This is a genomic window from Cupriavidus sp. 96C5-1, from assembly GCF_057798855.1.
The window spans coordinates 1-48,888 of record NZ_JBYOJU010000061.1 but is presented as its reverse complement, the minus strand read 5'-3'; the positions used below and the strand labels follow the sequence as shown (position 1 = coordinate 48,888).

The 48,888-nt window shown below is 67.4% G+C and carries 47 protein-coding genes; 26 read left to right on the top strand and 21 right to left on the bottom strand.

The genetic code is table 11. From position 1 onward, the window contains the following. The 4 genes from AC3FOF_RS40165 to AC3FOF_RS40150 all read left to right on the top strand — a co-directional run. On the top strand, positions 1-180 hold a 180-nt coding region (locus AC3FOF_RS40165), incomplete at its 5' end, for a hypothetical protein (RefSeq protein ID WP_488729781.1). Positions 181-317: 137 nt separating this feature from the next. After that, positions 318-692: a hypothetical protein gene (locus AC3FOF_RS40160; protein WP_488729780.1), complete on the top strand. Its 375-nt coding sequence runs from the start codon at positions 318-320 to the stop codon at positions 690-692. A gap of 209 nt (positions 693-901) precedes the next feature. Next, the gene (locus tag AC3FOF_RS40155; protein WP_488729779.1) at positions 902-1,747 is read left to right on the top strand and encodes a DUF6348 family protein; all 846 of its coding nucleotides are present in this window, start codon (positions 902-904) and stop codon (positions 1,745-1,747) included. A gap of 333 nt (positions 1,748-2,080) precedes the next feature. Next, positions 2,081-3,301, top strand: a complete 1,221-nt coding sequence (locus AC3FOF_RS40150) for an MFS transporter (protein WP_488729778.1) — start codon at positions 2,081-2,083, stop codon at positions 3,299-3,301. Between the two features lie 16 nt (positions 3,302-3,317). Here the strand turns inward: AC3FOF_RS40150 and AC3FOF_RS40145 are convergent, their stop codons facing one another. The 4 genes from AC3FOF_RS40145 to AC3FOF_RS40130 form a co-directional block, all read right to left on the bottom strand. Beyond that, a complete protein-coding gene (locus tag AC3FOF_RS40145) occupies positions 3,318-4,232 on the bottom strand; it encodes a glutaminase (RefSeq protein WP_017227319.1) in 915 nt (304 codons plus the stop codon). Positions 4,233-4,415: 183 nt separating this feature from the next. Further along, positions 4,416-5,573, bottom strand: coding sequence for an MFS transporter (locus AC3FOF_RS40140; RefSeq protein WP_488729784.1), 1,158 nt, complete (start codon positions 5,571-5,573; stop codon positions 4,416-4,418). 306 nt (positions 5,574-5,879) lie between these two features. After that, entirely contained in the window at positions 5,880-6,572 is a 693-nt protein-coding gene (locus AC3FOF_RS40135) for an LrgB family protein (RefSeq protein WP_488729777.1), read from the bottom strand. Then, positions 6,565-7,077, bottom strand: coding sequence for a CidA/LrgA family protein (locus AC3FOF_RS40130; RefSeq protein WP_276267514.1), 513 nt, complete (start codon positions 7,075-7,077; stop codon positions 6,565-6,567). Before AC3FOF_RS40130 ends, AC3FOF_RS40135 begins: the two co-directional genes overlap by 8 nt. 175 nt (positions 7,078-7,252) lie before the next feature. On the opposite strand from AC3FOF_RS40130, the gene AC3FOF_RS40125 reads away from it, so the two are divergent. Then, positions 7,253-8,146: a LysR family transcriptional regulator gene (locus AC3FOF_RS40125; protein ID WP_276267515.1), complete on the top strand. Its 894-nt coding sequence runs from the start codon at positions 7,253-7,255 to the stop codon at positions 8,144-8,146. Positions 8,147-8,158: 12 nt separating this feature from the next. Here AC3FOF_RS40125 and AC3FOF_RS40120 read toward each other — a convergent pair whose 3' ends face one another. Then, positions 8,159-9,418 carry a M20/M25/M40 family metallo-hydrolase gene (locus tag AC3FOF_RS40120; RefSeq protein ID WP_276267516.1) on the bottom strand — a complete coding sequence of 420 codons (1,260 nt, stop codon included), beginning with the start codon at positions 9,416-9,418 and terminating at the stop codon, positions 8,159-8,161. Between the two features lie 313 nt (positions 9,419-9,731). Here AC3FOF_RS40120 and AC3FOF_RS40115 point away from each other — a divergent pair, with 313 nt between their 5' ends. Then, positions 9,732-10,739 (top strand): GlxA family transcriptional regulator, encoded by a 1,008-nt coding sequence (locus AC3FOF_RS40115; protein WP_276267520.1) that lies wholly within the window; start codon positions 9,732-9,734, stop codon positions 10,737-10,739. 68 nt (positions 10,740-10,807) lie between these two features. Here AC3FOF_RS40115 and AC3FOF_RS40110 read toward each other — a convergent pair whose 3' ends face one another. Both AC3FOF_RS40110 and AC3FOF_RS40105 read right to left on the bottom strand, forming a co-directional pair. Next, positions 10,808-11,539, bottom strand: coding sequence for a BON domain-containing protein (locus AC3FOF_RS40110; protein WP_017226273.1), 732 nt, complete (start codon positions 11,537-11,539; stop codon positions 10,808-10,810). A 191-nt stretch (positions 11,540-11,730) separates the two neighbouring features. Next, positions 11,731-12,156 (bottom strand): OsmC family protein, encoded by a 426-nt coding sequence (locus AC3FOF_RS40105; protein ID WP_488729776.1) that lies wholly within the window; start codon positions 12,154-12,156, stop codon positions 11,731-11,733. 405 nt (positions 12,157-12,561) lie between these two features. On the opposite strand from AC3FOF_RS40105, the gene AC3FOF_RS40100 reads away from it, so the two are divergent. The 4 genes from AC3FOF_RS40100 to AC3FOF_RS40085 all read left to right on the top strand — a co-directional run bounded on the left by AC3FOF_RS40100 (position 12,562) and on the right by AC3FOF_RS40085 (position 17,781). Beyond that, the gene (locus AC3FOF_RS40100) at positions 12,562-13,647 is read left to right on the top strand and encodes a calcium:cation antiporter (protein WP_276267518.1); all 1,086 of its coding nucleotides are present in this window, start codon (positions 12,562-12,564) and stop codon (positions 13,645-13,647) included. Positions 13,648-13,959: 312 nt separating this feature from the next. Continuing rightward, positions 13,960-15,153, top strand: a complete 1,194-nt coding sequence (locus tag AC3FOF_RS40095; RefSeq protein ID WP_488729775.1) for an FAD-dependent monooxygenase — start codon at positions 13,960-13,962, stop codon at positions 15,151-15,153. Between the two features lie 121 nt (positions 15,154-15,274). Further along, on the top strand, positions 15,275-16,198 hold the full coding sequence (locus tag AC3FOF_RS40090) for a LysR family transcriptional regulator (RefSeq protein WP_488729774.1): 924 nt from the start codon (positions 15,275-15,277) through the stop codon (positions 16,196-16,198). 509 nt (positions 16,199-16,707) lie between these two features. Next, positions 16,708-17,781 (top strand): porin, encoded by a 1,074-nt coding sequence (locus AC3FOF_RS40085; protein WP_017228884.1) that lies wholly within the window; start codon positions 16,708-16,710, stop codon positions 17,779-17,781. A 281-nt stretch (positions 17,782-18,062) separates the two neighbouring features. Here the strand turns inward: AC3FOF_RS40085 and AC3FOF_RS40080 are convergent, their stop codons facing one another. The 7 genes from AC3FOF_RS40080 to AC3FOF_RS40050 all read right to left on the bottom strand — a co-directional run bounded on the left by AC3FOF_RS40080 (position 18,063) and on the right by AC3FOF_RS40050 (position 24,600). Further along, positions 18,063-18,494, bottom strand: coding sequence for a TA system VapC family ribonuclease toxin (locus AC3FOF_RS40080; RefSeq protein ID WP_017228886.1), 432 nt, complete (start codon positions 18,492-18,494; stop codon positions 18,063-18,065). Then, entirely contained in the window at positions 18,494-18,727 is a 234-nt protein-coding gene (locus tag AC3FOF_RS40075; RefSeq protein ID WP_276266495.1) for a CopG family transcriptional regulator, read from the bottom strand. Before AC3FOF_RS40075 ends, AC3FOF_RS40080 begins: the two co-directional genes overlap by 1 nt. A 231-nt stretch (positions 18,728-18,958) precedes the next feature. Further along, positions 18,959-20,593: a PepSY-associated TM helix domain-containing protein gene (locus AC3FOF_RS40070; RefSeq protein WP_488729773.1), complete on the bottom strand. Its 1,635-nt coding sequence runs from the start codon at positions 20,591-20,593 to the stop codon at positions 18,959-18,961. A 182-nt stretch (positions 20,594-20,775) separates the two neighbouring features. Further along, positions 20,776-21,069 carry a hypothetical protein gene (locus tag AC3FOF_RS40065; protein WP_488729772.1) on the bottom strand — a complete coding sequence of 98 codons (294 nt, stop codon included), beginning with the start codon at positions 21,067-21,069 and terminating at the stop codon, positions 20,776-20,778. A gap of 1 nt (position 21,070) precedes the next feature. After that, the gene (locus AC3FOF_RS40060; RefSeq protein WP_488729771.1) at positions 21,071-21,328 is read right to left on the bottom strand and encodes a hypothetical protein; all 258 of its coding nucleotides are present in this window, start codon (positions 21,326-21,328) and stop codon (positions 21,071-21,073) included. A 36-nt stretch (positions 21,329-21,364) separates the two neighbouring features. Then, the gene (locus tag AC3FOF_RS40055; RefSeq protein WP_488729770.1) at positions 21,365-23,479 is read right to left on the bottom strand and encodes a TonB-dependent receptor domain-containing protein; all 2,115 of its coding nucleotides are present in this window, start codon (positions 23,477-23,479) and stop codon (positions 21,365-21,367) included. 125 nt (positions 23,480-23,604) lie between these two features. After that, positions 23,605-24,600: a helix-turn-helix transcriptional regulator gene (locus tag AC3FOF_RS40050; protein WP_488729783.1), complete on the bottom strand. Its 996-nt coding sequence runs from the start codon at positions 24,598-24,600 to the stop codon at positions 23,605-23,607. Between the two features lie 1,011 nt (positions 24,601-25,611). Here AC3FOF_RS40050 and iscB point away from each other — a divergent pair. Both iscB and AC3FOF_RS40040 read left to right on the top strand, forming a co-directional pair. Next, a complete protein-coding gene (gene iscB, locus AC3FOF_RS40045; protein ID WP_488729769.1) occupies positions 25,612-27,015 on the top strand; it encodes an RNA-guided endonuclease IscB in 1,404 nt (467 codons plus the stop codon). 93 nt (positions 27,016-27,108) lie between these two features. After that, positions 27,109-27,843 (top strand): uracil-DNA glycosylase family protein, encoded by a 735-nt coding sequence (locus AC3FOF_RS40040; RefSeq protein ID WP_488729768.1) that lies wholly within the window; start codon positions 27,109-27,111, stop codon positions 27,841-27,843. Positions 27,844-28,008: 165 nt separating this feature from the next. On the opposite strand, the gene AC3FOF_RS40035 is transcribed toward AC3FOF_RS40040, so the two are convergent. Continuing rightward, complete coding sequence (locus tag AC3FOF_RS40035) at positions 28,009-28,512, bottom strand: phasin family protein (protein ID WP_017226160.1); 504 nt, start codon at positions 28,510-28,512, stop codon at positions 28,009-28,011. Between the two features lie 492 nt (positions 28,513-29,004). Between AC3FOF_RS40035 and AC3FOF_RS40030 the strand changes: the two genes are divergently transcribed. From AC3FOF_RS40030 to AC3FOF_RS39975, 12 genes are all read left to right on the top strand, one after another. Continuing rightward, a complete protein-coding gene (locus AC3FOF_RS40030; protein ID WP_017226159.1) occupies positions 29,005-29,799 on the top strand; it encodes a class II aldolase/adducin family protein in 795 nt (264 codons plus the stop codon). A 91-nt stretch (positions 29,800-29,890) separates the two neighbouring features. Then, entirely contained in the window at positions 29,891-31,456 is a 1,566-nt protein-coding gene (locus AC3FOF_RS40025) for an ABC transporter substrate-binding protein (RefSeq protein WP_017226158.1), read from the top strand. A 31-nt stretch (positions 31,457-31,487) separates the two neighbouring features. Then, complete coding sequence (locus tag AC3FOF_RS40020; RefSeq protein ID WP_035810278.1) at positions 31,488-32,462, top strand: ABC transporter permease; 975 nt, start codon at positions 31,488-31,490, stop codon at positions 32,460-32,462. Further along, positions 32,459-33,301, top strand: coding sequence for an ABC transporter permease (locus tag AC3FOF_RS40015; RefSeq protein WP_017226156.1), 843 nt, complete (start codon positions 32,459-32,461; stop codon positions 33,299-33,301). The genes AC3FOF_RS40020 and AC3FOF_RS40015 overlap by 4 nt, the downstream gene beginning before the upstream one ends. Continuing rightward, entirely contained in the window at positions 33,298-34,959 is a 1,662-nt protein-coding gene (locus AC3FOF_RS40010; RefSeq protein WP_488729767.1) for an ABC transporter ATP-binding protein, read from the top strand. The genes AC3FOF_RS40015 and AC3FOF_RS40010 overlap by 4 nt, the downstream gene beginning before the upstream one ends. Further along, positions 34,956-35,951 (top strand): 2-hydroxyacid dehydrogenase, encoded by a 996-nt coding sequence (locus AC3FOF_RS40005; RefSeq protein ID WP_488729766.1) that lies wholly within the window; start codon positions 34,956-34,958, stop codon positions 35,949-35,951. Before AC3FOF_RS40010 ends, AC3FOF_RS40005 begins: the two co-directional genes overlap by 4 nt. A gap of 69 nt (positions 35,952-36,020) precedes the next feature. Further along, positions 36,021-37,439 carry an aspartate aminotransferase family protein gene (locus AC3FOF_RS40000; protein WP_488729765.1) on the top strand — a complete coding sequence of 473 codons (1,419 nt, stop codon included), beginning with the start codon at positions 36,021-36,023 and terminating at the stop codon, positions 37,437-37,439. Continuing rightward, positions 37,439-38,380, top strand: coding sequence for a DMT family transporter (locus tag AC3FOF_RS39995; protein WP_488729764.1), 942 nt, complete (start codon positions 37,439-37,441; stop codon positions 38,378-38,380). The genes AC3FOF_RS40000 and AC3FOF_RS39995 overlap by 1 nt, the downstream gene beginning before the upstream one ends. A 4-nt stretch (positions 38,381-38,384) precedes the next feature. Next, on the top strand, positions 38,385-39,110 hold the full coding sequence (locus AC3FOF_RS39990) for a GntR family transcriptional regulator (protein WP_488729763.1): 726 nt from the start codon (positions 38,385-38,387) through the stop codon (positions 39,108-39,110). Next, positions 39,107-40,135 carry a histone deacetylase family protein gene (locus AC3FOF_RS39985; RefSeq protein WP_488729762.1) on the top strand — a complete coding sequence of 343 codons (1,029 nt, stop codon included), beginning with the start codon at positions 39,107-39,109 and terminating at the stop codon, positions 40,133-40,135. Before AC3FOF_RS39990 ends, AC3FOF_RS39985 begins: the two co-directional genes overlap by 4 nt. Beyond that, positions 40,132-41,193 carry a phosphotransferase gene (locus AC3FOF_RS39980; protein WP_488729761.1) on the top strand — a complete coding sequence of 354 codons (1,062 nt, stop codon included), beginning with the start codon at positions 40,132-40,134 and terminating at the stop codon, positions 41,191-41,193. Before AC3FOF_RS39985 ends, AC3FOF_RS39980 begins: the two co-directional genes overlap by 4 nt. A gap of 20 nt (positions 41,194-41,213) precedes the next feature. Further along, positions 41,214-42,521, top strand: coding sequence for an aspartate aminotransferase family protein (locus tag AC3FOF_RS39975; protein ID WP_488729760.1), 1,308 nt, complete (start codon positions 41,214-41,216; stop codon positions 42,519-42,521). Positions 42,522-42,540: 19 nt separating this feature from the next. On the opposite strand, the gene wrbA is transcribed toward AC3FOF_RS39975, so the two are convergent. Continuing rightward, positions 42,541-43,161 (bottom strand): NAD(P)H:quinone oxidoreductase, encoded by a 621-nt coding sequence (gene wrbA / locus AC3FOF_RS39970; protein WP_488729759.1) that lies wholly within the window; start codon positions 43,159-43,161, stop codon positions 42,541-42,543. A gap of 220 nt (positions 43,162-43,381) precedes the next feature. Here wrbA and AC3FOF_RS39965 point away from each other — a divergent pair, with 220 nt between their 5' ends. Both AC3FOF_RS39965 and AC3FOF_RS39960 read left to right on the top strand, forming a co-directional pair. Further along, positions 43,382-43,642 (top strand): UBP-type zinc finger domain-containing protein, encoded by a 261-nt coding sequence (locus tag AC3FOF_RS39965; RefSeq protein WP_276263718.1) that lies wholly within the window; start codon positions 43,382-43,384, stop codon positions 43,640-43,642. Between the two features lie 59 nt (positions 43,643-43,701). After that, complete coding sequence (locus AC3FOF_RS39960; RefSeq protein ID WP_488729758.1) at positions 43,702-44,223, top strand: DsbA family protein; 522 nt, start codon at positions 43,702-43,704, stop codon at positions 44,221-44,223. Between the two features lie 15 nt (positions 44,224-44,238). On the opposite strand, the gene AC3FOF_RS39955 is transcribed toward AC3FOF_RS39960, so the two are convergent. The 5 genes from AC3FOF_RS39955 to AC3FOF_RS39935 all read right to left on the bottom strand — a co-directional run bounded on the left by AC3FOF_RS39955 (position 44,239) and on the right by AC3FOF_RS39935 (position 48,837). Beyond that, complete coding sequence (locus AC3FOF_RS39955; protein WP_488729757.1) at positions 44,239-44,940, bottom strand: GntR family transcriptional regulator; 702 nt, start codon at positions 44,938-44,940, stop codon at positions 44,239-44,241. A 42-nt stretch (positions 44,941-44,982) separates the two neighbouring features. Then, a complete protein-coding gene (locus tag AC3FOF_RS39950) occupies positions 44,983-45,981 on the bottom strand; it encodes a 2Fe-2S iron-sulfur cluster-binding protein (protein ID WP_488729756.1) in 999 nt (332 codons plus the stop codon). A gap of 50 nt (positions 45,982-46,031) precedes the next feature. Further along, the gene (locus tag AC3FOF_RS39945; RefSeq protein WP_276263722.1) at positions 46,032-46,511 is read right to left on the bottom strand and encodes a GlcG/HbpS family heme-binding protein; all 480 of its coding nucleotides are present in this window, start codon (positions 46,509-46,511) and stop codon (positions 46,032-46,034) included. 48 nt (positions 46,512-46,559) lie between these two features. Further along, positions 46,560-48,020, bottom strand: coding sequence for an aldehyde dehydrogenase family protein (locus tag AC3FOF_RS39940; protein ID WP_488729782.1), 1,461 nt, complete (start codon positions 48,018-48,020; stop codon positions 46,560-46,562). An 85-nt stretch (positions 48,021-48,105) separates the two neighbouring features. Then, a complete protein-coding gene (locus tag AC3FOF_RS39935) occupies positions 48,106-48,837 on the bottom strand; it encodes an iron-containing redox enzyme family protein (RefSeq protein ID WP_488728125.1) in 732 nt (243 codons plus the stop codon). Positions 48,838-48,888 lie beyond the last annotated feature (51 nt).

Below are 48,888 nucleotides of genomic sequence, written 5' to 3'. Positions count from 1 at the left end.
CGCTATAATAGAACCAATACCATTTGCAGCGGCAATGCCATTCGCGCCGGTAGCGCCAGCAGTCAAGCAGGACTGACGTGCCCACCACGAATCCGCAAAGCCCCTGAGCCCGACAAGCCAGCCCCCCTGCAAGGGGTCGCTTTCTTTTGGTTACTTTTCTTTACGAGTAAAGAAAAGTGACACCTCCATGTGCCCAAGAGCCTGACACCACTCCGCCTTTAGGCCCTGCAATCCTAAATCATGCCAATAGAAAACCTATAGCGATCGAACTCCAATTCATAAATCTCTCGTTATCAACGATAAAAATTGAAATAACAATGCAACCGTACAGCAGAGCCGATGTTTACAGGCTCATAGCCGAGATTTTAAAAAATATTGCATCCAACTCATCGGAAAAATTGACGGAATTTGGAATAACCCAGCCTATCCACGGTGAAATCATTGATGAGCTGGAAAGCTCCGGCGATTCCATCGAAAATTTACGCCCTCCACCCTACAGCATAGCCTTCGAGGCAGACAGCACCGGCAGAGTGCCATTGGATATCTACAAAACGGAACCATTTCCGCAAGCATGGCGAGTCTCGTGCCAGCTATGGTCGGGAGACAGGAAGACAGACCTGACATTGATCGCCGATCTCCCGGAAGCGCGAGACGGACCATCGATTATTTTCAGGTTGCTGGAAACCCAATAGCAATTTTTGGCAAGTGCCATAATTCCGGAGTGGCCCGCCGCCGGCGCCCCCCCTTGCTACCTCGAGGGATTCTGTAAAATCGCATCGCTACCTGTCGCCATGACGATCCAGTTATCCCGCGTCTCATCCAGATTGACAAGCTGCTGCCTGGGGCGTTGATCGGCCCTACCCCTAACCCTGAGTAAGACCGACAGAACCGCGGTTTCCAGATGACGTCCGAATCCACCTACACGCCACAGATCAGCCCGGGCAATCCCGGCCAGACCTCTGTCTTCTCCATTGCCTTCAGCCGTGACGACGAAAGCTGGTCGGAGCACATCGACCTGACCAGCCTGCTTGAGGAAGTGCTGACTGCCGAAGGCCAGCGGGTGTCCCGTCACGGGGAATGGCTGCAGACTGCAGAGGACATCTGGCTGCTACCGCGACTGCTGAGTTGGGAGCTGTGCCCGGACGGCACGGGCCGGTCGTCTACCACCATCCAGGTCTCGCATGGCACGCTCGCGCCCGCGGGCTGCTTCGAGTTCCAGCATGCCGCCAGCCATGCCGACGCTGCGGATGCTTTCCGCAGTGGCTTCACGCAATGGGCGAGAACCGACGCAGTGGCGCTTCGCGAGAGCACCAGTGCCGCGGCCTCGGGGTGCATGTCGATGACGATGGACTTCCCGGCCAAGGCAGACCACCCGGAATTGCACCGCCGCGTGGTATTCGGTCCCGCCTCCCACTACATGGCAAGCCCGCAGGCACAGACGGCATGCCACGCCGACGACGGCAATGCGTGCGCAGGCGATGGAGAGAACGGCGAGCACGGCTTCTGCCCGTGCTGCCTGCTGACGCAGTCGATCGAAGCCTTCCTGCCCGTGCTCGAATCGAGCGGGTTCGCCGCCATCCGCCTGTACGCCGCACGCGATGATGACGGCGAAATCCACGCCGATTGCCGTGTCAATGGCGAAGACTATGCGAACGGCAAGACTGCGCTGATGGACTACGTAAAGACTTGGCCGGCAATGGGCTTTGAGTTCCGCAAGCAGCTCGTGGTGGTGCACAACGTGGCGTGAGGCCGTGCCTGCGAGAGCGGACAATGCCGCCGTGGATTGGCCGGCCCGGTCGTGGCCGCAGGTTTGCCGGCTGGATTTCGTGCAGCCGATCCCAGGCCCGTTCTGCCTGTCGTGCTGCCGCCGTTGGCAGCGCCTCCCCGGCCGCTCACCAATCGGCAGGGGCCAAGGCAGCGTAGAATACGCTCCTGCGCCCGGCGGCCGATCAGTCAGCCGCAAGGGCCAGCCGTGCAGAAGCCCGATGCCCCCGTTCTCGAATAAATAACAAGTTGAAAAATCCGGTCGACTATTGGCGCAATCGCCAGTTCATCCCGGCGCTCCGCCAAGGAGCGCACCTTGCCTGACGCCGAGACGACGACAAATCGCGCGCTGCCCGGCATCGCGGTACTCACCTTTGCCTTCGCGCTCAGCCAGTTCTTCCGCACCTGCCTGGCCGTGATGGCGCCGGAACTCCAGCATGACTTCGGGCTGTCGCCGGCGGGATTCGGCGCCCTGTCTTCCTGCTTCTTCCTGGCCTTCGGCGCCGCGCAGATTCCCATTGGCATTGCCTTCGACCGGTACGGCGTCGGCAGGCCGACCGCCCTGCTGCTGGCGGTTGGCGCGGTGTCTTCCATCCTGTTCATCCTGGCGCCGAACGGCACCTTTGCCATGCTTGCGCAAGCCGGCCTCGGACTGGCCTGCGCGCCGGTCTTCATGGGTCTGCTGCATTTTGCCTCGGAGCATCTTTCGGAAAAGCACTACGCCAGGGTAGCCAGCAAGTCCAATGCCATGGGGATGATCGGCGCGCTCTGCGCCACGGCGCCGCTCGGGTGGGCCATGCACCTGGCCGGCTGGCGCCCGGCCATGTCCTGCGCCGCACTGGGGATGGCCGCGGCCTGCTATGGCGTCTGGCGTTTCGTCAGGGACGAGGGGCATGCCGAGGCGCGCCATGTCCCGCTGCGATCGATGCTGCTGCAAAGCGCCAGGCTGCTGGCCATCGCGCCCTTGTGGACCCTCATCCCGCTGTGCGTCGCCATGGCGGCGGGCACCGCATTCCGCAATGCCTGGAGCGGCCCCTATCTGGCCACTGTCTACGGACTGGATTCCGGCCCGCGCGGGGTGGCGCTGACGCTGCTGAGCCTCAGCGGCTTCCTGACCGCATTCCTGCTGCCCGTGCTGGTCAGGCGCAGTTCGCTCAAGACCACCATCGCTGCCTGGACCGGCCTGACCATGACGGGCGCCATCCTGCTGACCCTGCGGCCTGCCGGCGGCCTGGCGTACGCGGTGGGACTGATGGCGTTGCTGTCGACCATCGGCATGCTGCATCCGCTGATCATGGCGCAGGGCCGCGGGCTGATTCCGCCGTCCTCGCGCGGCAGAGGCCTCGGCCTGCTCAATACCTTCGTCTTTGCCGGCTCGGCGATGACGTCATGGGCATTCGGCCTGATTGCCAACGCGGGCGATATCGGGCGCTGGCCGGTATCGAAGACATACTCTGCGATCTTCCTGTCGGCGACAGTGCTGGTGGCCGTCGCCTTGCTGTGCTACCTGTTCAGTCCGGCGGAAAGGAAAGCCTGAGCCCGCCGGGCATCATTCAAAAAATCGAATGCGCGCTGAGCGTGGTCAGCCACTCCAGCGCCTGCACCCCCGCCAGCGAGTTGCCGCTATGGTCCAGCCCCGGCGACCACACGCACACCGACCAGCGCCCCGGCAGCACCGCCACGATGCCGCCGCCCACCCCGCTCTTGGCGGGCAGGCCCACCCGGTAGACAAAGTCGCCGGCGGCGTCGTAAGTGCCGCAGGTCAGCATCAGCGCAGAGAGCCGCTTGGTGGGGCTGGCATCGAGCACGCGCTCGCCGCTCCACGGCACCACACCGCCGTGGGCCAGGAACAGCGCCGCGCGCGCCAGGTCCTCGCAGTTCATGGCGATAGCGCACTGGCGGCAATAAGCGTCGATCACCTTGTCGACCGGCATTTCCAGCCGCCCGAAGCTCTTCATGAAATAAGCCATGGCGCGGTTGCGATCGGCATGTTCGCGCTCGGATTGCGCCACGCGGGCGTCGTAGTCGATGGCAGGGTTGCCGCACAGCCGGCGCATGAATTGCACCAGCGCGGTCTCGGCCTGGACGAAGCGGCTGCACAGCACATCGGTGACCACCAGCGCACCGGCGTTGATGAAAGGATTGCGCGGCTTGCCTTGTTCGTACTCAAGCTGCACCAGCGAGTTGAACGCATTGCCCGAAGGCTCGCGCCCCACCCGCTGCCACAGGTCTTCGCCCAGCAACTGGAAGGCCAGCGTGCACGCGAACAGCTTGGAAATACTCTGGATCGAGAACGGCACCGCGGCGTCGCCGACGCAATGGCTGCGGCCATCGGCGAACACCAGCGCCATGCCGAAATGCGTGCAAGGCACCTTGCCCAGTTCGGGAATGTAGTCCGCCACCCGCCCCTGGCCCAGCAGGGGCTGGATGTCGCGGTGGATGCGTTGGAGGATGTGCGCGTAGTCCATGTCGGGAGTTGCCGGGCCGCTCTGTTGCGGGGCGTCGCGGCCGGATGGCGTCCGGCCCGCGACGGGGGTTCCGCGTATCGTACAACGAGACCTGGCCAGCCAAGGGGCCCTTGCCACGAAGGCCAGCCACCAACGCCCGATTGCCCGGCATGGCCCTTGCCTGGTAGCCGGCCCGCAGCGGCCTTACGCCGCCACCCGCCCACCGCGGTCCAGCGAAGCCGACACCCCCACCGCCAGCAGCGCCGCCAGCGCCACCGCCGCACCCAGCCAGGGCAGCTGGGTCAGCGGCAGGCCCGCGCTGATCATCAGGCCGCCCAGCCAGGCGCCGGTGGCATTGCCCAGATTGAAGGCCCCCTGGTTCAGCGTGGAGGCCAGGTTGGGCGCGCCCTTGGCCTTGTCGAGCACGCGCACCTGCGTGGCCGGCACCACCGCGAAGCTCACCATGCCCCAGATAAACAGCGTAAACAGGGTCGGCAGCGGGAAGTGGCTGGTCCACGAGAACACCAGCTGCACCACCGCCACCGCGGCCAGCAAGCTGGCCAGCGCGGGCATCAGCTTCCAGTCGGCCAGCTTGCCGCCGGCGATGCCGCCTACCGTGATGCCGGCGCCGAACAGCAGCAGCACCATGCTTTCCTGCTGCGCGGTGAAACCGGTCACGTCGCGCAGGATGTAGGCGATATACGTGAACACCGTGAACATGCTGACCGATGCCAGCGTGCTGATCAGCAGGGCCAGCTGGACCTGGGCGGCGCCGATCGAGCGGAATTCGCGCAGGATGCTGCCGGTCTGCATCGGGATAGCCTTGGGCAGCCATGCCACCAGCGCGGCCGCGGCGGCCACGCCGATCACGGTGACCGCCCAGAAGGTGGAGCGCCAGCCCATCAGGTGGCCAAAGGCTGTGCCGAACGGCACGCCCAGCACATTGGCCACGGTCAGCCCGGTGAACATCAGCGCCACCGCCTGCGCGCGCTTGTCGCGCGGCACAAGCTCGGCGGCCACCACCGCGCCAATGCCGAAGAAGGCGGCATGGCAGAAGGCGGTGACCACGCGCGCGGCCATCAGCAGTTCGTAGTTGGGCGCCAGCGCGCACAGCGCATTGCCAAGGATGAACAAGCCCATCAGCCCGACCAGCGCAGTCTTGCGCGGCCACTTGTTGGTCAGGATGGCGAGAATGGGCGCGCCCACGGCTACGCCGATGGCGTAGCCGGACACCAGCATGCCGGCGGCCGGGGCGGACACGCCAAGGTCGGCGGCGACGTCGGGCAACAGCCCCATGATGACGAATTCGGTGGTGCCAATGCCAAAGGCCGCGGCAGCCAGCGCGAGTAGCGGTAAACGCATGATCTTGTGATTGATGACGGAGAAGAGACCCGATGAGCTTGCCGGCGGCGGCACCGGGCACAGGCTGTGCCAATGGCGCGCCTGGCGAATCCGGCGCACATGCCGGGCATGAACGTTGCGCACGCTGCGGCAGGTGGACAAGCATGCCGCATGCCAGTGAGCGATGCGCTTCATTGCACCGGTCCTGTGACGCAAGTCCGGCATTCTGCGCCAATTTCGCGCGCCGCGTCAGGCGTCGCGCGAATAACCCTGCGCCCGTAGCGGTCGCATCGGGGGCTGCCCAAGCATGACTACGCAAGCCCGCGCCTAGAAGAACACGGTGCGGATCAGCGGCGCCGCCAGCACGCTGACCAGGCCGGCGATCATCATCACCAGCGAGGCCACCACGCCCTGCACTTCGCCGAGCTGCCGCGCTTTGGCGGTGCCTGCGCCGTGCGCCGCGGCGCCGAAGATGGCACCCTGCGCGAGCCGGCTGCGCACCGAAGGCAGGCAGGCCAGCACGGTCTCGCCGATGGCCATGCCCGTGAGCCCGGTGATCACGACGAAGACCGCGGCCAGGTCGGGTGGGCCGCCCAGCGCGCGTACCGCATCCACCGCGAACGGCGTGGTCACCGAACGCACCGCCAGGCCCTTCTGCAGCATCACCGACAAGCCAAGGCCACGCGCCAGCCATACGGAAGTCAGGACCGAGGTCAGCACCGCGGCCAGTACGCCGACCGAGATCGACAGCCAGTGCTGGCGCACCAGCGCGCGGTGGTCGTAGATCGGCAGCGCGAAGGCGATGGTGGCCGGGCCGAGCAGCCACATCAGCCAGCGCGTGTCGGCGAGGTAGTCGCGATAGGGAATCTGCGCGGCCAGCACCAGTGCGATCAGCACCGCGGGCGTGGCCAGCAGCGGCATCAGCCACAGCCGCGCCCGCCGCGCGTAGATGCGCTTGTTGAGGTAGTAGAAGGCAACGGTGGCCACCAGGCTCAGCGCAGCCAGCACGGTGTCATGCATGATGATGCTGCCTGTCGTTGATGGTGGCGGCGCCGGCGGTGCTCTTGCTCTTCCTGCCACGCCCGCGCCGCGCCAGCCGCAACTCGAGCCGGTACACCTGCTCCACCACCAGCGCGGTCACCAGCATGACTGCCAGCGTGCTCAGGGCGATCACCGCGCAGATGCGCCAGCCCTGGTGCCGGACCAGGTCGGGATACTGCACGACGGCCAGCACCGCCGGGATAAAGAACAGCAGCATCTCGCCCAGCAGCCAGTCCGCGCCGCGCCGTACCCAGCCACCCCGTACCGCCCCGCTGAACAGCAGCGCGGCCAGCACCAGCAGCCCCAGCAAACCCGCCGGCAAGGGTAGCCCGAGGCGCGAGCGCAGCCAGTCGGCCAGCAGCCAAAGGGCCGACAGCGCCACCACCTGGGCAAGCGCGATGGCGCCAGTGCGCACACGCGCACCGGCGGACGGGGATGAAGCCCCGGAGAGGCGGGTTGAGGTGGTGGCGGCGGCGCTTTGCATCGGAGTCTTCTGCTATGTCTATGTGACAGCCACGGTCAGGCGGCGATGACGCTAGTGTACGTAGCGCCATTCAATATATAAAATGAATATAAATTATTCAATCGATGCCAAATTGGAATGGCAATCTTGAATCGCACCTGAATCGCACAGCGGCTCGAAGCGAGACCGGAACACCATGGATATCCGCGCCCTGCGTTATTTCGTTGAAGTGGTCCGCCAGGGTGGTTTCACCCGCGCGGCGGAAACCCTGCATGTGACCCAGCCCACCATCAGCAAGATGGTCAAGAGCCTGGAGGAGGAGCTGGGCGGCCCGCTGCTGCTGCGCGAAGGCCGCACGGTGCAGCTGACCGACGCCGGCGAAGTGGTGTTCGCCCGCAGCCAGGCGGTGCTGGCCGAGGTGGCGCGGCTGCGCCAGGAAGTAGCCGAGGTGGACGGCATGGCGCGCGGGGAGCTGAAGGTAGGTATCCCGCCCATGGCCGGGCGCTACCTGGCGCCGGTGATCGGCGCCTATCGCCGCCAGTATCCCGGCGTGAAGCTGCGATTGCGCGAGCAAGGCGGCCGGGCGCTGGAAGAAGGCGTGGCCGCCGGCGAACTGGATCTTGGCGTGACGGTCTTGCCCGCCGCGGTGGCCGGGCTGGCCAGCCTCACGGTGACTCGCCAGGCGCTGGTCGCCGTGTTCCCCGGCGAGCAGGCGCCGCGCCGGGCCGGCGCGGTCCCGTTGACAGACCTCGCCGGCCTGCCCTTCGTCATGTACGAGGACGACTTCGTGCTCTACCGCGTCATCCTGGACGCCTGCGAGGCCGCCGGCTTCAGCCCGCAGATCGCGGGCCAGAGCCGGCACTGGGACTTTCTCGGCGAGCTGGTGGCGGCCGGCGTAGGCGTGGCGATCCTGCCGGCGCCGATCGCGGGCCAGCTGGATCCGGCCCGCGTGGCCATTCGCCCGCTAACCGCGCCGGAACTGGTGTGGGAACTGGGGCTGGTCTGGCGCGAAGGCTATCTGTCGCGCGCGGCGCGGGCCTGGCTGGCGTGCTGCGAGCAGGCCTTCGGCGGCGCGCGCAAGCCAGCCTGACGCCAGGCCGCGTCAGTTGCGCCCGATTTCCTGCAGGATGCGCGTCAGCAGGTAAAGACGCGGCACGATCGAATCGATCTCGATGTATTCGTCGCGCGCGTGATAGCCGAAGCCGGCCAGGCCGAAACTCTCCAGCACCGTGGGCTTGCCTGAGCGCGCGGCATAGCCCGCGTCGGTACCGCCGCCGGTCTGCGGCACCAGCGTCAGCTCGCGGTCGATCTCCTTGTAGATGCCCTGCGCCCGGGCTGCCAGCGCGCGGCTGCGCTGGTCGGCCACGTAAGGCGGATGGCCGGGCGTGAGGGTCAGCGTGGTTTCGGTGTCGGGAATCAGCCGGCCCGAAGCCAGCTTGGCTTGCAGCGCGGCCTGCAGCTTTTCCAGCGCGCCGGGCTGCGTCAGGCGGACATCGCCCACGGCCTCTGCCTTCTCGGTGATCTGGTTCAGCGGGCCGTTGGCGCTCGCCCTGGTCCAGACCAGGGCCGCGCCCGGCACGTCCTTGGCCACGTCGCGCGTTTGCAGCATCTGGTACGAAAGCTCGTAGAGCGCATTGCGCCCCAGTTCCGGCGCGGCGCCGGCGTGGGCGGCCCGGCCCTTGACGTCGAGCGTGGCAGTGGCGACGCCGGCCGAGGCCAGCAGCAACGGCTGCCCCTTCATCACCACCGAGCCCGCCGAGGGCTCGCAGGACAGCACCACGTCATGCTGCTCGGCCAGCCTGGCGATGGTGTCGCCCGAGCCGGGCGAACCCACTTCCTCGTCCGGGTTGAACAGCACGGTGATCTGGGCATAGTCCTGCCAGCCGGCCGACTTGAGGAGGGCCAGCGCGTGCAGGATCACCGCGATGCCGCCCTTGTCGTCGGCAATGCCGGGACCGTACAGGCGGTTGCCCTCCAGCCGGATCGGCTGGGTTGCCAGCGTGTTGGGGCCATAGACCGTGTCCATATGCGCAATCAGCATGATGCGGCGCTTGCCGGTGCCGGTGAAGGTACCCTTGACCATGGTGCCCGGCCCGCGCGTGACCGCAATGCGCTCGGTGGTGGCGCCCAGGGCCTTCAGCCGGCCCTCGGTGAAGCTGGCCATCTGCGCCAGGCCTGCGGCGTTGGCGCTGCCGGACTCGATCGACACCATGTCCTTCAACGACTGGATCAGCGCGGGCTCGGCGGCGCGCGCTGCTTCCAGCAACTGCGGGTCGGCCGCGCGGGCACTGCCGGCGGCGCCGAGGGCCAGCGCAAGCGCGGCGGCGGCAACATGGGTAAATCGGCGCAGGGATGGCTGCATGAAGTCTCCTGGTGGGTGTTTTTGTACGTTTGTACGTAGTTTGGTGCGTTGCTTGGGTGGCCTGATACCAGGCGCATTGCCCACCAGGCGATGCTAGCCGTAGCGGGCCCGGCAAGGTAGGATCAATCCCGCCATTTGGAATGCCGATCCCGCCATGCCCCTTTCATCCGATGTCCGCCGGCCCTCCGCCACCACTGCCGCCCCGGGGTCCGCCCGGGAAGCCGGCCATGGCCCGGGCGCCGCGGCCCCGACCAATCCCGATGGCAACCGCCCCGTGCCGCTGCATGTGCGCCTGCTCTGGCTGCCGGAAGCCATGCCAGGCATGCTGTTCGGGGCGCTGGACGTGCTGCGCACCGCCGCCGGGGTAGCCCGCCTGCAGCGCCCCGACGCCGATAGTGGCCTGAGCTGGTCGGTGATCGGCCCCTCGGGCCGCGCGCTGGCGCTGCCCGGCCTGGGGCTGGAGCCCGCGCGGCGGCGGCGCAGGACGGAAGACGGGAACGCGCTGGTGGTGGTGCCCGGCCTGCTTGCACGCAACGCCCCGCACCTGGGCGAGATCGTCAGTGGTGCGAGCCAGGCGCTGCGGTTGCTGGAACGGCACGCGCAGGCGGGCGGCTGGATCGCGGCCGGGGCCACCGGCATTGCCCTGCCCGCCGAACTCGGCTTGCTGGATGGGGGGCGCATGGGCGCGCCGTGGACGGTCCAGAGCTGGATGGTCAAGCGCTACCCGCGCTGCGACTTCTCCGCGAGCGAACCGATGAGCCTGCACCAGCGCGTGTTTGGCTGCGTTGCGCCGGCCTTGCAGACGGAATTCACGCTGCGGGTGCTGGGCCACCTGCACGACCCGGACCTGGCGCAGGCTTGCTCGCGCATGCTGCTGTACCAGGCCGAGCGCCAGCAACTGACGCCGGAGCTGGTGTCGCAACGCTGGCTGAGCAGGACCGCCGACAGTCCGGTCTACCGCGCCATGCGCTGGTTGCAGGCGAACATCGAAGCGCCGTACCGGCTGGCGCTGGTGGCGCAGGCGGCAGCGGTGAGCGAGCGCACCTTGCTGCGGCATTTCCGGCAGGTCAGCGGCATGTCCCCGCTGGAATACCTGCACAAGCTGCGCGTGGAGCGCGCCAAGACCCTGCTGGAGGTCACCCTGCATGGCTCGCAAGCCGTTGCCGAAGCCTGCGGCTACACCGATGCAGCGGCCTTCCGGCGGCTGTTCCAGCGCGCCACGGGGATGTCGATGTCGAGCTATCGGACGCGCTTCGCGCTGCGCTCGCAGCGGCGCTTCTGGCGCGTGGAAGACATGGCGCGCCCGGCTGGCGGGACATAAGCGCTACCAGCGTGCCGGCGCCGCCGGGAGCCGCCGGTCCCGCGCGGCCGCCCGCTCATGCTGTTGGCTCAGCTGCTTAGCACGATGCGATTGACCACGTCCTCCACGCCGTGCACATACCAGGCATCGCGCTCGGCCTGGCGTTTCGCGGCATCGGTGGTGGCATAGCCTTCGAGCGTGACGACGCGGTTCTCCGTATGCACCCGGATGCGGTCGGCATCGACGAACTGGTCGGTCTCCAGGACCAGCCTGAGCGCTTCCGTGACTTCGTCGTCGCGGTCGGCCTCGGCCGGTGCCACCACCAGTTCGTTGATCACGCAGCGGCAACCGCGCGACCACCACGCCAGCACGCCGGCCAGGCGCATGTGCGACAGGCTGATCACGTGGCCCCGCAGGGTCACGACGCCGTCCACGACTTCGATCGCGATCTCGCCGCTGGACTCGCCAACAGCCTCGCGCACCGGTTCGATGCGCCCTTTGGTATGCGCGCAGATCCGGCAATTGCGGAAGTCGATCGCCTGCAGCAGGCGCACGCAGACCGAATTGCGCAACTCGCTGTCGCCGACCGCCGCGCCGCCGTCGGCTACGCGCAGGTGATCGATCACCGCCGAGACGCCATCGACGCGGCGCACCATGGCGGCAACGCGGGTCTTGTCGACGATATCCGGCACTTCGCCTTCGAGTATCAGCGCGCCGTCGCTGAGGCGCAGTTGGATGGTGGGATGGATGGAATGGCTGTGGAAAGGCACGTGGGCAATGGCTGCCCTGGCCTGAGTCAGGACTGCTTCGCTGCTATGCATGATGTCTGCCTTATCTTTGAAAGGTCTGGATATAGGAGACGCGTTCCGTCCGGCGAACGCCCGCGCGGCCCCGCGCCCGGCACTGCGGCGCGAAACGGCGAATCTTCATTATAGGTAGCCAGGCTGGCCTCGCCCGACCTGTTGCCAGGCCGGGATGCGGCTTCCCGGGAGGGGCTGGCGAGCCGGCCCGCTCAGGACTCCAGCCGGGCGTCCATGGTGATCTCCGCCTTCAGCAGCTTCGATACCGGACAGCCCGCCTTGGCCGCCTGCACCGCTTGCTCGAACGCCGCCTGGTCGGCGCCGGGAATGCGCACCGCCACGTCCAGGTGCACGGCGGTGATGCTGAAGCCAGTGCCGTCCTTGTCCAGCGTCACGGTGGCCTTGGTCGCGATGTTTTCGGCCACCATATTGGCCTCGCCTAGGATGAGCGACAGCGCCATCGAGAAGCAGCCCGCGTGGGCAGCCCCGATGAGTTCCTCGGGGTTGGTGCCGGGCCCGCCCTCGAAGCGGGCCTTGAAGCCATAAGGCGCATCCTTGAGCACCCCGCTCTCTGCCGAGATGGTGCCCTGGCCGTCCTTGATGCCGCCCTGCCATCTAGCCGATCCGTACTTTTTCATGAGTGATCTCCATGGTCAAAGGGGTTGTGGCGCGACCCTCGCCGCGCCTGTGGCGGGATGGTGGGTACCCGCCGGATGACTTTCCAGCTACGCTAGCGCGACGCGGGAAGGACCGCCTAAGTGCCTCGCCAAAGACAGGCCACGTTTCTGAATTTCCCGAAAAAATCACCAAAGCGCCGACAATTTCGGCAAATAAACAGGTAATTACTCTCAATTCACGCGAATTCCAGGGAACTGAATCGACCGCGCGATTGCCTTACCTCCGCGACGCCGCCTCGGCGGACTGCTGCCGCCCCAGGCTGAACCACAATAGGATGCAAAGGGAGAAACGGCCAGCAAGCCGCCGCAGGCGATAGCACCACATCAAAACAACGCGCTGTATTCATCACAACAAAGGGAGAACGGATGCCATTGACGTCCAATAAATTGCCTGGCTGGACCCTTTGGCTGCCGCTGGCAGCCTGGGCCATTCTGGGGGCGGGGTTGCTGGCGCCCGGCCAGTCGCTGGTGCTGGTGCTGGCCGGCCTGGCACTGGCCGGCTCGGTGTTTGCCGCGGTCCACCATGCCGAGGTGGTGGCGCACAAGGTGGGCGAGCCGTTTGGCACGCTGGTGCTGGCGATCGCCGTGACGGTGATCGAGGTGGCGCTGATTGTCTCGGTGATGCTGTCCTCCGGCCCGGAGAAGGCCGGACTGGCGCGCGATACCGTGTTTGCCGCGGCCATGCTGGTATGCAACGGCATTGTCGGGATCTGCCTGCTCGTGGGCGGCCTGCGCCATCGCGAGCAGGCATTCCAGGCGCCCGGCGCCACCGCCGCGCTGGCGGTGCTGGCCGCGCTGGCGGTGCTGACCATGGTGCTGCCGAACTACACCAGCGCCATTCCCGGGCCGGTCCTGTCACAGTCCCAGCAGGCCTTTGCAGGCATCGCTTCGCTGGTGCTCTACGGTAGCTTCGTCTTTGTGCAGACGGTGCGCCATCGGGACTACTTCCTCGTCCCGGGCATCTCGGACGAGAGCGTGCACGCTCCGCCCCCGCCCGCGCGGATCGCCCTGGCCAGCGGCGGCATGCTGCTGGCATGCCTGGTGGCCGTGGTCGGGCTGGCCAAGCTGCTCTCGCCAACGGTGGAGGCGGCCGTCGCCGCCGCCGGCGCCCCGCCGGCCGTGGTCGGCATCGTGATCGCCGCGCTGGTGCTGCTGCCCGAGGGCCTGGCCGCCCTGCGCGCCGCCCGTGCCGACCGCCTGCAGACCAGCATGAACCTGGCGCTGGGTTCCGCGCTGGCGAGTATCGGGCTGACCATTCCCACCGTGGCCGCGGTCTTTATCGCGGTCGGCAAGCCGCTGACGCTGGGCCTGGGCCCGACGGAAACGGTGCTGCTCGCGCTGACCCTGCTGGTCAGCACGCTGACGCTCCACTCGGGGCGCACCACCATGCTGCAAGGCGTGGTGCACCTGGTGATCCTCGCGGCCTACCTGTTCCTGTCGGTTGTGCCCTGACCGGGCGGATCCTCCCACCTGCCATCGCGCGCGCCTTTTGCGTCATTCCCGTGACGCGGGCGCGCGCCCGCCGCCCGGCGAGCGCACACATTGCACGCTCGCCATGAGACCAAAACGGTGCTGGTTGCGTGCGGCCTATTTGCGCACACTGGCGCCCATGACGACCCCACCGAGCTATCTCGACAGCCCTTCGCGGCCAGTATCCAGCGGACCCGCAGGGACCGGCGATGCGCGCGGACCGCGCCACCGCGTTGCCGGCGCAAAGCCCGCTCGCCGCCGCCTGCCTGCCGGCTGAAACCCAGGATTCCCATCATGCGAATCGTCATCGTCGGCGCCGGCGTGGCCGGCTCCATCATGGCCCGCGCGCTTGGCATGCAAGCGGGACTGGAGGTCACCTGCCTGGAGCAGGGAGCGCCGGCCGATCATGCCGCATCCAGCGTCGGCCTGGCGCTTGGCCCCAATGCCATCAAGGCGCTCCACCTGCGGGACCCCCTGCAGGCCAGCGCCATCGGCGAGGCCGGCCTGCCCTGGGACCGCTGGCGCATGTCGCTGTGCAGCGGCGAGGTGCTGGCCGACCTGCCGCTGGCATGCGTGGCGGACCATGGCGGCGTGCGCATCCTGCGCGCCGCGCTTTACCGCGTGCTGCGGCGTGCCGCGGGGGGATCCGTGCGCTATGGCTGCCGGCTGGCGGCATGTGGTGTCAGCGCGCGGGATCCCGCGCGCAGCTATGTGATGTGGGAGCAAGACGGGCGCCGCGGCCGGATCGACGATATCGACCTGCTGATCGCCGCCGATGGACGTGCATCGGCGGTCCGGCCGGCATTCGGTGGGCCGCCCGCTGCGCACCATGATGGCGCCTCGCCCCTCTCGCTCTTCCATTTGCTGGCACCCGATACCGGCGGCGGGCTGATCGACGATTACGAGCAATGGTGCAACGGCCCCAACCGGCTGCGGGCCCTCCGTCTGCCGGAGGGCCAGGTATCCATCGCCGGCATCCTGCCGCAACCCTTCGCCAGCGGCAATGGCCGGGCTATCGACGCGCTCTGCGCGGCCTACACGCCCACGCAAGCGCGCCCGAGCCCGCCGGTGGCGTGGCTGCTCGACACCCTGCGCGCCCGCGCCGATGCCATCCACTGGTGCCGCAGGCAGGCGTCCGGCATCCGTTTTGCCGAGCCGCGCGCGCAGGTGATGTACCTCGGCGACAGCGCTCACGCGATGGCGCCGGCCCTTGGCCAGGGCGCCACCCAGGCCATCGAGGACGCCTGCGCCGCCGCCGGGCTGATCGCGGCGGCGCTGGCCCGGGGCGAAACCGATCCGCGCGCCTGGCTCGCTCGTTTCGAAGCAGACCGGCTCCAGCGCATGCGCCTGGTCATGTCGGCTGCGCCGGACGCCGCCGGCCCGATACCGTCCCTCACGCCCGGGCAGGACCGGGCACCGCTGCTGGCCGCGCTGCGGCAGCTCTACTGCCCGGCGGCGGCGCCCCAGCATCGCGGCGCCGCGGCCTGACACCTGGCGGACCGGCAGCCTGCATGACCCAGGCAGGGAACGGAAAGGCCGCAGGAGCACGCGCGCACGATCCTTGCTAGTGAGAGCGGATCGATCTCACCAGCGCCCGAGCGCAACCGCCATGCTCCATCCGCCTCGCCTCTATCTCTATCTGGACGCCGTGGCCCGCCACGGCTCGATCCGCAAGGCCGCCGAGCAGCTCCACGTCGCCTCCACCGCGCTCAACCGCAAGATCCTGGAGGTCGAGCAGGATATCGGCACTGCGCTGTTCGAGCGCCTGCCGCGCGGCGTACGGCTGACCGCCGCCGGCGAGGTGCTGATCGCCACCGTGCGCCGCAGCCTGGCCGATCTCGACTCGGCCGCCGCGCAGATGGAGCAGTTGCGCGGGCTGGTACGCGGCACGGTGCGCATCGCCACGGTCGAATCGGTCGCCACCGATTTCCTGCCCGAGGTCATCGGCCGCTACCAGTCCACCCACCGGGGCGTGCAGTTTCGCGTGGCGGTCGGCAACTCCGGCGACCTGCTCGCCGCGCTCAAGGAAGACGAGGCCGACCTGTTGCTGGCGCACGATCCGCCGCCCACGCCTTTCCTGCAGGAACTGGCGGTGTCCGCCCAGCCCTTCTGCGCGATGATGCGGCCGGACCATCCGCTGGCCGGCCGGCGCGCGCTGCGGCTGTCGGACTGTCAGCCTTATCCCGTTGCGCTCGGGCCCGAGAGCTTTGGCAGCCGCCGGCTGATCGAGGCCATCTGCGCGCGCAACCGCCTGTCGCTGCGGGTCATGCTGGAAGCCACCACGGTGGAAATGCTCAAGAGCTTCGCGCGCCAGACCGGCGCGATCTGCTTCCAGTTCCAGGCCGGCACGCTGCGCGAGACACGCCAGGGCACGCTGATTGCCGTGCCGCTGTCCGACCCCGAGCTGTGCGGCGGCCGCCTGGTGCTTGGGGCGCGCAAGGGCCGCAGCCTGCCGCCGCCTGCGGCGGCCTTCGCCGAGCACCTGAAGGCGGCGCTGACCGGCCTGCACCAGCCGCTGGCCGAAGCCGCCTGATGCGTGCCCGCAACACCGCGAACGCGGCACGCAGGCGCCACCGTGCCAGCCCGTGCGCCCACTGCCTGCGCGTGCGCAGCCAGGGCGGCGATACCACCGGAGAGTGCACACAATTTGCGCGCGCCATGAGAAGAAATAAGTGCTGGTTGTATGCAATCGAATTGCCGCAAACTGCATCCATCGCATGACGGAATGCTTCACCAGCGGCCTGGTCCCGCAATCCACCAAGGCAAGATGAAAATCCACGACCCCGCCCTCCTCGCCTCCCGCCCGGCGAGCCACGCAAGTGAGCCGGCAGGACGCATGAGCCGGCCAGGCTGAACACCGGCGCATCCGCGCCAGCCCTTTCCAGCGTACGCGCAAGGATTCAAGAAAGCCGGGGCATGACCCCGGAGGAGCCTTGTCGTGCTCTGCGGAATGGACAGAGGCAACGACAGAAGCCGCAACAGAGCCAGCAACGGTTAGAAACGTCCAGATACGAAAAAACGAGGTCAACCATGGAGGTCTTTATGCAACACGAATTCAAGCCGGTCATGAAACTGGCAGTCCTGGCCGCAGCCTTGCTCTGCGGCAATGCGATGGCGCAATCCAGCGTCACGCTGTACGGCATGGTCGACGCCTACGTGGGCGCCACCAAGGCAGGCGGCGCCGAGCGCGCCTACGGGGTCAACAGCGGCGGCATGCAAACCTCGTACTGGGGCATCAAGGGTACCGAGGACCTCGGTACCGGGCTCAAGGCCATCTTCGACCTCAACGGCTTCCTGCGCCCGGACACCGGCAAGCAGGGCCGCTTCGACGGCGACGCCATGTTCACCCGCAATGCCTACGTCGGCCTGCAGAGCGCGACGCTGGGCACGGTCAAGCTCGGGCGCAACACCACGCCCTACTTTATTTCGACCATCCTGTTCAACCCGCTGGTCGACTCCTATGTGTTCTCGCCGGCGATCTTCCACACCTACTTCTCGGCAAGCAACGGCCGCGTCTACGACCCGGGCATCATCGGCGATTCGGGCTGGAGCAATTCGGTGGTGTACTCCACGCCGAACTTCAGCGGCCTCACCGCCAATGCGATCTACTCCTTCGGCGAGCAGGCCGGCAGCATCGGCAAGAACAAGTGGGGCGGCAACGTGCTCTACTTCAACGGCGCCTTCGGCGCCACCGTGGCCTTCCAGCAGGTCAAGTTCAACAGCGCGCCGGGCGACGTGACCTCGCCCACGGCGCTGGCCGGCTTCGACAAGCAGAACGCCGTACAGGTCGGCGTGAGCTACGACCTCAAGGTGGTCAAGCTGTTCGCGCAGGGCCAGTACATCAAGAGCGACGTCAACAACGCCACCGGCGACATCAAGCACACCAACGGCCAGGTCGGCGCCTCGGTGCCGGTCGGCAACGGCAATGTGCTGGTCTCCTATGCCTACGACAAGACCAGGAACAGCGTCGCGGACTTCAAGCGCAACACGGTCGGCCTGGCGTATGACTACAACCTGTCCAAGCGCACCGACGTCTATGCCGCCTATTTCTACGACAAGCTGAGCGACCAGTCGCACGGCGACAGCTTCGGCGTGGGCGTGCGTCACCGCTTCTGACAGGAAGGGGGGTTGGCAGGCGGGCTATGCTTCGGTGTAGCCCGCTTGCTCAATTCGGGTGTGCTCTTGCTGGGCGGCCTTGTCGTCCGGCGCGCGCTCAAGCTTAGCCCTGGTGCAGGTTGGCGGTTGCTTGAGCGCCTCCTCCTTGAGCAAATCGTAGTGAGAGCAGGCCGCCTCTATCACAGTGCCGGCTCCGGCGAGCCACCGGCCGTTCGATCTTGTTGCCTTGCATATCGAACGCGTCAACGATTATGCGTCGTTCGACGGAGGCGGCCGCCGGGTCAGGGGATCACTTCGAGGTGCCGCGCGCCATCCGGCACGGCGTCGACCACCAGCCGCCGGTCGAAAGTCGCAAGCATGCCGCGATGTGCGCGCGCCAGCGCGAGCAGATAGGTATCGGTAACCTGGTCGGTCGCAAGCATCCGGCCGGCGTCGACATGGTGCGCATCGAGCAGGCTCACATTATCCGGCCAGAACCGGTGGCCGGGATGCGCACGCAACTGTGCGACGAGCGGTGCGACGGTGGCCGGCGTCTCGAGCGTATTCGGATAGCGCGGGTTGCCGATGATGCGCAGCACGCCATTTTCGGTCAGCGGACAGGTGGCCCACGCCGCGTGCCCGACCCGGCCGAACCACGCGTGCGCCGCCTCGTGCTGGACATGGCCGGCATCGAGGAGCGCAATCAATACGTTGACGTCGAGCAGGTAGGCCATCAGGGCGTCTCGTCGCGCAGTTGATTGACGATCTCGAGCGTGACCGGGCGTGCCGCACGTGCATTCGGCAGCACCGGCAACCCGTTTCGGATCGCCGGCGCCTCGCCGGCCGGTCGCTGCAACGCGGCGCGAGCAAGCGCCGACAGCACGCGGCCGATCGACACGTGCTCGCGCTCGGCGCGCGCGCGCGCAACCGCGAGCACGTCGTCGTCGATATCGAGGGTGGTACGCATGGGATTCTCCTGAGCATCACGCATCAAACATCAACAGTGTAGCAGACGCGCATCAAGCATCAAGCATCAAGCATCAAGCATCAAGCATCAAAGTGCATGCGATCGCCGGCGCGCGACCCTGAGGCGGCATTCCATCCCCCCCTTCATCACCGCACCTTCTTGCTCCGGTACTCCTCGTAGAGCGCATCCAGTCATCCAGCGACGTCGCCGGCGGAGGGTCGATCGGCACCGCTACAGCGGGGCTTCCGCGTCCTCCGGCGCGCGGCGCGCGGACCATACGCTATCGGCCGGCCCATGCTTGGCCCGCCAGGCCGCTGCCCGCGCCATCCGGGCGAAACACGCTGCGCCGGCCAGCGCCGTCAGGTCCACGCCCAGCGCTTCTGCGCTCCAGTGCGCCGCCAGGCCTGCGCCGGGAAACAACCAGGCCAGCAGCGACGTCAGCGGAATCGCCAGGGTGGCCGACGCTGCAAACCAGAGCAGATGACCCGATGCCCTGGCGCCGCCGCGCAAGAAGGCCCACCCCACACTGGCAAGGAAGACCATGTAGTAGATGCGCAGCGGCAAGCTGCCAGGGTCGGCGACGCGGCCATGCAACCATCGGCTGGCAACGATGGCCAGCGAAACGCCGCAGACGCAGCCCAGGCACACGCCCGCGGTGGCGGCGGCCATGGCGTAGGCACTGCGCCGCTGTTGCGGCGCAGTGCCGCCCCGGCGCTGGGCTTTACGCCGGCTTTCGATCCACAGCAGGTTGCCGCTGTAGAACAGCCACGCGCCGGCCAGCGCCAGCAAGAAGTACATCCAGCGTACGGGCGTGCCGCCATAGGTGGCGAAATGCAAGGCGAAGAAACTGCTGAGGGTGGCCGTCGCCGCGCCTTGGCGTCCCGGCAGGTAGTCGACCGTCGTGACCCGGCCGCTGTACGGATCCAGCGCGACGAAGCCGCCCATGGCACGCGGGGAGATGGCGGTATCGTCGTGCCCCCATATCCGGACCACGGCGCGCGGTCCGGTGACCTGTTGATATTGCAGTGCCTGCGGCTCGAACGTCGGCGACAGCGCCTTGGCTTGCGCGACCAGGACCGCGGGCGCGAGCATCGCGGCGGGATCGCGCGGCGCGACCGGCACGGTGGCGCCGGGACGCTGGCCGAAGGCGGCGGCAAGCCTGCCGCCATGAAACATCTTGTCCTGCAGGGCGTAGATGCCATCGTGAAAGGCGAAGACGGTGGCCGTCAGCGCCATGACGAGATGAAATGGCAGGCTGACGATCCCTACCACGTTATGCGCGTCCAGCCACATGCGCTTCAGATTCCGGCCCAGGCGCAGCGCAAAGAGATCCTTGACCAGCGTGGGCAGCAAGACGATAACCCCTGACACCAGGGCCACCGCGTAAAGCGCCGCAACCAGGCCCATCACCCACCGGCTGGCATCCGTGTCGATCGGCAGGCCGACGACGCGATGCAGAACGTCGATGCACTCCGCCAGGCGCGACGGTTGGCTCTGTTCGACGCGCAAGGCGCCGTCCGCCTGCATCCAGGCGACGTAGTGGCGGTCCAGGCGGGTGTCGTGCTCGTCCGCGCTTGCGTTGTGGATCTGCCAGCTCAGGCGGGCCGGCGCGGCTTCGTTGGGTTTCAGATGCAGCAGAAAGCTCCTGCCGGCCTCGGGCGCGGCCTGCAGCGTGCGCCGGATCAAGTCCGGCGCTTCCGATAACGGAACCGCCTGCACCGCCGTGGGCGGCGCAGCCCAGCGAGCCAGCGGTGCCTTGAACACCGTCAGCGCGCCGGCATAGAAGGCGATGAACAAAGCCATGCCGGCGATGAGGCCTGTCCAGGTGTGAACGCTCTTGTAGACGCGAAGGATGTCCGTGCGCATGATTCTCCGGGTTCGACGTACTAGTCCACTGAATCACTGAAATTGGTCGGTGCCTGCCATGTCATGCGGGCACATCGCGTCGTTGCAAATGCTCGCAATAGCCGTGCTATTGCTGCGCTTTGCGCCTAGCGCTGCATCCCGCATGACATGTCCTGCCCCTCCCATTTCAATGATTCAGCGGACTAGGACAGGCGCGTCAGCGCCAGTGCGCCGAAGACCGCCAGGTTCGCGGCGCCGAGCCACCACCAGGCGCGCGGGCCGCTGCGGAACAGGAAACTGCCGCTCAGGATGCCCAGCCAGACCGGCGGCACCAGCCACATCGCCAATTGGGCCCGGGCGCTCGGCGCCGCGTCTTGCAGCGCGTGCCGGAGCAGGCCGCTGCTGCCCAGGGCAAAGGTGAGCCCCAGCAGCGCGCCGGCCAGCGTCTTGGAAACCCAGTCGCGCCGGATCGCGGGCGCGGAAGACTTGCTCGCCATGTCAAGGACGTCTCAAGGAAATCAGCGCGCCAAGATAGGGCAGCAGCACGAACACCAGCATCGCCCAAGCGCACAGCGTGAAGACGGCGGCCGCCAGTTGTACGGCCTGCGCCAGCATCGCCAGCCCCCCGGCCTGCAGGGCAGCGCCGGCGGCACGCCCCGGCCCGGCGGCAAGCGGCCGGGCCAGCCAGCGCTGATTCGGCGACGTCAGGTACTGGCTGAGGCAGCCCGCAAAGACGAGCAACAGGAACAGGATCATCACCATGTTCATCCGGACGGAAGTTCCAGGGCCGGCTCACATTTCGGCGGTGAGATTCACGGCGAAACGCCGCCCCTGATCGACCAGCCAGTTGCCGCTCAGGCCGTTCGCGCGCGTGCGTTCGTCAACCGGCACCATCTTGTTGGCCAGGTTCAGCACCGCGAAGCTGAGCGAGAAATGCTTGTCGAGGCGGTAACGCCCGCCGATGTCGAAGGTCGTCGTCGACGGCCGCTCACGCACGCCTTGCGCGCCATTGCGGAAAGCGGCCCAGTACTCGGCACCGGTATGGTTGACGCTGGCGTACAGGTGGAGCCGTGGCGCCGGCGTCCAGTCGACCTGCGCGCTGAGCTTGTGCCTGGGCGTCTTGTCGAGCGGATAGCCATTGAGCGAGCTGCCGTTGAACGCCTTCTCGCCGCTGCCGTCGCGGCGCGACTGCGTGAAGGTGTATGCGCCCGAGACCTTGAGCTGCCCGGTGAGCCGCGTGCCTGCGCCGAGCTCGAGCCCGTACAGCTTGACCCGGTCGACGTTGTCGTACACATAGACGTTGCGCCCGGGCGAACGCGGATCGGCCACGCCCGTGTCGTGGCTGGTCACCTTGTTCCTGAACAGGTTGTTGAACAGGGTGAGGCCGGCATACCGCTCGCCATCGGCGTCGTAGCGTATGCCGAGTTCCTCGGTCACGCTGGTCTCCGGCTTCAGGTCCGGGTTCCCGCACAGCGTGCCACGCACCGCGCCCGCCGCGCCACCGGACGTCATGCAGTAGCCGGCGGTGCTTTGGCGCAGCGTCGGCGGTTTGAAGCCGCTTGACACGCCGCCGCGCGCCGTCCACGCCTGGCTCAGCTTGTAGACGCCGTAGACGCGCGGGCTGACGTGGCTGCCATAGCGCTCGTCGTGGTCGAGCCGCAGGCCCGTCGTGAGCGTGAAGCGATCGCTGAGGAAGTGGTCGTTCTCGCCGAACAGCGCCCATGCGTTGCGTTTGATGTGGTCCGCATTGATCGGGTAACCGGTCGGCACGGCATCCTGCCGCCCCACGCCCGACAGCCCGGTCCAGATGTGCTGGCCGCCTGCCGTCAGAACGTTGCGTCCACGCCACCAGGGGATCTCGACCCTCCCCTCCAGCACCGTGCCGGTGACAGCGGGCTTCACCGGCGAGCTGCCGACCGGCGTCCAGCGCTCCTGGGTGCCGCGCTCGCCGAACAGCGACAGCGTCGAGTTGCCGAAGTCCCAGCGGCCGTTGTGCGTGACGCCCCAGTAGTCGCGCACGTGGCGCGTCTCGACGATCGCTGTCGTCGCCGTGCCAGGTGTGAGAGGCGCATCGCTCCTGCCAGGCGTGCTGAGGTAGCTCAACTGCTCTCGACCCGCGTTGAAGCTGATGTCCTGGCGGGCCGTCGGCTTGGCCGAGAGCCTGACGTCGACGCTCCCGGTACGCTGCCCGTTCGCGCCGTTCGACCCGCTTAGCGGGTAGTAGATACTGTCCTCGCCGCGATGAAGCGCCCTGCCCGACACCTGGAGACCAAGCACGTCCGCCTTGAGCGGACCGCCGACCCAGAAATCGACGCTCTGCGTATCGCCCTGGTTCGACTCGTGCTGCCAGACGCTGCCCGCCGTGATCGTGCCGCCCCAGCGCTTGGGCACCTTGCGCGTGATCACGTTGATCACGCCGCCCATCGCATCGGCGCCATACAGCGACGACATGGGTCCGCGCACGATCTCGATGCGTTCGATGGCGCTCAACGGCGGCATCAGGTTGCTCTGCACGCCGGCGGTGCCGCGGTTCATCGTCTCCCGGGTGCTCTGGCGACGGCCATCGACGAGGATCAGGGTGTACTCGCCCGGCATGCCGCGGATCGAAATGTCCTGGTCGCTCGGAGACGCGCCGACAACGCTGACCCCCTCGATGTTGCCAACGATCTCGTTGAGCGACGTGTACGGCTTCGCCTCGATGTCTTCCCGCGTGATCACCGAGATGCTCGCGGGCGCTTCCTTGATCGCCTGCTCGCGCTGGCTGGCGGTCACGACGACGGGCGCCAGCGTCGTTGTGCCATCCGTGGGCGCTGACGCCCCCTGCGCCCATGCGCACGGCGCGCCGATCAGGGACAGGCCGGCGATGACGACCGGCTTCCACACGCAGGTTGTTGCAGGAATCGACATGGCAGCGTTCTTGTCCTCTTATAGTGGAATAATGAAAATAAGTATCATTCGCACTATAAGAGACGGAGAACGCCAAAAACTTTGCGGGAGCCACGAAGACCTTTGCCTGACGCACAGGAGCGCCGTCAGGTCTGGCCGCCGCGCCGCGCCTGCTTCGGCGTCACGCCGAAGCGGCGCTTGTAGGCCGTGGCGAAGTTCTCGGCGCCGGCGTAGCCGGCGAGCACGGCCGCCTGCTTGACGCTGACCGCATCGCGCTCGAGCGCAAGGCGCGCGCGCTGCAGGTTGTTCTCGCGCAGGAAGTCGAAGATGGTCGTGCCGAAGACGGCACGGAACTGCCGCTGCATCGCATTCGCGTTCATGCCGGCGTGACGCGCGATCGCGTCGAGCGACAGCCGCTGCGCCGCCTCGCTGCCAAGAAACGCGCGCAGATCCGCCATCCGGCGGTAATCGCGCGGGCCGAGCACCGCCGAGTCCGGGACGCCCGCCGGCGTGACCGACTGCAGCGGCTCGAACACCTCGCCCAACAGGTCGAGCACGCGGCTTTCCAGATAGATGGCTTGCAGCATGGATTGATAGGCGGGCGGCCGCACGATTTGCTCGGCCAGCGCCGCCGCGCGCGGCGTAGGCGGCCCGACGCGCATCGACAAGTGCGTGGATAGCAGCGAATCCAGATGCGCCGGCATGGCCGCGCCGCTCGCCGCCTGCAGTTGCGCGAGCCAGTCACCCGACACGCCGAGGCTGAGCCGCCGCGCATAGCGGCCCTTGCTGAACCGGCGGCGGAACGTGTCCGGCTCGACCGCGTTGAAGAGGAGCGATTGGGGGCGCGATTGGGGGCGCAACCGGGCCTGCGCAAGCGGCGCGCGTACCAGCGCAGGCGCCGCGCGCCGGGCAGCCGTCCTCAATGCGACGGGGCGCTCGCCGTACCACAGGTCGAGCGCGCCCTCGAGCAGCAATACGACATGCAGGCCCGGTGTGCACAGTCCCGTGACCACGGCATCGAACTCGTCCACCGCGTCGTCGGCATGGAGGGACAAGCCCGGCCGCACCTCACGGATTTTTACCCTGTGCGCCGCCAGTCCTGGGCGCTCGGCATCTGGACGGGCTTCTCCCTCAGCGGTCATCACCATCGTGCCATTCCCCCGGTGGCGCGGCGCCATGGTGCGCCTGCCCCCTTTCGTCGATCCATCGGACCATCGGCATGCCGTTTGGCATCACCCGATGATTGCAAATGCGAATTATTCGCATCCCCATGCTATCCGGACCGGCGTGATGCTGACAAGCGCATTTTCACTACATCGGTGCGGCCGTTTGCTGCCGAACACCAGCGCGCCGAATCACTGGTCCTCATGACGAACCCCATCCATGCTCACGCGGCATCGATCCGATCAAGAGCGCCAATGGAATAATGGAATAACGGACAAAATACATGGGCGCGCACCATGTTTTCGGATTAGTCTGATTTTCAGCATAGGGAACGCAGAGCGGAATGGATCCGTCGTGCCATCTACCTGTCAGAGCCCCGATCGGAATCGGCGCCCCATGACAAATACACATGCATGACTTCCACGGCTTCAAACCTGCCGTTCCGACAGCAAGGCCTGGCATCCATTCCCGTAGCGCCGTCAAAGCAGCTGGCAGAATTCAATGTTGTGATAGGGATTGTTGAGCGCGTGGATTTCCGGTTCGCAGCCTGCGCGTTCTACTCGAACGCTCGAAGCAGGAGTGACATACCCACGGTTCGGCCAACTTGGTGCCAAAATGGGAACGGCGTAATGGCCTGGAGCCATCGATAACGTGCTTAGGGAGTGCTGCGAATGGATGCGCTTCCCGTGCCCGGCTTTTGTGTCAGGTCAACTACCCCGGCCTAAAGGCCGGAGCTTGTAAAGGCAACTGACCAAGCTCGGGTTGACCAGGCAAAGCGGTAACCAACCCGCTACGTTGTGAATAGGTGCAAGACCAACGTTGGGATGCTTCACTCAGTCCCAACCTCTTGAAGCCCCGGTTGCAGACAAGCGACAGGGTAAGCACGAAACGGATCGGGGCAGATCGCCGGTTCGCAACATTGCCGAGGAGAGACTTCCCGCAAGGGAGGCGTCACCAGGCCCGTAAGGGCACCTTTTGGGAGAGATTGCGTGGCAGTCTTTGTGTTGGACAAGAGCGGCAAGCCACTCATGCCGTGCAGCGAGAAGCGAGCAAGATTGCTGCTGACGCGCGGCCGCGCGCGCGTGCACCGTGTGATGCCCTTCGCTATCCGTCTGGTGGATCGGCAAAAGGCGGACTGCTCCCTGCAACCGCTTCGCCTGAAGCTCGATCCCGGCAGCAAGCGAACTGGCGTGGCAATCGTTCGCGAGGCCGGCTCCGGCGACGACAAGACGGCTCGGCATGCTGCCGTCCTGTCCCTGGCGGAACTGATCCACCGCGGCGCGCAGATCAGCCTGAGCCTGACCGCACGGCGGGCTATGCGCCGGGCACGACGCGGTCGCAAGACGCGCTATCGGGCCGCCCGCTTCAGCAACCGACGCAAGCCAGCGGGGTGGCTGGCGCCTAGCCTGCAGCACCGTGTCGACACGACGATGGCCTGGGTAAGCCGTTTCCTGGCACTCGCGCCGATTACCGCCATCAGCACCGAACTCGTCCGCTTCGACATGCAGGCGATGCAGAACCCGGAGATAACGGGCGTCGAGTACCAACTAGGGGAACTGGCAGGCTACGAAATCCGTGAATATCTGCTTGAGAAATGGGGGCGGCAGTGCGCCTACTGCGATGCCCGCGACACGCCGCTGGAGATGGAGCACATCGAAGCACGCGCCGCCGGCGGGTCGAATCGCATATCCAATCTCACGCTCGCTTGCTTGCCTTGCAATCGCAAGAAAGCAGCGCGGCCCCTCGCTGAGTTCCTGCGCAAGGATCCAGAACGCGTCAAACGGATTCTGGCACGGGCAAAGGCATCACTTCGCGACGCCGCAGCCGTCAACTCGACCCGCTGGGCGCTATATAACGCGCTGGTGACCACGGGCCTGCCGGTGGAGACCGGATCGGGCGGTCGAACCAAGTACAACCGCCGGCGCCTCGAACTGCCAAAGACCCATGCGCTGGACGCAGCGTGCGTTGGCGTGGTGGATTCTGTCTCGGCCTGGCAGAAGCCCACGTTGACGATCAAGTGCGCCGGCCGCGGCGCCTACCAGCGCACACGCCTCACAGCGTCTGGTTTCCCCCGCGGCTACTTGATGCGGAGCAAACGCGCGTTTGGCTTCCAGACCGGTGACATGGTCCGGGCCGAAGTGCCGGCGGGGAAGAAGGCTGGCACACATGTGGGCCGGGTCGCGATTCGCGCGACCGGATCCTTCAACATTCAGACCGCCCACGGGCCTGTGCAAGGCATTTCTCATCGCTATTGCAGGATCATTCAGCGCGGTGACGGATACGGTTACTCATTCGTAGCGCATTCCACAATGGAGAGCGGGCAAAGGGGCGACGCTTCGCGTCGCGCGCTATCCCTCCCCGGCCTGAAGGCCGAGGTTTCTCGCGCAAACTGATGAACGATAACCAACAAACGAACCTGCTTCGGACCGACAATGCATGCATAGTCCACTAGCCGCCATTCAAATTGACTCTGTCCGCAACCCGGCATGAAGCACGCCTCGCCTGTCGCTGTTTCCATCGCGGGTGATGACAGCAGCACCGACCTCGATACCCTGCTGACCCAGGTCCGCGCATGCCGCCTGTGCGAAGCCCACCTCCCGCTTGGCCCCCGCCCGGTCGTACAAGCCGCCGCCACGGCCCGCATCCTGATTGTCGGCCAGGCGCCGGGCACGCGCGTGCATGCCAGCGGCATTCCCTGGGATGACCCCAGCGGTGACCGGCTGCGTGAGTGGATGGGCGTGGACAAGACGGTGTTTTACGATGCCGCGCGCATCGCCATCATCCCGATGGGGCTGTGCTACCCGGGCCGTGGCGCCAGTGGCGACCTGCCGCCGCGCAAGGAATGCGCGCCGTTGTGGATGGATGCGCTGCTGGCGCGCCTGCCGGACATCGAACTGACCTTGCTGGTCGGGCAATATGCGCAGCGGCGTTTCCTGGGGGCGGCGGCGCGCGGCGGCGTGACATCAACGGTGGCCGGCTTTGCCGCGCACGGGCCGGGCTATATCCCTCTGCCACACCCTTCGCCGCGCAACCAGGGATGGTTCAAGCACAACAGCTGGTTCGCGCAGGATTTGCTGCCGGTGCTGCGCCAGCGGGTGGAGGCCGTTCTCTCGGCACCCATCAAAGCGAACCGTCGGCTCGGGTCATGCATTCCAGTCACGGCTCCGGGCGTCTCATTAGATGAGAGGTGTGCTGGAGGGGCCGCACAATGCAGCCAATAACGCTCAGATAGCGCGCCGATAACGCTGACATTTCCGAACCGGAGTCACATGCTGCCCGCCCGCCGCATCATTGGCAAGGACGCGCAGCGCAAAAAGAACTGCGCCACGTGGGCGCAGTTTTTCTTGCTGCCGGCTTCTGCTTTCGCAGCGGCCAGCCGTGCCGCCTTACTTTGCAGCCGTGGCGGGCATCACCGATTCCATCGCGTCGCGCATCGGCTTCATGGCCGTTTCATAGGCCGCGACCCAGCTCGGTGCGCCAGCGTCGGCGGCAGGGAATGCGCTGCCGGCGCTCGACATCAGGTTCTTGCCGAACGACGCCATGGCTTCCTGGGTCTGCGTGGCGTAGGTGCGCATCTGGCGCTGGGCTTCCTGCGCGAACTCGGCGCCGGTGCTGGCGAAGATCTCGTTCACATGGCCGGCGTAGGCGTTCATCTTCTGGGCAAACCCATTCGCCAGTTCCGGCTTGAGGCCGGCCATGCCGGCGCCAACGGGCTGCTGGCTGGATTCGCGGACGTAGTTCGTGGTATCCGCCAGGCTGCTCTTGACGGCCTGCATGTTCAGCGCGCTGATTTTTTCCGCACCGCGGGCCAGGGGGCCGACCAGGGCGAGAAACAGGTCGAGGTTGGCTTGCTGGACGCCGAAAAACTGAGCTTGGGTGGGATTTGCCATGAAATAGTCTCCTGGGGATGATCCAACGCTGCCGAAGGGGGTTTCGTGAGCGGCATCATCGCGATTGCTGCAGTGCAGCAATCAGGCGAATGATAGACGCATCCCGGCAAGAGTCAAGCAAATCCAGCAATCGGCGCAAAGTGGCGCCAATGCAACTCGCAATGCCGAGGTGTTGCAATCCGGGCATGCCGCGCCCTTTTCCTGCCGCGCCCCATTCCTGTTCTCCACGCCCCGGGCCAGCCCGCCGGCGCCCATTTCTTGCGCATCGCACCACCAGCGAGCACGCGCTGCCTCCTCACTGCCTGAGCCTGGACCCGCGTGGATGGCCACGATATCCCCTTGAAATTCAAGCAGTTATATACCGCGCCGCAGCAAGGATGAGGGATCCCGGCAAACGTGGCCTGAACTTTGCGTAATCGGTATAAATGCCAACTGTCGACAGCTGACCATCGACCTACAGTTACCCGATCGCCAACCCGAGGAAACCCAAACATGGGCAACAACGTCTCTTCCCGCCTGGTTCCCGCCATCTCCGAGGCCGAGCAACGAGTGCGTGAGGATCTCGCCGCCGCATACCGCCTGGTCGCCCTGTATGGCATGGACGACAGCATCTACACCCATATCTCGGCCCGGGTGCCGGGCACCGGGGACCGCTTCCTGATCAACCCGTTCGGGATGTTGTTCCGGGATATCACCGCGTCTTCGCTGGTGTGCATCGACCTGGACGGCAACATCGTCAGCGGCCCTCCCGGGCAAGACGTGAACCCGGCTGGCTTCACCATCCACAGCGCGGTGCATGCCGCCCGGCACGACGCGGTGTGCGTGCTGCATACGCATACGGTGGCGGGCGTGGCCGTCTCGTCGCTGGCCTGCGGCCTGCAGCCGTCGAATCAGTGGGCGCTGCAATTCCACGACCGCGTGTCGTACCACGACTTCGAAGGCATCGCGCTCGACCATGAGGAGCGCGAGCGGCTGGTGGCCGACCTGGGACCCGACAAGCGCGCCCTGATCCTGCGCAACCACGGCCTGGTGACGTTGGGCCGCAGCGTGGCCGAGGCCTTCATCCTGATGCACAACCTGGAGCGCGCCTGCCGCGTGCAGGTGGCGATCCAGTCCAGCGGCCAGCCGGTCAATCCGGTGCCGGCAGCCATCTGCGAGAAGACCGCGCGCCAGTATGAGAGCGGCGACACCAACCGCAAGCCGGGCGCAGCCGACCCGTACGCGCGCGAATGGCGCGCCTTGCTGGAGCGGCTGGAGCCAGCCGCCGCCACGTCGTTCCGCGACTGACGCCCTGCCCGCCTTACCCATTCCGGCTTGTCGGTTACGTGTCTTTACGTGTTGCCAGTTATCTGTCCCTAGCCCCCAGGAGAGTTCCGCAATGAATCGTCGCCAACTGATCAAGATGGGTGTTGCCACCACCGGGCTGTCGCTCGCCGGTGTTCCGTTCCACGTCCTCGCGGCGGGAAAGAAGGGGGGCGTGATCAACGCGCTCGTGCAGCCGGAGCCGTCCGGCCTGATGATCGGCATCACCCAGAACGGCCCCACCCAGCTGATCTCCGGCAACATCTACGAGGGGCTGCTGCGCTATGACGAGAAGCTGGAACCGCAGCCTTCGCTGGCAACCTCCTGGACGGTGAACCCGGCCGGCACCTTGTACACGTTCAAGCTCAAGCCCAAGGTCACCTGGCATGACGGCAAGCCGTTCACCGCGGCTGACGTGGTGTTCTCCGCCGACGTGTTCCTGCGCAAGACGCATGCCCGGCTGCGCGCCAACCTGGCGGCGGTGGAGAGCATCCGCGCGGTGGACCCGCTCACGGTCGAGTTCAAGCTGAAATACCCATTTGGCCCCTTCCTCGGCATCTTCGAAGTGGGCACCATGCCCATGGTGCCCAAGCATATCTACGAGGGCACGGATTTCCTGACCAACCCGGCCAACGCCCGGCCCATCGGCACCGGTCCGCTGAAGTTCAAGGAATGGGTGCGCGGCTCGTACATCCAGCTGGTGCGCAACGAGGCATATCACCAGCCCGACGTGCCGCTGGTCGACAGCGTGTACTTCCACGTGATTCCCGATGCGTCGGCGCGGGCCGCCGCGTTCGAGTCCGGCAAGGTCGACCTGGTGCCCGGCGGCGCGGTGGAGTACTTCGACGTGGCGCGCCTGAGCAAGCTGCCCGGCGTGCAGGTCACCACCAAGGGCTGGGAATTCTTCGCCCCGCACTCCTGGCTGTGGGTCAACAACCGCAAGGCGCCGATGGACAATATCAAGTTCCGCCAGGCGCTGGCCTTTGCCATCGACCGCGACGCGATCGCCAAGGTGGCCTGGCAAGGCTATGCGAAGAGCGCAACCGGCCCCTTCAACAGCCACATCAAGTACGCCAGCACCGACGTGGCCAAGTATCCGCGCGACCTGGCCCGCGCCAAACAGTTGCTGGCCGAATCCGGCTACAAGGGCGAGACCCTGCGCCTGCTTCCCCTGCCCTATGGTGAAACCTGGACCCGCTCGGCCGAGATCGTGCGCCAGAACCTGCAGCAGGCCGGCGTGAAGATCGAGATGACGCCGACCGACGTGGCGGGCTGGGGCGAGCGGCTGAACAAGTGGGACTACGACCTTGCCTTCACCTACGTCTACCAGTACGGCGACCCGGCCCTGGGCGTGGCGCGCAACTACACCTCGGACAACATCGCGCAGGGCTCGCCGTTCAACAACGTCGAGGGCTATCGCAACGCCAAGGTCGACGAGCTGTTCCAGGCCGGCGCGCGCGAGATCGACCCGGCCAAGCGCGCGGCGATCTATCACGAGGTGCAGAAGATCCTGGTCGACGAGATGCCGGTGGTGTGGATGCACGAGCTCAACTTCCCCACGCTGTACCGCAGCCGCATCAACAATCCCATCAGTTCCGGCATTGGCCTGAACGACGGCATCGGCCGCGCCTGGCTGGCGTGATGGCAGTCATCTTCTTCTCTGGGGCAAAGCCATGAGTCGTACGCAGCGCATGCTAGGCCGGGTGGTACAGGGCGTGATCGCGATCCTGGTCATCGCAACCGTCAACTTCCTGCTGATCCGGGCCGCGCCGGGCGACCCGGTCTCGGTGATGGCCGGCGAGGCCGGCGCCTCCGACCCGCAGTTCGTCGCGCAGCTGCGCACGCAGTTCGGGCTGGACAAGCCGGTGCCGGAGCAGCTCGCCACCTACCTCGGCCACGTGGTGCACCTGGACCTGGGCTTCTCCTACCGGCAGCAGCAGCCGGTGCTGGACCTGATCCTGCAGCGCCTGCCGGCCACGCTGATCCTGACCGGCAGCGCCTTCCTGCTCTCGGTGCTGTTCGGCGTGGTGCTGGGGGCATGGGCGAGCCGGCGCGCGGGGAGCTGGGTGGACAACGCCATCACCCTGTTCGCCCTGGTGTTCTACGCCACGCCGCTCTACTGGCTGGCGATGATGGCGGTGCTGCTGTTCTCGGTGAAGCTCGACTGGCTGCCCGGCTTTGGCTACTTCACCGTGGGGGCGGACCTGCACGGCCTGGCGCTGGCGTTCGACATTGCCTCGCACCTGGTGCTGCCCGCGCTCACGCTGGCGCTGTTCTACATGGCGGTGTATGCGCGGATGACCCGGGCCTCGATGCTGGAGGTGGCGCAGATGGATTTCGTCAAGACCGCGCGCGCCAAGGGCGTACGCCCGGGACGCATCCAGCGCGCCCACATCCTGCGCAACGCGCTGCTGCCGGTGGTGACGCTGGCCGGCATCCAGGCCGGCGGCATGATCGGCGGCGCGGTGCTGACCGAGACGGTGTTCGCCTGGCCCGGCATCGGCCGGCTGATGTTCGATGCCCTGCTGCAGCGCGACTACAACCTGCTGCTGGGCTGCTTCCTGGTCACCGCGGCCATGGCCGTGTTGTTCAACCTGTTGACCGACTTTGTCTACACGCTGGTCGACCCGCGGATCGAGATGCAATGAAAAATACTTTCTGGCGGCGCTTCTGCCGCAACAAGGCGGCCGTGCTCGGCATGGCGGTGCTGGTGGGCTTTGCCGTGCTCGCGCTGTTCGGCCCGTGGCTGGCCGGGCACGATCCCTGGGACATGGTGCAGCAGCCGTTCCTGCAACCCATGCAGGAGCCCGGCTTTGCCATGGGCACCGACACCATGGGGCGCGACATCCTGGCGGGCGTGATCCACGGCGCGCGCATCTCGCTGCTGATCGGCGTGGTGTCCACCGTGGTCTCGCTGCTGATCGGCGTGACGCTGGGCGCCATCTCCGGCTACTTCGGCGGCTGGATCGATGCGGCGCTGATGCGCTTCACGGAGCTGTTCCAGGCGGTGCCGAGCTTTGCGCTGGCGCTGGTGCTGGTGGCGATCTTCGAGCCGTCGATCGGCTCCATCGTGGCGGCCATCGCCATCGTGTCCTGGCCGCCGGTGGCGCGCCTGGTGCGCAGCGAGTTCCTCACGCTGCGCCAGCGCGACTTCGTGCAGGCCGCCAAGCTGGCCGGGCAATCGACGCCGCGCATCATCCTGTCGCAGATCCTGCCCAATGCCAGCTCCCCGATCGTGGTGATGGCCTCGCTGATGGTGGCGACCGCCATCCTGCTCGAATCCAGCCTGAGCTTCCTTGGGCTCGGCGACCCCAACCACATGAGCTGGGGCTATATGGTGGGCTCGGCCCGCACGGTGCTGCGCCAGGCCTGGTGGATGGCGGTGTTTCCCGGCACGGCCATCCTGCTGACGGTGCTGGCGCTCAATATGGTGGGCGAAGGCCTGAACGACGCGCTGAACGCGCGCCTTGGCGGGAGCGGACGATGAGCACGCCGGTACTTGATATCCAGGACCTGAGCATCCGCCTGCCGGCCGGCGGCGACCGCACGCTGGCGGTGCAAGGCGCCTCGCTGACGCTGCAGGCCGGCCAGACGCTGTGCGTGGTGGGCGAGTCCGGCTCGGGCAAGTCCATGATCGCCAATGCGGTGATGGGCCTGCTGCCGCGGCCGCACGTGGAGCCGGTTGCCGGGCGCATCCTGTTCGAGGGCCAGGACCTGCTGCGGCTGGATGACGACGCCATGCGCGATTTGCGCGGGCAGAAGATCGGCATGGTGTTCCAGGAGCCCATGACCGCGCTCAACCCGGTGATGCGCATCGGCGACCAGATCGCTGAAGTCTTCGACGCGCACCTGCGCCTGTCCGCCACCGAAAAGCGCAGGCGCATCGTGGCGGCGCTGGCCGACGTGGGCCTGCCCGATCCGGCGCTGCTGTACGACAGCTACCCCTTCCGCCTGTCGGGCGGACAGCGCCAGCGCGTGATGATCGCGTGCGCCATGGCGCTGGAGCCGCGCCTGCTGATCGCCGATGAGCCCACCACCGCGCTCGACGTGACCACGCAGGCGCAGATCCTGCAATTGATCCGCGACCTGCAGAAGCGGCGCGGCATGGCCGTGCTGTTCATCACGCACGACTTTGGCGTGGTGTCGGAGATCGCCGACCAGGTGGTGGTCATGCAGACCGGCAACATCGTCGAGGCCGGGCCGGCCGCGCGCGTGCTGACCGATCCGCAGCACCCCTACACCCGCAAGCTGATCAGCGCCATTCCGGGTGGCCATCTGCGCCAGCCCCCCGCGCAGGCCGAGGTCAACCGGGTCCTGCAGGTGCAGGACCTGTGCAAGACCTACCGCACCGGCGGCGGCCTGCTGCGGCGCGGGCGCGAGGTGCAGGCCGCGCGCAACGTGAACTTCGAGCTGCTGCGCGGGCAGACGCTCGGGCTGGTGGGCGAATCGGGCTCCGGCAAATCCACCGTGGGCCGCTGCATCGTCGGCCTGGCACCGTTCGACAGCGGCCGCATCGTGATCAACGGGCGCAACCTGTCCCAGGGCGGCGGGCTGCTGCAGCGCGCGGGCGGCAAGCTGCAGATGGTGTTCCAGGACCCCTATGCGTCGCTCAATCCGCGCCACCGGATCGGCGCGGCCATCGCGGCTGGCCCCATCGCGCAGGGCGTGTCGCGCGAAGAAGCGCAAGCCCGCACGCGCGAGCTGCTCGGCCTGGTCGGGCTGGGGCCGGAGGCAGCCGAGCGCTATCCGCATGAATTCTCCGGCGGGCAGCGCCAGCGCATCGGCATTGCCCGGGCCCTGGCCATGCAGCCGGAGCTGCTGGTGGCGGACGAGCCCGTCTCCGCGCTGGATGTGTCGGTGCAGGCGCAGGTGCTGGAGCTGTTCGCCAAGGTGCGCGAGCAATTCAAGCTGGCCATGGTCTTCATCACCCACGACCTGCGCGTGGCCGCGCAGATGTGCGACAAGATCGCGGTGATGCAGCGGGGCGAGGTGGTCGAGTACGGCGAGACGGCCCGCGTGCTGAGCGCGCCCGAGCATCCGTACACGCGCAAGCTGATCGACGCCATCCCACGCCTGGCCAGGGCGCAGGATGTGGACGAGGCGCCGGAGCCGGCCCGCTTGCAGGCCGTCGGAGGCTACGCATGACGCGCACCGATCTCGATAATCCCGCCGAAACCTTGGACATGACGACCGGCAAACCACCGTGCGTGGCACTGCTGAGCAGCGTGCTCGACATGCACTACCTCGTCCCCGCCTTCCGCGCGGCGGCGCCGGGGGTGGACCTGCGCGTTGGACCCGACCTGGGCGCGCTGGGCGACATCGATGCCGCGGTCTGCTGGGCGCCCCCGCCGGGCCTGCTGGCCGCCATGCCCAACCTGCAGCTGGTGCAGTCGCTGGGCGCGGGCATCGACCACCTGCTGAGCGACCCGGACCTGCCCAGCGGGCCCACCGTCTGCCGCATCGTGGATACCGCCATGGCCGGCAGCATGACGGCCTACGTGACGTGGGCCGTGATCCACCACCAGCGCAGCATGGGCGCGTATCTTGCCAGCGCGGCGGCCGGGCAGTGGCAGGAGCAGCCCATCGTGGCACCATCGCGCTACCGCGTGGGCATCGCAGGGCTTGGCACGCTGGGCATTGCCAGCGCCCGCGCGCTGCAGGCCGTGGGCTACGCGGTGCGCGGCTGGAGCCGCGGCCCCAAGGCGGACCTGCCCGAGGGCGTCGAAGGGTTCCACGGCCAGGACGGCCTGGATGCCTTCCTGGCGGGCTGCGATGCGCTGGTCTGCCTGCTGCCGCTGACCGCGCAGACGCAGGGCTTCCTGTGCGCCGGCCTGTTCGCCCGCCTGCCGCGCGGCGCGCATCTGATCAACGTGGGCCGCGGCAGCCACCTGGTTGAGGCCGACCTGCTGCGCGCATTGGACGACGGCACGCTGGGCGCGGCCACGCTGGACGCGTTCCAGCACGAGCCGCTGCCATCCGCGCATCCGTTCTGGCGGCATCCGCGCATCAAAGCCACGCCACACGTGGCGGCACGCACCGATTCGGCCACGATCGCGCGCCAGACGCTGGATAATCTGGCTCAGCTGCGCCGCGGGCAGCGACCCGCGGTGGCGGTCGACCCGGCACAGGGATATTGATCTTGGCCTTGCCATGCCGCCGCGCCAACTCTCCGACACACCAGACCACGACCACAGGACGTCACTGACATGACCGTCGCCTTGCCCTCGCACGCCGCCCTTGCCGCCGACGATATCGCGGCCCACCTGCATCCCTTCACCAACCTGGCCGCCCACCCCGGCGTCGGCCCGCTCGTCATCACCAAAGGCGACGGCATCTATGTGGAGGACGACCAGGGCAAGCGCTACCTGGAGGGCATGTCGGGCCTGTGGTGCAGCTCGCTCGGGTTCAGCCACGCGCGCGTGATCGAGGCCGGGGTGCAGGCCATGCGCACGCTGCCCTGCTATCACACCTTCAACCATCGCTCCAACCCGGCCGCCATCATGCTGGCCGAGAAGCTGGTCGCGATGGCGCCGGTGCCGATGTCCAAGGTGTTCTTCGCCAACTCCGGCTCGGAGGCCAACGACACCGCCGTCAAGCTGGTCTGGTACTACCACAACGCCATCGGCAAGCCGGACAAGAAGAAGATCATCGCGCGCACCAACGCCTATCACGGCGTCACGGTGGCGGCGGCGAGCCTCAGCGGCCTGCAGGCCAATCATCGCGATTTCGACCTGCCGATCGACCGCATCCTGCGCGCCGGCTGCCCGCACCACTACCGCTATGGCACGCCAGAAGAGAGCGAAGCGGCCTTTGCCACCCGCCTGGCGCAGGAGCTGGAAGCCCTGATCCAGGCGGAAGGCCCCGAGACCATCGGCGCCTTCATCGCCGAGCCGGTGATGGGCGCGGGCGGCGTGATCGTGCCGCCGGCCACCTACTTCGCCGAGATCCAGGCCGTGCTGCGCCGCCATGACATCCTGCTGATCGCCGACGAGGTGATCTGCGGCTTTGGGCGCACCGGCGCGATGTTCGGCTCCACCACCTACGGCATGCAGCCGGACATCCTCACCTGCGCCAAGGCGCTGTCCTCCGGCTATATGCCGATCTCGGCGGTCATGGTGTCGGAGCAGGTACACGCGGCGATTGCCGCCAACAGCGGCAAGATCGGCACCTTTGGCCATGGCTTCACCTACTCTGGCCATCCGGTCACCACGGCGGTGGCGCTGGAAACGCTGCGGGTCTACGAGGACGACCGCATCCTCGACCACGTGAACGCGGTCACGCCGCGCTTCCAGCAGGCGCTGCGGGCTTATGCCGGGCGCGCGCTGGTGGGCGAGGTGCGCGGGGTCGGCCTGCTGGGCGCGATCGAGCTGGCGGCGGATCCGGCGGCGCGGCGCGCTTTCGACCCGGCGCTGAAGGCTGGCGCGCGCCTGGCGCAACTGGCGCAGGAGCAAGGCCTGATCGTGCGCGCCATGGGCGACACCATCGCCTTCTGCCCGCCGCTGATCATCACCGAGGCGCAGATCGATGCACTGTTCGCGCGCTTCGAGCGGGCCATGGCGGCGCTGGAGCGTGAGTTGCCAGCCTGCGGCGATGGCGGCAATGGTGGCAACAAGGCTGCGGCCTGATGACCGGGCCGGCCAATCCCTCGCTGCGGCTGACCACGGCGAGCGCGCGCCGCAACGGCATCCTGCTGTTCTTCTGCGCGCTGGTGGCGTTCGCCAGCTACGACGCCTTCTGCAAGTGGATGCTGCGCGATCACTCGGCGCCGATGATGAACCTCACCCGCTACGTGTCGGTGAGCGTCATCGCGCTGGTGTGGCTGCTGCGCGCAGGCGGCCTGAAGCTGTGGCGCACGCCCTGCAAGTGGCTGCTGCTGGCGCGCGGCCTGGCGCTTGGCATCGTCGCCAGCTGCTTCATGGCGGCGCTGGTGTACATGCCGCTGGCCGAGGCCACGGCGATCTACTTCACCGCGCCGCTGATCATGGTGGCACTGTCGCCGGCGGTGCTGGGCGAGCGGGTGGGACCCGCGCAGTGGGCGGCCGTGCTGGCTGGCTTTGGCGGCATGCTGCTGATCGTGCGGCCGGGCGGTGACCTGCCCTTCGTCGGCACCGTGCTGATGATGGTCTCGGCCGTGTGCTATGCGGCCTTCCAGCTGCTGACGCGCCGGCTGGCCGGCGAGGTTGCCGGGCCGGTGCTCTACGCCTGGACCGCGCTGATCTGCCTGGTGGTGACCGGCGTGCCCGCGCTGGCGACGCTGCCCGAGGTCATGCCGTCCGCGCCCGATCTCTTGCTGATGATGGCCGGCGGCGCCTGCAGCGGCCTGGCACAGCTGCTGCTGCTTGCCGCCTTCCGGCGCGTTGCCGCCTCCACGCTCGCGCCGCTCAATTACTTTCAACTGCTGCTCGCCGTGCTGATCAGCACCTTTGTCTTCCAGCGCCCGCCCGATGGCATCGCGCTGGCGGGCATCGTGCTGATCATGCTGTCGGGCGGCTACCTCGCGTTGCGCGCTCGGCTGGCGCCGCCAGCGGCGCCGGCGCGGCCGGTCGTAGCCCGAGCCAAGGACTAAGCCCATGTCTGATTCCGCATTCGAAGAATCCTCACCGTTTGCTTCCATCGAAGTTTCCGACCTGGTGGCAGCGGTGGAGGCCCAGCTCACCCAGGCCATTGTCGAAGGCCGCCTGCCGCCCGGCAGCCGCATCGTCGAGGCGGACATCGCCCGCCGCATGAATGTCAGCCGCGCGCCGGTGCGCGAGGCGGCGCGGCGGCTTGAGCGCCAGGGCGTGCTGGTGTCGCGCCCGCGCCATGGCTTTGCGGTGCGCACGGTCACGGTGCGCGAGATCGACGACCTGTTCCAGGTCCGGCTGAACCTGGAGCTGATGGCCGCCTCGCTCGCCTGCAAGCAGGCGCCGGAGGCCGGGCTGCAGCAGCTCGTGGCCATGGTCGAGCGCATGGTGCAGGAGGCGGAATCGCTGCCGCAGATCGAGCGGGTGGCGCGCGACCTGGCGTTCCACACGGCCATCTGCGAGCTGTCCGGCAATGCCTACCTGCATCGCATGTTCTCCATGATGCAAACGGAGATCCGCATGATCGTCGCGCTGATCGACAGCGTGTACCACGACCCCAAGGCCGTGGCCGAGACCCATCGCCCCATCGCCGAGGCGATCGCGCGGCGTGACGAAGCCGCGGCGCAGGCCGCGGTGCGCTTCCATATCGAGGACGCCTGGGTCCATGTCCGGGCGGTGTTCATGAAAAAACAGGGTGTCGCCAACGCGCCCGCCATGGAGTCCGTCCTATGAAAGTCGTCTACAGCGATCTGCATCTCGACCACGACCCGCACGCGTTCATGGTGCGCGGCAGGATGAAGCGCAGCAACGAGCAGCCCGAGCGCGCCCTGCGCCTGCTGGCGGCGGTGCGCGCCGACGGCCACGACGTGATCGCCCCTGCCGATCACGGCCCGGGCCCGCGCGCCGCGATCCACACGCCGGAGTACCTGCGTTTCCTGGAAACCGCCTACGACCGCTGGCAACTCCTGCCCGATGCCTCCGAAGAGGTGTTGCCCAACATCCACCCCTTCCCCGGCCAGCCCTGCACCTACCCCGACAGCGTGGTCGGCCAGGCGGGCTTCCACATGGGCGACGCCGCCTGCTCCATCGGGCCCAATACCTGGCGCGCGGCGGTCGGCTCGGCCGACGTGGCCACCCATGCCGCGCAACTGGTGGCCGATGGCGAACGCGCCGCCTACGCGCTGTGCCGCCCGCCGGGCCACCACGCCTACGCGGACCGCGCCAATGGCTTCTGCTACCTGAACAACACCGCCATTGCCGCGCAGCACCTGCGCCGCCACCATGACCGCGTTGCCATCCTCGACATCGACATGCACCACGGCAACGGCACGCAGGGCATCTTCTATCGCCGCAACGATGTGCTGACCGTGTCGCTGCACGGCGATCCGATGCTGTTCACGCCCTTCTTCACCGGCCATGCGCACGAGCGCGGCGAGGCGGAGGGCCTGGGCTACAACATCAACCGGCCGCTGGCGCGCGGCACCGGCGACGAGGCCTACCTGGCGGCGCTGCGCGACGTGTGCCAGAGCATCCGCGCCTTCGCGCCCGGCGCGCTGGTGGTGGCGCTGGGGCTGGACGCGCACGAGCGCGATCCGTACCAGGCGCTGGCCGTCACCACGCCCGGCTTCGCGCTCATCACCGCGGAGATCGCGCGGCTGGGCCTGCCGACGGTGCTGGTGCAGGAAGGTGGCTACCTCTCCGACGATCTCGGCCCCAACCTGTCCAGCGCGCTGCGCGGCTTCGCGAGCGCGGCATGAACGGGCCGGCAAGCGCGGCGCTGGCTGCCGCGGATGTGCTTGGCGAAGGCTCTCCGGAAGTCCCGCTGGCGTGGGCCATGGACCTGCTGGCGCAGCAGTACGGGCTGGCGGGGCGGCTCTCCCCGCTGACCGGCGAGCGCGACCGCAACTTCCTGCTGGAGACGCCGGCGGCAAGCTATATGCTCAAGGTATCCCATCCCGCCGAGCTGCCGCTGGTGGCTGACTTCCAGACCCAGGCACTGCTGCACATCGCCGCGGCCGATCCCGGCCTGCCCGTGCAGCGGATCGTGCCGACCCTGGCGGGCGAGCCGTCGCTGGTCGCGCAGCCGCCCGGCGGGGATGCCCGCGTGACGCGGCTGTTCAGCTACCTGCCGGGCGAGCCGCTGCCCAAGGCGCAGCGCTCGCAGGCGCAGGCGCGGGCGCTGGCGCGCACGCTGGCCCGGCTCGACCTGGCGCTGCGCGACTTCCGCCATCCTGCCGGCCAGCTGGCGTTGCCGTGGGACATCCAGCGTGCCGACAGCGTGCGCGGGCTGCTCGACAGCGTCCCGGACGAGAGCCGCCGCAAACTGGCACTCCGCGCGCTGGATCGCTTCGCCGCCAACGTGCGGCCCCAGCTGGCGCGCCTGCGGGCCCAGCCGATCCACAACGACTTCAACATCTACAACGTGCTGGTCGACCCGCTTGACCATGCGCGCATCGCGGGCGTGCTGGATTTTGGCGACATGGTCCATGCGCCGCTGATCGACGACCTGGCCGTGGCCGCCGCCTACCAGGTCGACCCGGCCGGCGATACCATGGCCACGCTGGCGGACTTCGTCGCCGCGTACCACGCGGTGCTGCCCCTGGAGGCGGACGAGATCGACGTGCTGTTCGACCTGGTGCAGGCCCGGCTGGTGATGGTGGTCGCCATCAGCGGCTGGCGCGCCGCGCGGCATCCGGAGAACGCCCCTTACCTGCTGCGCAACAACGCGGTCTCCTGGGAGCGGCTGGCGGCCTGCGACGTCATCCCCGCGGAGCACGCGCGCAACGTCCTGCACCGGGCCTGCGGACTGGCTTGACCACGATACCAAGGAATCCGATGACCATTGCCGCAGCTATCCCCTGCGTTGCCGAACTGGCCGAGCGGCGCGCTCGCGTGCTCGGGCCCGCGTACCGCCTGTTCTACGACGAGCCGCTGCACATCGTGCGCGGCGAAAGCGTATGGCTTTACGACGCCAGCGGCGAGCGCTACCTCGATGCGTACAACAACGTGGCGTCCGTCGGCCATTGCCATCCGCATGTAGTGGATGCCATCGCCCGCCAGGCGGCGCAGCTGAACACGCATACGCGCTACCTGCACGAGGGCATCCTGGATTATGCCGAGCGCCTGCTGGCGACCATGCCGGACGCGCTGGGCCATGCCATGCTCACCTGCACCGGCAGCGAGGCCAACGACCTGGCCATGCGCATCGCCCGCGCCCACACCGGCGCGCAAGGGCTGATCATCACGCGCTTTGCCTATCACGGAGTCACCACGTCCATTGCCGAGGCATCGCCCTCGCTCGGGCGCTACGTGAAGCTTGGCGACAACGTGCGTACCGTGCCCGCGCCGGACAGCTTGCGCGTGCCGGCCGCACAGCTCGGCGCGGCCTTTGCCGAAGGCGTGCGGCACGCCATCGAAGACCTGCGCGCGCACGGCATCCGCCCCGCCGCGCTGCTGGTCGATACCGTGTTCTCCAGCGACGGCATCTTCACCGATCCGCCCGGCTTCCTGCGGGAGGCGGTGGCCGCCATCCGCGCGGCCGGCGGCGTGTTCATCGCCGACGAGGTGCAGCCGGGACTGGGGCGCACCGGAGACGCGTTCTGGGGCTTCCAGCGTCATGGCGTGGTGCCCGACATCGTCACCATGGGCAAGCCGATGGGCAACGGCCATCCGCTCGCCGGGCTGGCCGTGCGCCCCGAGGTGCTGCAAGCCTTTGGCCGCGAGTGCCGGTATTTCAATACCTTCGGCGGCAACCCGGTTTCCGTCGCCGCCGGCATGGCCGTGCTCGATGTCATCGAGCAGACGCAGCTCGTGGCACAGGTACGGCGCGTTGGCGCGTACCTGCGCGAGCGCCTGGCGGGCGTGGCGGCGCGGCACCCGCTGATCGGCGATATCCGCGGCGCCGGGCTCTTCGTGGCGGTCGAGTTTCTCGATGGCGGCGATGCCAGCCGGCCCGCGACGGCGCAGACCGCGCGCATCGTCAACGGGCTGCGGCGCCGCCATGTGCTGGTTGGCGCCACCGGCGAAGCGGCCAACATCCTGAAGATCCGCCCGCCGATGGTGTTCACCGAAGCGCACGCCGACCTGCTGGCCGACACCCTGGACGCGGTGCTGGCCGAGGTGGAGAACGAGCGCCCGGCCTAGGCGTACCCGAAAGTACCCGCTAGCGCGCCGCGAGCTTTACTGCGATGCCGGCCACGTGCCGGCCCTGGTACTTTGCGATCGCCAGTTCGTTCTCGCTAGGCTGGCGCGAGCCGTCGGCTCCCGTCAGGGTGGAAGCGCCATAGGGTGTGCCGCCGGTGATCTGGCTCATGTCCAGCAGGCGCGCCTCGGCGTAAGGCACGCCGACGATCACCATGCCCTGGTGCAGCAGCGTGCTGTGGAAGCTGGTGATGGTGGTTTCCTGCCCGCCATGCTGGCTGGCCGTGCTGGTAAAGACACTGCCGACCTTGCCCACCAGCCCGCCGCTCATCCACAGCCCGCCGGTCTGGTCCAGAAAATTGCGCATCTGCGCGCACATGTTGCCAAACCGCGTCGGTGTGCCAAACAGGATGGCATCGGCGTCGGCCAGTTTGTCCGGCTGCGCGATGGGCACATGCGCAAAGGCCGCGCGGGCGGCTTTGGCGCCACTCTTTTCCAGCACGGCGTCCGGCACCAGTTCCGGCACCTGGAGCAGGGTCACCTCGGTGCCGGCGACTTCGCGCGCGCCTGCCGCCACGGCTTCCGCCATCTTGTAGACGTGTCCGTACATGCTGTAGAAGACTACCTGGATCTTGCAGGTCATGGTCATCCTCCTGTGTGCAATGGAATATGCGAAATGGGAAACGGAAATCGGATTTCAGGCCGGATCGGGCCATCCGTTGAGTCTAGGCGACAGCAGCGCGCAACGCGTCGACAGCCACGCTTCCCTTCGCAACTTCGCCGCCTACAATGAAAGACCCTGGCTCATCCGCGTGCCGCGCGGCATGGGCCTGCCCTGCCGGCGCCCAACAGGGAGTACAGCAATGACAACGGCGTGTCCGCACCTTGCCTTGATCCATTCCGTGACCCCTAGCGCCGAAGGCTGCGAGGAATGCCTGCGCAGCGGCGACGAGTGGGTGCACCTGCGCATCTGCCTGTGCTGCGGCCATGTCGGCTGCTGCGACGACTCGCCCAACAAGCACGCCACCCGGCATTTCCTGGCCACGGCGCATCCGGTGATCCAGTCGTTCGAGCCCGGCGAAACCTGGCGCTGGTGCTATATCGACAAGCTGGTCATTGCCTGACGGCGGCACGGCGCGCGCGCAAGCCAACCCCCATGCGCCAGACCTTCAAGGAGAATGCCATGCTGTCGACGCCCGTTGAAAAGACCGACCACCTACTGGGGCCTGCATCGGCCCACGTCACCGTGGTGGAGTACGGGGACTTCGAATGCCAGTATTGCCGCCTGGCCTACGGCGGCGTGAAGATCCTGCTTGCCCGCTACCACGACCGCCTGCGCTTCGTGTACCGCCATTTCCCGCTGTCGGCCTGGCACCCGCAGGCGGAAGCCGCTGCCGAAGCGGCCGAGGCGGCAGGGGCCCAGCACAAGTTCTGGCCCATGCACCAGCAGATATTCGAGCAGCATCACGGCATCAAGCCAGCGATGCTGCGAGAGTACGCCGCCACGCTGGAACTGGATCTGGAGCGCTATGACTACGACATGAAGGCCCACACCTACCTGCAGCGCGTGCGAGAGCACCAGCACAGTGGCCTCGCCAGCCATGTGCGCGGCACGCCGTCCTTCTTCGTCAATGGCGTGATACAGGACGTGACCTTCGGCATGGAGCACCTGGACCATGCCATTGCCGTGGCGCTGCGCGGCTAGGGGCAGACGGCCGGGCTACCAGGGGCCGACAGGCGTGGCCGCCTCCGCCGCGCTGTAGACGTGGCGGGCGGCGAGCAGCGCGGCAAGGTCGGCGTCGCCCGCGATCACAGCCCGCAGGATCTGGGCGTGCTCGTCCCAGTTCTGCTGCGCGCGCAGCCGGTGCGCCGGCGCGAACACCAGCCCGGTGCGCTCGCGCAAGGAGCGCATCATCTCCTGCAGCACGCCATTGGCGGCGATGTTGCCCAGCACCTCGTGAAAACGGAAATTGAGCGTGAGCAGGCGTTCGTCCTCGCCGCCGCACGCGGCCGCGCTGCCCTGGCGCAGGACCTCCCGCAGCTCGGCGACCAGCCGTGGATCGCGCCGTTGCGCGGCCAGCTTGGCGTTCAGGCCTTCCAGCGTGGCGCGCACCTCGACCATCTCCCGCACGACATGCGCCGACAGGCACGCCACCGAAGCGCCGCGGCGCGGCTCGATGCGCACCAGGCCTTCGGCGGCCAGCGCGCGCAGCGCCTCTCGCACCGGCACGCGCGACACGCCCAGTTCCGCCGACAGCGTGTGCTCCACCAGCCGGTCGCCCTGGCGGTACACGCCGCCGACAATGCGCTGGCGCAAGGTGTCGGTCACCTGCGCGAACAGCGGCGAATGGCGGGCGCCGAGGCTCTCGCCGGGAAAGCCCGCCAGGCGGGCGGGTGGAACACTGCCGTGGTCGTCGGACATGTTCGTCTTGTCGGCGCGCGGGACCATCCCGCGCGCCATGGTTCAGCTGCGTTGGAATGTGAAGCTGTCTGCGTAGATATGCGCGCCGCTGGCGCCAAGCCCGAGGAACATCCCGCGGGCGTCGCGGATCATGTCGGGCGAGCCGCACAGGTAGATGGCGTGCTCCGACAAGTCCGGCAGGTCGGCGGCAACGGCATGCTGCACATGGCCGCGCCGCCCGCGCCATGCATCGCCGGCGCGCGACAGCACCGGCACGTACTGGAAATCGTAGAGCCGCGCGCCCCATTGCTGGATCTGTTCGTGCAGGTACAGGTCCGCTTCGGAGCGCATGCCCCAGTAGAGCGATACCGGCGGGCAATCCGGATCGTCCATCAGCGATTCGAGGATGCTCTTGATCGGTGCCAGCCCGGTGCCCGTGGCCACCATCAGCAGCGGGCGATAGTCGTCCTTGCGCAGGTAGAAGCCGCCCAGCGGCAACTCCACGTCCAGCTGGTCGTCGGAGCGCAGGCCTGCGAGCAAGCGCTCGGTGAAGTAGCCGCCGGGAATGCGGCGCACATGCAGGTCCACCGTGCGATCCCTGGGCACCGAAGCCATGGAGAAACTGCGCGCGATGCCGTCGCCGGTAAAGATCTTGAGGTACTGGCCTGGACGGTAGTCGAGCGCTTCCGCCTGCGGCAATTCGAGCGTGAGATGCACCACATCCGCGCTGAGCGGCGCGATGTTGCGGATCACGGCCGTATGGCGCGCGGGCTCGGCGCATGGCTCGCCAGGGCGTTCGGTGCTGATCACCAGATCGCTGGTGGGCCGCGCCTGGCACGCCAGCGCAAAGCCCTCGCCCTCTTCTTCCGGAGTCAGGCCCATGGGATATTCCTCATAGGCCACCGTGCCCTCCACCAGCTTGACGCGGCATGTCGCGCAACCGCCAAAGCGGCAGTCATGCGCCATCGGCACATTGGCGCGCAGGGCGCCATCCAGTACCGATTCGCCGGCACCGACTTCAAAGGATTGCTGGGATTCGACGAGGTGAATGCGGTAAGACATGGCTGACTCGGAAAACGTGGGAGACAAGGGACCTGCGCAAAGCTTGGCGCTTATTTCTTGATATCGGCTTCGACCAGCACCTTCAGGTCTTCGCTGGCCAGCAGTTCCTGCAGGGCCTGCAGCGCGGCCACGCCGCATGCCGTGTCCTGCTCGCCGTTGCCGCCGCTCAGGCCGATGCCGCCGATGACTTCGCCATTGACCACGATCGGGAAGCCGCCCACGAACACCGCGAACTTGCCCTCGAAGCTCCACTGGATGCCGAAGGCTTCATTGCCCGGCAGCGCGGGGCCGTTGGGCGCCTGGTTGAACAGGTGGGTGGAGCGCTTGTGGCCGGCGGCGGTGAAGGCCTTGTTCCAGGCGATCTGCGGGCCGGTGATGCGCGCGCCGTCCATGCGCTCCAGCGCCAGCGGATAGCCGCCGTCATCGACCACGCAGATCGATTCCAGCACGCCGATTTCCTCCGACTTGCGGATGGCCGCCGCCACCATGTGGCGGGCTTCCTTCAGTTCCAGCTTGATGGCTTTTCTCATGTCCTGCTCCTTGTTTAGTTGAGGCCGATTTGACGCGTTTTCGCCGGCTCAGCAGCCGCGATAAACGGTCTTGATCTGGGTGTAGAACTCCAGTCCCGCCCGGCCCGACTCGCGGAACGTGGAGGTGCTGGACTGCTTGAGGCCGCCGAACGGCGCGTTGATCAGGTTGCCCGTGGTGGTGCGGTTGACCTTGACCGTGCCCGACTGGATGTCGTGCGCGAAGTCGTGCGCATAGCGCGGGTTGCCGGTCACGATGGCGGCCGACAGGCCGTACTCCGTGTCGTTGGCCTTGGCGATGGCGTCGGCGTAGCTGCTCACCTCGATGATGGCGATCACCGGCCCGAAGATTTCCTCGCGGGCGATGCGCATCCGCTGCGTGACGTCGGTGAAGATGGCCGGCGAGACATAGAAGCCCTTGCCGTATTGCTCGCCTGCCAGGCGCTCGCCGCCGCACAGGTGCGTGGCTTCGGCCTTGCCGGCTTGCACGTAGCCGAGCACGGTGTCGAGCTGCTTGCGGGTGGCGAGCGGGCCCACGTCCATGCCAGGCGTCATGCCGCTGCCGATTTTCAGGGCCTTGACCTTGGCCAGCAGCTTCTCGGTGTATGCCGCCTTGACCGATGCCATCACCAGCACGCGGCTGGTGCCGGTGCAGGCCTGGCCGCTCAGCGACAGGCCGCCCTTGATGGTGAGGTCCACCGCGCGGTCCAGGTCGGCGTCTTCCATCACGATCAGCGGGTTCTTGCCGCCGAGCTCCATCTGGGTGCGTGTGCTCAGCGAAACCGAGCGATGGATATGCCGGCCGGCGGCGGTCGAGCCGGTAAAGGAAATCGCGCGCACCGCCGGGGCTTCGGTGATGGCGGCGCCCACGTCGCCGGCACGGCCGGTGATGAAATTGAGCACGCCCTTGGGAATGCCGGCTTCCACGAATGCCTGCGCCAGGCGGTAGCCGCTCAGCGGCGCGTCCGACGAGGGCTTGAACACCACGGTGTTGCCCGCGATCAGCGCTGGGGCGATCTTGCGCGCCGGGATCGATACCGGGAAATTCCACGGCGAGATCACCGTCACCACGCCCAGCGGCTCGCGCTGGCTATAGACGATCATGTCGGGATCGTCCTGCGGATACGTCTCGCCCGAGAACGACTGCCCTTCCACGGCGTAGAAACGGATCGTCTGCGCCGAGCGCAGCACTTCGTCCTTGCTCAGGTTGAGCGCCTTGCCCTCTTCGCGGGTCAGTTCCTCGGCGATCTGGTCGGCGTTGGCTTCCAGGTAGTCGGCGGCGCCGTTGAGGATCTTGGCGCGCCTGGAGATAGGGGTCTTCTTCCAGGCGTCGAAAGCGGCGGCGGCGGCGGCCACCGCGGCCTGCGCATCATCCGCGCTCGAGGCCTGGAAACGGCCGACGATATCGGCGGTATCGGCCGGGTTGACGTTGTCGAAGGTGCGCCCGCTCGCGCTCTTCGACCATTCGCCGTTGATGTAGTTGTTGAATTCGTCTGTCTGTGCCACTGCCATGATGTCCAAGCCTCTATCCGGTCAGGCCCCGGGGCGGAGCCGTCAATGCCAATGCGATGCTGCTTTTTTTGCCCAGCGGCGGGCCTCAGGCGGCCATGTCCAGTTCGGGCAGTGGGATCTCCTGCGCGACGTAGTCGTGGTAGAGGGCGGTGGTGTAGAGCAGGCGCATCTGGGCGCCGATCTCGCAGATCTTCAGGCAGCGCTGCTGCAGCTCGACGGTGTTGGCGTGCTCGAGGACGATCTGGTAGCCGCGTTCGCCGTGGATTTCGTCGGAGACGATATGCAGGTCGAAGAATTCGACCTCCTCGTCGGTGAAGCCGTACTTGTCGCGCAGGGTGGGGGTCTGCTTGCGGTAGATCGAGGGCACCTGGGATTCGAGGCCGACCACCAGGCCGGCCACGGCGACGACGGGGTCTTCGCGCATGGCCACGGCATAGCACCAGCTTTGCAGGCCGCGGGTGGTGGGGGACATATTGTCGGGGTCGAGCACGCGCTCGCGGGTGGTGCCGCAGGCCTCGGCGAAGCGGATCAGCAGGTCGGTGTGGCGATCGCCGCCGATTTCCTCTTCATACATATTGGCCAGCAGGAAGTCCTTGGCTTCGGTGAAGCGGTCGGGGGTGCGGGCGTAGAGGTAGGCGAGGTAGTCGGCGAAGGGGCCGACGTAGTGGTAGTGGTTCTCGGCCCAGCGGGCGAGGTGGTCGCGGGAGAGTTTGCCGCTGGCCCATGCCACGCTGAAGGGGGCCTTGTTGGCGCTCTTGCCCTTGATGGCGTTTTCAAGGGCGGCACGGAAATCATCGCGGTTCATCAGTTCGGCCATTGGGGGCTCCTGTGGCAACGGGTTCAAGGTTGGGGGACTGCGTGGCGTGGT

Bases quoted from the DNA above. Each gene is read 5' to 3' on its own strand.
- AC3FOF_RS39990 (WP_488729763.1), top strand. From the start codon at position 38,385: ATGTCTGATTCCGCATTCGAAGAATCCTCACCGTTTGCTTCCATCGAA.
- AC3FOF_RS39940 (WP_488729782.1), bottom strand. From the start codon at position 48,020: ATGGCAGTGGCACAGACAGACGAATTCAACAACTACATCAACGGCGAA.
- AC3FOF_RS39985 (WP_488729762.1), top strand. From the start codon at position 39,107: ATGAAAGTCGTCTACAGCGATCTGCATCTCGACCACGACCCGCACGCG.
- AC3FOF_RS40155 (WP_488729779.1), top strand. From the start codon at position 902: ATGACGTCCGAATCCACCTACACGCCACAGATCAGCCCGGGCAATCCC.
- AC3FOF_RS40110 (WP_017226273.1), bottom strand. From the start codon at position 11,539: ATGCATAGCAGCGAAGCAGTCCTGACTCAGGCCAGGGCAGCCATTGCC.
- AC3FOF_RS40000 (WP_488729765.1), top strand. From the start codon at position 36,021: ATGACCGTCGCCTTGCCCTCGCACGCCGCCCTTGCCGCCGACGATATC.
- AC3FOF_RS40020 (WP_035810278.1), top strand. From the start codon at position 31,488: ATGAGTCGTACGCAGCGCATGCTAGGCCGGGTGGTACAGGGCGTGATC.
- AC3FOF_RS40035 (WP_017226160.1), bottom strand. From the start codon at position 28,512: ATGGCAAATCCCACCCAAGCTCAGTTTTTCGGCGTCCAGCAAGCCAAC.
- AC3FOF_RS40010 (WP_488729767.1), top strand. From the start codon at position 33,298: ATGAGCACGCCGGTACTTGATATCCAGGACCTGAGCATCCGCCTGCCG.
- AC3FOF_RS39935 (WP_488728125.1), bottom strand. From the start codon at position 48,837: ATGGCCGAACTGATGAACCGCGATGATTTCCGTGCCGCCCTTGAAAAC.
- AC3FOF_RS40105 (WP_488729776.1), bottom strand. From the start codon at position 12,156: ATGAAAAAGTACGGATCGGCTAGATGGCAGGGCGGCATCAAGGACGGC.
- AC3FOF_RS40075 (WP_276266495.1), bottom strand. From the start codon at position 18,727: ATGCGTACCACCCTCGATATCGACGACGACGTGCTCGCGGTTGCGCGC.
- AC3FOF_RS40145 (WP_017227319.1), bottom strand. From the start codon at position 4,232: ATGGACTACGCGCACATCCTCCAACGCATCCACCGCGACATCCAGCCC.
- AC3FOF_RS40160 (WP_488729780.1), top strand. From the start codon at position 318: ATGCAACCGTACAGCAGAGCCGATGTTTACAGGCTCATAGCCGAGATT.
- AC3FOF_RS39960 (WP_488729758.1), top strand. From the start codon at position 43,702: ATGCTGTCGACGCCCGTTGAAAAGACCGACCACCTACTGGGGCCTGCA.
- wrbA (WP_488729759.1), bottom strand. From the start codon at position 43,161: ATGACCTGCAAGATCCAGGTAGTCTTCTACAGCATGTACGGACACGTC.
- AC3FOF_RS40120 (WP_276267516.1), bottom strand. From the start codon at position 9,418: ATGCAGCCATCCCTGCGCCGATTTACCCATGTTGCCGCCGCCGCGCTT.
- AC3FOF_RS40100 (WP_276267518.1), top strand. From the start codon at position 12,562: ATGCCATTGACGTCCAATAAATTGCCTGGCTGGACCCTTTGGCTGCCG.
- AC3FOF_RS40050 (WP_488729783.1), bottom strand. From the start codon at position 24,600: ATGACCGCTGAGGGAGAAGCCCGTCCAGATGCCGAGCGCCCAGGACTG.
- AC3FOF_RS40070 (WP_488729773.1), bottom strand. From the start codon at position 20,593: ATGCGCACGGACATCCTTCGCGTCTACAAGAGCGTTCACACCTGGACA.
- AC3FOF_RS40060 (WP_488729771.1), bottom strand. From the start codon at position 21,328: ATGATCCTGTTCCTGTTGCTCGTCTTTGCGGGCTGCCTCAGCCAGTAC.
- AC3FOF_RS39950 (WP_488729756.1), bottom strand. From the start codon at position 45,981: ATGTCTTACCGCATTCACCTCGTCGAATCCCAGCAATCCTTTGAAGTC.
- AC3FOF_RS40030 (WP_017226159.1), top strand. From the start codon at position 29,005: ATGGGCAACAACGTCTCTTCCCGCCTGGTTCCCGCCATCTCCGAGGCC.
- AC3FOF_RS40115 (WP_276267520.1), top strand. From the start codon at position 9,732: ATGCCAGGCATGCTGTTCGGGGCGCTGGACGTGCTGCGCACCGCCGCC.
- AC3FOF_RS40085 (WP_017228884.1), top strand. From the start codon at position 16,708: ATGCAACACGAATTCAAGCCGGTCATGAAACTGGCAGTCCTGGCCGCA.
- AC3FOF_RS40135 (WP_488729777.1), bottom strand. From the start codon at position 6,572: ATGCATGACACCGTGCTGGCTGCGCTGAGCCTGGTGGCCACCGTTGCC.
- AC3FOF_RS39965 (WP_276263718.1), top strand. From the start codon at position 43,382: ATGACAACGGCGTGTCCGCACCTTGCCTTGATCCATTCCGTGACCCCT.
- AC3FOF_RS39945 (WP_276263722.1), bottom strand. From the start codon at position 46,511: ATGAGAAAAGCCATCAAGCTGGAACTGAAGGAAGCCCGCCACATGGTG.
- AC3FOF_RS40015 (WP_017226156.1), top strand. From the start codon at position 32,459: ATGAAAAATACTTTCTGGCGGCGCTTCTGCCGCAACAAGGCGGCCGTG.
- AC3FOF_RS40055 (WP_488729770.1), bottom strand. From the start codon at position 23,479: ATGTCGATTCCTGCAACAACCTGCGTGTGGAAGCCGGTCGTCATCGCC.
- AC3FOF_RS40095 (WP_488729775.1), top strand. From the start codon at position 13,960: ATGCGAATCGTCATCGTCGGCGCCGGCGTGGCCGGCTCCATCATGGCC.
- AC3FOF_RS40140 (WP_488729784.1), bottom strand. From the start codon at position 5,573: ATGCGTTTACCGCTACTCGCGCTGGCTGCCGCGGCCTTTGGCATTGGC.
- AC3FOF_RS39955 (WP_488729757.1), bottom strand. From the start codon at position 44,940: ATGTCCGACGACCACGGCAGTGTTCCACCCGCCCGCCTGGCGGGCTTT.
- AC3FOF_RS40005 (WP_488729766.1), top strand. From the start codon at position 34,956: ATGACGCGCACCGATCTCGATAATCCCGCCGAAACCTTGGACATGACG.
- AC3FOF_RS40025 (WP_017226158.1), top strand. From the start codon at position 29,891: ATGAATCGTCGCCAACTGATCAAGATGGGTGTTGCCACCACCGGGCTG.
- AC3FOF_RS40065 (WP_488729772.1), bottom strand. From the start codon at position 21,069: ATGGCGAGCAAGTCTTCCGCGCCCGCGATCCGGCGCGACTGGGTTTCC.
- AC3FOF_RS40125 (WP_276267515.1), top strand. From the start codon at position 7,253: ATGGATATCCGCGCCCTGCGTTATTTCGTTGAAGTGGTCCGCCAGGGT.
- AC3FOF_RS39995 (WP_488729764.1), top strand. From the start codon at position 37,439: ATGACCGGGCCGGCCAATCCCTCGCTGCGGCTGACCACGGCGAGCGCG.
- AC3FOF_RS40130 (WP_276267514.1), bottom strand. From the start codon at position 7,077: ATGCAAAGCGCCGCCGCCACCACCTCAACCCGCCTCTCCGGGGCTTCA.
- AC3FOF_RS40040 (WP_488729768.1), top strand. From the start codon at position 27,109: ATGAAGCACGCCTCGCCTGTCGCTGTTTCCATCGCGGGTGATGACAGC.
- AC3FOF_RS40080 (WP_017228886.1), bottom strand. From the start codon at position 18,494: ATGGCCTACCTGCTCGACGTCAACGTATTGATTGCGCTCCTCGATGCC.
- AC3FOF_RS39975 (WP_488729760.1), top strand. From the start codon at position 41,214: ATGACCATTGCCGCAGCTATCCCCTGCGTTGCCGAACTGGCCGAGCGG.
- AC3FOF_RS40090 (WP_488729774.1), top strand. From the start codon at position 15,275: ATGCTCCATCCGCCTCGCCTCTATCTCTATCTGGACGCCGTGGCCCGC.
- AC3FOF_RS39980 (WP_488729761.1), top strand. From the start codon at position 40,132: ATGAACGGGCCGGCAAGCGCGGCGCTGGCTGCCGCGGATGTGCTTGGC.